Source organism: Streptomyces sp. NPDC042002 (assembly GCF_055588305.1).
In genome coordinates this window covers 70,481-127,345 of sequence record NZ_JBVJCT010000024.1, presented here as the reverse complement: position 1 = coordinate 127,345, position 56,865 = coordinate 70,481, and the positions used below count along the sequence as shown (strand labels likewise).

48 protein-coding genes and 2 pseudogenes are annotated in these 56,865 nt (G+C 70.0%); 29 read left to right on the top strand and 21 right to left on the bottom strand.

Features of this window, described 5'->3' with window-relative positions; genetic code table 11:
- The first annotated feature begins 108 nt into the window (after positions 1 to 108).
- The gene (locus ACZ6KY_RS28795; protein WP_469313179.1) at positions 109 to 2,082 is read left to right on the top strand and encodes a discoidin domain-containing protein; all 1,974 of its coding nucleotides are present in this window, start codon (positions 109 to 111) and stop codon (positions 2,080 to 2,082) included.
- A gap of 217 nt (positions 2,083 to 2,299) precedes the next feature.
- Here ACZ6KY_RS28795 and ACZ6KY_RS28790 read toward each other — a convergent pair whose 3' ends face one another.
- Positions 2,300 to 3,157 (bottom strand): slipin family protein, encoded by an 858-nt coding sequence (locus ACZ6KY_RS28790; protein WP_469313178.1) that lies wholly within the window; start codon positions 3,155 to 3,157, stop codon positions 2,300 to 2,302.
- A gap of 1,014 nt (positions 3,158 to 4,171) precedes the next feature.
- Between ACZ6KY_RS28790 and ACZ6KY_RS28785 the strand changes: the two genes are divergently transcribed.
- The 3 genes from ACZ6KY_RS28785 to ACZ6KY_RS28775 all read left to right on the top strand — a co-directional run bounded on the left by ACZ6KY_RS28785 (position 4,172) and on the right by ACZ6KY_RS28775 (position 5,613).
- A complete protein-coding gene (locus tag ACZ6KY_RS28785; RefSeq protein WP_469313177.1) occupies positions 4,172 to 4,471 on the top strand; it encodes a hypothetical protein in 300 nt (99 codons plus the stop codon).
- 123 nt (positions 4,472 to 4,594) lie between these two features.
- Complete coding sequence (locus ACZ6KY_RS28780) at positions 4,595 to 4,957, top strand: hypothetical protein (protein ID WP_469313176.1); 363 nt, start codon at positions 4,595 to 4,597, stop codon at positions 4,955 to 4,957.
- On the top strand, positions 4,954 to 5,613 hold the full coding sequence (locus ACZ6KY_RS28775; RefSeq protein WP_469313175.1) for a nucleotidyl transferase AbiEii/AbiGii toxin family protein: 660 nt from the start codon (positions 4,954 to 4,956) through the stop codon (positions 5,611 to 5,613). Before ACZ6KY_RS28780 ends, ACZ6KY_RS28775 begins: the two co-directional genes overlap by 4 nt.
- Before the next feature lie 900 nt (positions 5,614 to 6,513).
- Here the strand turns inward: ACZ6KY_RS28775 and ACZ6KY_RS28770 are convergent.
- Complete coding sequence (locus ACZ6KY_RS28770; RefSeq protein ID WP_469313174.1) at positions 6,514 to 6,918, bottom strand: FKBP-type peptidyl-prolyl cis-trans isomerase; 405 nt, start codon at positions 6,916 to 6,918, stop codon at positions 6,514 to 6,516.
- A 523-nt stretch (positions 6,919 to 7,441) separates the two neighbouring features.
- On the opposite strand from ACZ6KY_RS28770, the gene panD reads away from it, so the two are divergent.
- From panD to ACZ6KY_RS28750, 4 genes are all read left to right on the top strand, one after another.
- Positions 7,442 to 7,861, top strand: coding sequence for an aspartate 1-decarboxylase (panD, locus tag ACZ6KY_RS28765; RefSeq protein WP_356783692.1), 420 nt, complete (start codon positions 7,442 to 7,444; stop codon positions 7,859 to 7,861).
- Positions 7,862 to 7,911: 50 nt separating this feature from the next.
- Complete coding sequence (locus tag ACZ6KY_RS28760; protein WP_469313173.1) at positions 7,912 to 8,256, top strand: GNAT family N-acetyltransferase; 345 nt, start codon at positions 7,912 to 7,914, stop codon at positions 8,254 to 8,256.
- Positions 8,256 to 8,930 (top strand): aspartate/glutamate racemase family protein, encoded by a 675-nt coding sequence (locus ACZ6KY_RS28755; protein WP_469313172.1) that lies wholly within the window; start codon positions 8,256 to 8,258, stop codon positions 8,928 to 8,930. Before ACZ6KY_RS28760 ends, ACZ6KY_RS28755 begins: the two co-directional genes overlap by 1 nt.
- A 602-nt stretch (positions 8,931 to 9,532) precedes the next feature.
- A complete protein-coding gene (locus tag ACZ6KY_RS28750) occupies positions 9,533 to 9,757 on the top strand; it encodes a hypothetical protein (protein WP_469313171.1) in 225 nt (74 codons plus the stop codon).
- Between the two features lie 217 nt (positions 9,758 to 9,974).
- Here ACZ6KY_RS28750 and gndA read toward each other — a convergent pair whose 3' ends face one another.
- On the bottom strand, positions 9,975 to 11,414 hold the full coding sequence (gndA, locus tag ACZ6KY_RS28745) for an NADP-dependent phosphogluconate dehydrogenase (protein ID WP_469313170.1): 1,440 nt from the start codon (positions 11,412 to 11,414) through the stop codon (positions 9,975 to 9,977).
- A gap of 487 nt (positions 11,415 to 11,901) precedes the next feature.
- Between gndA and ACZ6KY_RS28740 the strand changes: the two genes are divergently transcribed.
- Complete coding sequence (locus tag ACZ6KY_RS28740; RefSeq protein WP_469313169.1) at positions 11,902 to 13,077, top strand: transglycosylase family protein; 1,176 nt, start codon at positions 11,902 to 11,904, stop codon at positions 13,075 to 13,077.
- Here the strand turns inward: ACZ6KY_RS28740 and ACZ6KY_RS28735 are convergent.
- Complete coding sequence (locus ACZ6KY_RS28735; protein WP_469313168.1) at positions 13,067 to 14,476, bottom strand: DMT family transporter; 1,410 nt, start codon at positions 14,474 to 14,476, stop codon at positions 13,067 to 13,069. The two genes, ACZ6KY_RS28740 and ACZ6KY_RS28735, sit on opposite strands and share 11 nt — an antisense overlap.
- A gap of 210 nt (positions 14,477 to 14,686) precedes the next feature.
- Here ACZ6KY_RS28735 and ACZ6KY_RS28730 point away from each other — a divergent pair, with 210 nt between their 5' ends.
- The 6 genes from ACZ6KY_RS28730 to ACZ6KY_RS28705 all read left to right on the top strand — a co-directional run bounded on the left by ACZ6KY_RS28730 (position 14,687) and on the right by ACZ6KY_RS28705 (position 23,719).
- Positions 14,687 to 15,436: a (2Fe-2S)-binding protein gene (locus tag ACZ6KY_RS28730; protein WP_469313167.1), complete on the top strand. Its 750-nt coding sequence runs from the start codon at positions 14,687 to 14,689 to the stop codon at positions 15,434 to 15,436.
- 84 nt (positions 15,437 to 15,520) lie between these two features.
- Complete coding sequence (glgA, locus tag ACZ6KY_RS28725; protein ID WP_469313166.1) at positions 15,521 to 16,672, top strand: glycogen synthase; 1,152 nt, start codon at positions 15,521 to 15,523, stop codon at positions 16,670 to 16,672.
- Positions 16,673 to 16,752: 80 nt separating this feature from the next.
- A complete protein-coding gene (glgC, locus tag ACZ6KY_RS28720) occupies positions 16,753 to 17,973 on the top strand; it encodes a glucose-1-phosphate adenylyltransferase (protein WP_469313165.1) in 1,221 nt (406 codons plus the stop codon).
- Positions 17,974 to 18,275: 302 nt separating this feature from the next.
- The gene (locus ACZ6KY_RS28715) at positions 18,276 to 20,618 is read left to right on the top strand and encodes a GH92 family glycosyl hydrolase (protein ID WP_469313164.1); all 2,343 of its coding nucleotides are present in this window, start codon (positions 18,276 to 18,278) and stop codon (positions 20,616 to 20,618) included.
- A gap of 155 nt (positions 20,619 to 20,773) precedes the next feature.
- Complete coding sequence (locus ACZ6KY_RS28710; RefSeq protein WP_469313163.1) at positions 20,774 to 22,102, top strand: wax ester/triacylglycerol synthase family O-acyltransferase; 1,329 nt, start codon at positions 20,774 to 20,776, stop codon at positions 22,100 to 22,102.
- 102 nt (positions 22,103 to 22,204) lie between these two features.
- Complete coding sequence (locus ACZ6KY_RS28705; protein ID WP_469313162.1) at positions 22,205 to 23,719, top strand: SDR family NAD(P)-dependent oxidoreductase; 1,515 nt, start codon at positions 22,205 to 22,207, stop codon at positions 23,717 to 23,719.
- 230 nt (positions 23,720 to 23,949) lie between these two features.
- Here the strand turns inward: ACZ6KY_RS28705 and ACZ6KY_RS28700 are convergent, their stop codons facing one another.
- Both ACZ6KY_RS28700 and ACZ6KY_RS28695 read right to left on the bottom strand, forming a co-directional pair.
- Positions 23,950 to 24,756, bottom strand: a complete 807-nt coding sequence (locus ACZ6KY_RS28700; protein WP_469313161.1) for an SDR family oxidoreductase — start codon at positions 24,754 to 24,756, stop codon at positions 23,950 to 23,952.
- Positions 24,757 to 24,979: 223 nt separating this feature from the next.
- The gene (locus tag ACZ6KY_RS28695) at positions 24,980 to 25,540 is read right to left on the bottom strand and encodes an HD domain-containing protein (protein WP_469313160.1); all 561 of its coding nucleotides are present in this window, start codon (positions 25,538 to 25,540) and stop codon (positions 24,980 to 24,982) included.
- A gap of 530 nt (positions 25,541 to 26,070) precedes the next feature.
- On the opposite strand from ACZ6KY_RS28695, the gene ACZ6KY_RS28690 reads away from it, so the two are divergent.
- Entirely contained in the window at positions 26,071 to 26,247 is a 177-nt protein-coding gene (locus ACZ6KY_RS28690; RefSeq protein ID WP_328552138.1) for a hypothetical protein, read from the top strand.
- Between the two features lie 136 nt (positions 26,248 to 26,383).
- Here ACZ6KY_RS28690 and ACZ6KY_RS28685 read toward each other — a convergent pair whose 3' ends face one another.
- On the bottom strand, positions 26,384 to 27,727 hold the full coding sequence (locus tag ACZ6KY_RS28685) for an amidase (protein ID WP_469313159.1): 1,344 nt from the start codon (positions 27,725 to 27,727) through the stop codon (positions 26,384 to 26,386).
- A 324-nt stretch (positions 27,728 to 28,051) separates the two neighbouring features.
- Here ACZ6KY_RS28685 and ACZ6KY_RS28680 point away from each other — a divergent pair, with 324 nt between their 5' ends.
- Genes ACZ6KY_RS28680 through ACZ6KY_RS28665 form a run of 4 tightly spaced genes read left to right on the top strand, consistent with a single transcriptional unit; the run spans position 28,052 to position 31,417 of the window.
- Positions 28,052 to 29,407 (top strand): L-fuconate dehydratase, encoded by a 1,356-nt coding sequence (locus ACZ6KY_RS28680; RefSeq protein WP_469313158.1) that lies wholly within the window; start codon positions 28,052 to 28,054, stop codon positions 29,405 to 29,407.
- A complete protein-coding gene (locus ACZ6KY_RS28675) occupies positions 29,404 to 30,168 on the top strand; it encodes an SDR family NAD(P)-dependent oxidoreductase (protein WP_469313157.1) in 765 nt (254 codons plus the stop codon). The genes ACZ6KY_RS28680 and ACZ6KY_RS28675 overlap by 4 nt, the downstream gene beginning before the upstream one ends.
- Positions 30,165 to 31,199 (top strand): aldo/keto reductase, encoded by a 1,035-nt coding sequence (locus ACZ6KY_RS28670; RefSeq protein ID WP_469313156.1) that lies wholly within the window; start codon positions 30,165 to 30,167, stop codon positions 31,197 to 31,199. The genes ACZ6KY_RS28675 and ACZ6KY_RS28670 overlap by 4 nt, the downstream gene beginning before the upstream one ends.
- Positions 31,082 to 31,417 (top strand): amidohydrolase family protein, encoded by a 336-nt coding sequence (locus ACZ6KY_RS28665; RefSeq protein WP_469313184.1) that lies wholly within the window; start codon positions 31,082 to 31,084, stop codon positions 31,415 to 31,417. Before ACZ6KY_RS28670 ends, ACZ6KY_RS28665 begins: the two co-directional genes overlap by 118 nt.
- Here ACZ6KY_RS28665 and ACZ6KY_RS28660 read toward each other — a convergent pair.
- The gene (locus tag ACZ6KY_RS28660; protein ID WP_469313155.1) at positions 31,414 to 32,844 is read right to left on the bottom strand and encodes a lipase maturation factor family protein; all 1,431 of its coding nucleotides are present in this window, start codon (positions 32,842 to 32,844) and stop codon (positions 31,414 to 31,416) included. The genes ACZ6KY_RS28665 and ACZ6KY_RS28660 overlap by 4 nt on opposite strands.
- A 117-nt stretch (positions 32,845 to 32,961) precedes the next feature.
- Between ACZ6KY_RS28660 and ACZ6KY_RS28655 the strand changes: the two genes are divergently transcribed.
- The 3 genes from ACZ6KY_RS28655 to ACZ6KY_RS28645 all read left to right on the top strand — a co-directional run bounded on the left by ACZ6KY_RS28655 (position 32,962) and on the right by ACZ6KY_RS28645 (position 37,361).
- Entirely contained in the window at positions 32,962 to 34,308 is a 1,347-nt protein-coding gene (locus ACZ6KY_RS28655) for a DUF6777 domain-containing protein (RefSeq protein WP_469313154.1), read from the top strand.
- A 78-nt stretch (positions 34,309 to 34,386) separates the two neighbouring features.
- On the top strand, positions 34,387 to 36,462 hold the full coding sequence (locus tag ACZ6KY_RS28650) for a SpoIIE family protein phosphatase (protein ID WP_469313153.1): 2,076 nt from the start codon (positions 34,387 to 34,389) through the stop codon (positions 36,460 to 36,462).
- Between the two features lie 38 nt (positions 36,463 to 36,500).
- On the top strand, positions 36,501 to 37,361 hold the full coding sequence (locus ACZ6KY_RS28645) for an Fpg/Nei family DNA glycosylase (RefSeq protein WP_469313152.1): 861 nt from the start codon (positions 36,501 to 36,503) through the stop codon (positions 37,359 to 37,361).
- Between the two features lie 128 nt (positions 37,362 to 37,489).
- On the opposite strand, the gene ACZ6KY_RS28640 is transcribed toward ACZ6KY_RS28645, so the two are convergent.
- The 3 genes from ACZ6KY_RS28640 to ACZ6KY_RS28630 form a co-directional block, all read right to left on the bottom strand.
- Positions 37,490 to 38,170 carry a zf-HC2 domain-containing protein gene (locus ACZ6KY_RS28640; RefSeq protein WP_469313151.1) on the bottom strand — a complete coding sequence of 227 codons (681 nt, stop codon included), beginning with the start codon at positions 38,168 to 38,170 and terminating at the stop codon, positions 37,490 to 37,492.
- A gap of 220 nt (positions 38,171 to 38,390) precedes the next feature.
- Positions 38,391 to 38,906 carry a hypothetical protein gene (locus tag ACZ6KY_RS28635; protein ID WP_469313150.1) on the bottom strand — a complete coding sequence of 172 codons (516 nt, stop codon included), beginning with the start codon at positions 38,904 to 38,906 and terminating at the stop codon, positions 38,391 to 38,393.
- Between the two features lie 135 nt (positions 38,907 to 39,041).
- Entirely contained in the window at positions 39,042 to 39,590 is a 549-nt protein-coding gene (locus ACZ6KY_RS28630; RefSeq protein WP_469313149.1) for a sigma-70 family RNA polymerase sigma factor, read from the bottom strand.
- A 276-nt stretch (positions 39,591 to 39,866) separates the two neighbouring features.
- On the opposite strand from ACZ6KY_RS28630, the pseudogene ACZ6KY_RS28625 reads away from it, so the two are divergent.
- A pseudogene (locus tag ACZ6KY_RS28625) lies at positions 39,867 to 40,676 on the top strand (CapA family protein); the annotation flags it as partial.
- A gap of 40 nt (positions 40,677 to 40,716) precedes the next feature.
- Here the strand turns inward: ACZ6KY_RS28625 and ACZ6KY_RS28620 are convergent.
- On the bottom strand, positions 40,717 to 40,920 hold the full coding sequence (locus tag ACZ6KY_RS28620) for a hypothetical protein (protein ID WP_328674866.1): 204 nt from the start codon (positions 40,918 to 40,920) through the stop codon (positions 40,717 to 40,719).
- 692 nt (positions 40,921 to 41,612) lie between these two features.
- On the opposite strand from ACZ6KY_RS28620, the gene ACZ6KY_RS28615 reads away from it, so the two are divergent.
- The gene (locus ACZ6KY_RS28615) at positions 41,613 to 42,830 is read left to right on the top strand and encodes a helix-turn-helix transcriptional regulator (protein WP_469313148.1); all 1,218 of its coding nucleotides are present in this window, start codon (positions 41,613 to 41,615) and stop codon (positions 42,828 to 42,830) included.
- Positions 42,831 to 42,897: 67 nt separating this feature from the next.
- On the opposite strand, the gene ACZ6KY_RS28610 is transcribed toward ACZ6KY_RS28615, so the two are convergent.
- The 6 genes from ACZ6KY_RS28610 to ACZ6KY_RS28585 all read right to left on the bottom strand — a co-directional run bounded on the left by ACZ6KY_RS28610 (position 42,898) and on the right by ACZ6KY_RS28585 (position 49,135).
- Positions 42,898 to 43,185: a hypothetical protein gene (locus ACZ6KY_RS28610; protein WP_469313147.1), complete on the bottom strand. Its 288-nt coding sequence runs from the start codon at positions 43,183 to 43,185 to the stop codon at positions 42,898 to 42,900.
- 180 nt (positions 43,186 to 43,365) lie between these two features.
- Positions 43,366 to 44,625 (bottom strand): phage major capsid protein, encoded by a 1,260-nt coding sequence (locus ACZ6KY_RS28605; RefSeq protein WP_469313146.1) that lies wholly within the window; start codon positions 44,623 to 44,625, stop codon positions 43,366 to 43,368.
- Between the two features lie 229 nt (positions 44,626 to 44,854).
- On the bottom strand, positions 44,855 to 45,109 hold the full coding sequence (locus ACZ6KY_RS28600; protein ID WP_469313145.1) for a hypothetical protein: 255 nt from the start codon (positions 45,107 to 45,109) through the stop codon (positions 44,855 to 44,857).
- A 400-nt stretch (positions 45,110 to 45,509) separates the two neighbouring features.
- Positions 45,510 to 45,839, bottom strand: a complete 330-nt coding sequence (locus ACZ6KY_RS28595; RefSeq protein ID WP_469313144.1) for an HNH endonuclease — start codon at positions 45,837 to 45,839, stop codon at positions 45,510 to 45,512.
- Positions 45,840 to 45,877: 38 nt separating this feature from the next.
- The gene (locus ACZ6KY_RS28590; protein WP_469313143.1) at positions 45,878 to 46,147 is read right to left on the bottom strand and encodes a hypothetical protein; all 270 of its coding nucleotides are present in this window, start codon (positions 46,145 to 46,147) and stop codon (positions 45,878 to 45,880) included.
- Positions 46,148 to 47,488: 1,341 nt separating this feature from the next.
- Complete coding sequence (locus tag ACZ6KY_RS28585; RefSeq protein ID WP_469313142.1) at positions 47,489 to 49,135, bottom strand: recombinase family protein; 1,647 nt, start codon at positions 49,133 to 49,135, stop codon at positions 47,489 to 47,491.
- 53 nt (positions 49,136 to 49,188) lie between these two features.
- On the opposite strand from ACZ6KY_RS28585, the pseudogene ACZ6KY_RS28580 reads away from it, so the two are divergent.
- Positions 49,189 to 49,542: pseudogene (locus tag ACZ6KY_RS28580) on the top strand (CapA family protein); the annotation flags it as partial.
- Positions 49,543 to 49,555: 13 nt separating this feature from the next.
- Here the strand turns inward: ACZ6KY_RS28580 and ACZ6KY_RS28575 are convergent.
- On the bottom strand, positions 49,556 to 50,020 hold the full coding sequence (locus tag ACZ6KY_RS28575) for a universal stress protein (protein WP_469313141.1): 465 nt from the start codon (positions 50,018 to 50,020) through the stop codon (positions 49,556 to 49,558).
- Between the two features lie 101 nt (positions 50,021 to 50,121).
- On the opposite strand from ACZ6KY_RS28575, the gene lysX reads away from it, so the two are divergent.
- Together lysX and ACZ6KY_RS28565 are read left to right on the top strand one after the other, a co-directional pair.
- The gene (gene lysX / locus ACZ6KY_RS28570) at positions 50,122 to 53,400 is read left to right on the top strand and encodes a bifunctional lysylphosphatidylglycerol synthetase/lysine--tRNA ligase LysX (protein ID WP_469313140.1); all 3,279 of its coding nucleotides are present in this window, start codon (positions 50,122 to 50,124) and stop codon (positions 53,398 to 53,400) included.
- An 81-nt stretch (positions 53,401 to 53,481) separates the two neighbouring features.
- The gene (locus tag ACZ6KY_RS28565; RefSeq protein ID WP_469313139.1) at positions 53,482 to 54,330 is read left to right on the top strand and encodes a polysaccharide deacetylase family protein; all 849 of its coding nucleotides are present in this window, start codon (positions 53,482 to 53,484) and stop codon (positions 54,328 to 54,330) included.
- 111 nt (positions 54,331 to 54,441) lie between these two features.
- Here ACZ6KY_RS28565 and ACZ6KY_RS28560 read toward each other — a convergent pair whose 3' ends face one another.
- The gene (locus ACZ6KY_RS28560; RefSeq protein WP_469313138.1) at positions 54,442 to 55,104 is read right to left on the bottom strand and encodes a class F sortase; all 663 of its coding nucleotides are present in this window, start codon (positions 55,102 to 55,104) and stop codon (positions 54,442 to 54,444) included.
- A gap of 331 nt (positions 55,105 to 55,435) precedes the next feature.
- Between ACZ6KY_RS28560 and ACZ6KY_RS28555 the strand changes: the two genes are divergently transcribed.
- A complete protein-coding gene (locus ACZ6KY_RS28555; RefSeq protein WP_469313137.1) occupies positions 55,436 to 55,927 on the top strand; it encodes a hypothetical protein in 492 nt (163 codons plus the stop codon).
- 129 nt (positions 55,928 to 56,056) lie between these two features.
- Here ACZ6KY_RS28555 and ACZ6KY_RS28550 read toward each other — a convergent pair whose 3' ends face one another.
- Entirely contained in the window at positions 56,057 to 56,584 is a 528-nt protein-coding gene (locus tag ACZ6KY_RS28550) for a hypothetical protein (RefSeq protein WP_469313136.1), read from the bottom strand.
- Positions 56,585 to 56,865 lie beyond the last annotated feature (281 nt).

Genomic DNA, 56,865 nt, shown 5'->3' with positions numbered 1-56,865 from the left:
CGCCTCCCCCTCCCCCCCCCCCCCCCCCCCCCCCCCCCCCTCCCCCCCCCCCCCCCCCCCCCCCCCCCCCCCCCACCGACCACCGAAGAGGAGTCCAGAGGAGTCCACATGGGTGTCACACGCAGAGTCTTCTTACGGGCCGCGATCACGGCCACCGCGGTGGGAACGGTGGGAGCCGCCGAGACCGTACTCACCCAGACCGCGTCAGCGGCCGGCCCGCCGGGTGACGTGGTCGGCAGGATCAGCGTCGGCTACCAGGGCTGGTTCGCCTGCGTCGGCGACGGCGCGCCCATCAACGGCTGGTGGCACTGGACCCAGAACTGGGGCCAGCCGCCGTCCCCGTCCAACACCGGCATCAAATGCTGGCCCGATACGCGTGATTACACCAGGACCTACCAGACGTCGTACGCGGCCCTCGGCAACGGCCGGCCCGCCACGCTGTTCTCCTCGTACGACCAGCAGACGGTGAACACCCACTTCCTGTGGATGCAGCAGAACAACATCGACACCGCGGCACTCCAGCGCTTCAACCCCACCGGCGGTGAGGGCCCCACCCGCGACGCCATGGCGACCAAGGTGCGCGGCGCCGCCGAGTCGTACGGCCGGAAGTTCTACCTCATGTACGACGTCTCCAACTGGACGGACATGCAGTCCGAGATCAAGACGGACTGGACGAACAAGATGTCCGCGCACACCGCGTCCTCGGCATACGCGAAGCAGAACGGCAAGCCGGTCGTCTGCATCTGGGGCTTCGGCTTCAACGACCCCAACCACCCCTTCACCGCCGACGCCTGCCTCGATGTCATCAACTGGTTCAAGGACCAGGGCTGTTACGTCATCGGCGGCGTCCCGCGCGAATGGCGGACGGGCACCGGGGGCTCACGGCCCGGCTATCCGGGCGTCTACCACGCCTTCAACATGATCTCGCCGTGGATGGTCGGCGCCATCGGCAATGTGACCGAGGCCGACAACGCCTACAACACCTACACCGTCGGCGACCAGGCCGACTGCGACGCCAACGGCATCGACTACCAGCCCTGTGTCCTGCCCGGCGACGTCTCCGGCCGGCAGCGCGCGCACGGCGACTTCATGTGGCGGCAGTTCTACAACATGGTGCGGGCCGGGGTGCAGGGCATCTACATCTCGATGTTCGACGAGTACAACGAGGGCAACCAGATCGCCAAGACCGCCGAGACACAGGCATGGGTGCCCACCGACTCCGGGTTCCTCGCCCTCGACGAGGACGGCACCGCCTGCTCCGCCGACTACTACCTCCGGCTGACCGGCGACGGCGGCCGCATGCTCAAAGGCCAGATCGCGCTGACCGCCACCCGTCCCACCCAGCCGACAGTCCCCACCGGTGGTGACACCGCACCACCCGCCGCGCCGACTGCCCTGACAGTCACCGGGCACACCAGCGACTCCGTCTCGCTGGCCTGGAACACGTCGACCGACAACGTCGGCGTGACCGGCTACCGCGTCCTTCAGGTGTCCGGCTCGACCAGCACCCAGGTGGGCGCCACCGGCGCCACCGCGTTCACGGTGACCGGACTCGGCGCGTCCACCGCGTACACCTTCGACGTCGTCGCCCTCGACGCGGCGGGAAACGTGTCGGGGCCCTCCAACCAGGTCACCGTCACCACCGACCCCCCCTCCAGCACCACCGACCTCGCCCTCCACCGCCCCACCTCGGAGAGCAGCCACACCCAGACGTACGCCTCGGGCAACACGACCGACGGCGACACCAACACCTACTGGGAGTCCGCCAACAACGCCTTCCCGCAGTGGGTCCAGGTCGATCTGGGCGCCACGACCGGCGTCAGACGGATCGTCCTCCACCTTCCCCCGGCGACCGCCTGGGCCACCCGTACCCAGACCATCTCCGTCCAGGGCAGCACGGACGGCGGCACCTTCGCCCAGCTCCTCGCCCCGGCGGGCTGCACCTTCGACCCGGCCACCGGCAACACGGCGACCCTCACGGTCCCCTCCACCGTCACCACCCGCTACGTACGCCTCACCTTCACGGCCAACAACGGCTGGCCGGCCGGGCAGGTCTCGGAGTTCCGGGTCTTCGGCGTCTGATGGACCAAGGGATCGACCTTGTGGTCGCGTGCCGGTTCGGCGGCCGGGGGAGCAGCGAGCCGCGACGCGGACGGCTGCGCCCGTCACGACGGCGACGGCACCCCAGTTGTGGTGGCCGGGGTCCAGCACGGCTGGCCCACGACAGGTGGCCTGCCAGGACACCTGTCCTGGCAGGACACCTGTCCTGGCAGGACACCTGTCCTGGTGACGCGGTTGATCAGACGGTCTTGGCCGCCCCGTTCATGACGGGGTCCGGGCTGGTCGTGGTGCGGTCGGCGGGCGGCGGCGGCGGCGCGGCGTGCGCGGCCGCGGTCTCGCGGGCGAGGAAGGAGCCGAGCTCGCCGATCGTGCTCATCAGCGGGGCGGGGAAGACGACGGTGGTGTTCTTGTCGACACCGATCTCCACCAGGCTCTGCAGGTTGCGCAGTTGGAGAGCCAGGGGATGGTCCATCATGATGTCCGACGCCTCCCCGAGGGCCGCGGCGGCCAGGGACTCGCCCTGGGCGTTGATGATCTTCGCCCGCTTCTCCCGCTCGGCCTCGGCCTGACGGGCCATCGCGCGCTTCATGCTGTCGGGCAGCTGGATGTCCTTGAGCTCGACCAGGGTGACCTCCACGCCCCACTCGACGGTGGCGACATCCAGGATCTCGCGGATGTCCAGGTTGATGCGGTCGGTCTCCGACAGCGTCTCGTCCAGCGTGTGCTGTCCGACGACCTTGCGCAGCGTGGTCTGTGCGATCTGATTGATCGCGGCGTGCACGTTCTCGATCGCGATGACCGACTTCACGGCGTCCACGACGCGGAAGTACGCCACCGCCGACACGTCGACGCTGACGTTGTCGCGCGTGATGATCCCCTGCGACTGGATGGGCATCGTGACGATCCGCAGCGATACCCGGTGCAGGACATCGACGAACGGAATGATGAACCGCAGACCGGGAGAGCGAGGGCCCACCAGCCGTCCGAACCGGAACAGCACCCCTTTCTCGAACTGCTTGACGACCTTGATGGCCATGGCGATCGCCACGACGACCAGCAGGGCCACCACGACGATCAGGAAAACGAGTACTCCCATGTACTGCTCCTCGGATAGGGCACGAGACCGCTGGCCCTTCACGCTCCAGCCGGAGCACGAAGGACGCGGAAGCCGGACCGGGCTCGTGCGCCAGAAGGGTCGAAAGGCCCCCAGTGGCAGCCCCGTTGGGCTCCGCAGTTCGTGCCGTGTTCCGAGCATGGCTCGCTGCCCACACCGAAGGCAGGGGCCAACCGGTCCCCAATTCCGTTTCTCGCCGCCGGCCGGAAGACCGGAAGACCGACACCAGCCAGGCGGGGCCGATCGGCCGGGAAGGCAGAACGGGGGCGCGGTGCTGTCGGCGTCGGGGAGGGGCGGCGTTGTCCAGGGAGCGCGCCACCCGTGTCGGCCGGCCGGTTCCAGTAGGGCGCCCGAATACGAAAGTTGACTGGCAACTGTGGCTCCAGGAGATGGACTTCACCGGGCGCGATGAATACGTCCTCTCAGTAGATGCCGCTCCGCGACCGTCCCGCGGGAGCGCCGGAAGTCGAGCGTCCCTCGAAAGGGATCAACTCGGGGCTGACCGCCGGTCGGCGCATTCACGCCGTGCGTCACCCGCCCCGGCTGCTGGGCCGCCGCGTGGCCGTGATCGGTTACGAGAAGGCGGTTGAGTCCGAAACGGGACGAGAGCCCTTACTCGCGTGCTGATGTGACGGGCGCGGTGTCAGGACCGTCGGCAACGGGTCAGTGTGAGTCCTCCAACACCTGGCGGCAGCTGACCGAACATGCGAATCGAGATAGTCTCCGAAGACCGCCCTTGACCTGTGTGAAGCAGGCAGGGAGCAGACATTCCGGGAGTTTCCTCACGCTTCGTACCATGTTCAAGTCCAAGATCTAGAATCTGGGCGTTTGTGCAGGTCAGAGGCCTTACAGGGTGGCTTGGGTCAGCAAACGGTCGGCATCGGGCGCGGGAGCGTCCCAGCTTGCTGACCAGGTGGCCTCCGTACACAGGTGCCTGGCTCCCGTTTGGGGCGCTCGCTGCGTTACTCGACAGCTCGTCCGCGGCATGGGGCCTGAGTGAGTGGGCTGCGTTCGGGGCCGGAGCGGCGTGCCTTGTGGATGCCGCCCGCACCCTCCGGCCGCTACCGCGACCTAGCCCGCCCCGGTGTCCTTCTCGTCCACTGTGCCGGCGCCATGGGTCTCGGCTTCGACACCGTCGTCATTTCCGACACCGAGACCGAAGCCGCAGCCGACTCCACTGCGGCGGCCTTCCGCGTGCCCTGCTGCGTCATGATCACCCGCGCCCGCGAGCGGGGCTGGTCCCGGGTCTGCAGGGCAGCGGCTGCCGCGCCACCGGGGGCCTGCGCGGGTGGGTGATGACGCGCTGAGCGCCCACTGGGTGAGATGTCCGAGGGAAGGGCGGGCGGCGCCCGACCCGTACGTACGACAGGGACCCCCGTATCCGCCATGCCACCACCTCCCAGCGGCAATACTGGATGCATGGACACGACGATCACCGCCCCCCGCGCCGAGGTGCTCCGAGACCGCTACCGCAGCCGACTGCCCGAGCGCTTGCAGGAGCTGGCCGGCCCCGTCGAGGGCAACGTGGACCTGCCGCTCCACATCGTCTGGTCCGGGCGGACGAGCTACAGCCTGGATCGTCCGAAGTCCTGCATGACGCTCTACCGGACCGTCCTCGCCGAAGGGCTGAGTGAGGACCTGGTGGCCCTCCTGCACCACCGGCTGCTCACCGAGCAGTGGCCCGTGCTGCGACGCTTGATCAGTCCCTACATCCGCGAGGTCTGGGAGGACGCCTTTCCCGAGCTGCTCCGCACCGCTCCGGCCGGCACGACCGCCGCGTGAAGCTCACTCCGCTCCACCAGCGTCTCCTCGCCGATATCCTCGACCTCGGCTCCCCCTACCCTCTGGTCCTCACCGGCGGATACGCCGTGCAGGCCCACGGCCTGGTCGAACGCTTCAGCCGTGACCTCGACGTCGCCACCGAGAACCCCGCTCCGATGCAGGAGATCGTCGCCTCACTCACAGCAGGCCTCAGCACGCGCGGATGGCGGACCACGCACGTCCAGACCGATCCGCTCAGCGGCCGGTTCCTCGTCACCGACCCGGACACCGGCGAGGAGTGCGAGGTCGACGTCCTCAAGGAGGCGTTCTGGGCCCCGCCTGCCCAGACCCCCTACGGCCCCGTTCTTTCCCTCGACGACGTGATCGGCACCAAGGTCCGTGCCCTCGCCGACCGCGGCACCGTCCGCGACCTCATCGACGTCCAGGCTGCCTCCCGCCACCGTTCCACCGCCGACCTCGAAAACCTCGGCCGCCGTCGCGCCCACGACGAGTTCAGCCTCGAAGACCTCCGGGACCGGCTGATCGGCGCGGACTGGTACGAGGATGAGGACTACACCGCGTACGGGCTCACCTCCCGGCAGATCGAAGAACTCAAGGCGTGGGCGCTGGAGTGGGCGGAGGATCTGGGGGCGCGGATCCATGACGAGAACGCCTGAGAGGCGGTCATCGCGTCCATCCCCTCTACCGCGGTTGCAACGAGAGGATGCGGTGTAGCCAGCAGGTTCCAAATCGGAGCCGTCCACGGTGGGTGGCTGCCCTGCACGGCAGCCGAGAGGTACCCCGTAGTGGACTCACGGAGAAACCGGGCCGCGGTAACGGTCAAACACCGCATCCCGCTCCCGCTTCCATGTCCAGTCCGGATCCCGACGGTGGAACTCGGGCGGATGACTACGGGGCATGACGGCCTCCGAGTACTGCTGGATCGGGTCAATTCTCCAGCAACCCGACTCCATCAGACCCGGGGCAGACCAGGACAATTTCGATACCAGTCCCAGACTCGACCAGACGCCGCTGGTTGCGGGCCGGGCGGACTCCTTCCAGCAGGAGCCTCCCTATGGCCAACTGCTGCGGCGCACAGCGCTGCACCTGCCGTGTCGTCGCCGGGACCGGGACCGGGACCACCGTCACGGGCAACGGCTCCGCGGCCACCCCCTACAAGATCAGCGCCGCCCCCCACCCCGACCGCCCTCGACGTCCAGGACTCCCCGACCGTCGACCTCGGCTTCACCGGCACGGTCGGGGGACCCGTACACCGTCACTGCGGACGTCATCCTTGACGCGGCCCTGCCCGGCGGTGGGACGAACCTCCTCCAGGCGTGCCCTGATGGCCTGTTCGTCGAGCGCGCCGACGCCCGGATCTGCCTGTCGGTCGGGCGGCGGCGCCGGGCAGGCTGTTGAGGAAGTCGGTCGCCTTATGGCCTTCGGCGGTCAATGAGTCACAGCGGAACCCTTGGGCGCTGCGGAGGCGGAAGTAGAACGGGCAGCGAGAAGCACGGCGGCGCCGACCCCCTGGGAGGACGACGCAGCACGTCGTAGGGGAGGAGCGGCCAGGGGCACTAGGCCTTGCTCCACCCGGTTGTGCTGGAGTACGAGTCCAGCAGGTCCACCACGAAGACCAGGGTCGAGCCCGGCGGGATCAACGGTGAGGGCGACTGATTGCCGTATCCGAGGCGTGGGGGCACGATGATCTCGCGTCGGCCGCCGACCTTCATCCCCCTCACTCCCCGGTCCCATCCCTTGATGACCTTGCCGCTGCCCAGGGTGAACTTGAACGGCTGGTCCCGGTCCCAGGAGGCATCGAACTCCTTCCCGGACTCGAAAGTCACCCCGACATAGTGGACCCTGACCGCCATGCCCGGCTTGACCTCGACCCCGTCACCGACGACCAGGTCCCGGATGGCCAGCTCGGTAGGAGCGTCACCCTCCGGAACGTCGACCTCGGGCTTCGTCAGTTCACTCATTGCAGCCTCATCACTTTCCGTCGGAAGCCGTCGGACCGGCCAGACACATGGACACTCCATGCAGCAGATGGTCACGCTACCGAGAGTGCCGGTCCGCGCCTTCTCTTCTCGACCATGGCCCTGAGCCCAGGTGATACCGACGCTTGGGATGGCCCCAGCACGCCTGCTCACCGCGGCGACACCGAGTGAGTCCACCTCTCGGTCCCGCTCCAAGCTCGCACTCGTCTACGGGCAGGGGGCGAACCGGCTCCGGGCGGACCGTGTGCTGCCGATCCCGACTCGCCTGACGAGATGTCAGGTAAGTCGGCGTCCGCTCAGCATCAGTCCCGCACGGTTCTTCGTGTATGGCCGAGTCGGTGGCCCCGCGGCAGCCTGGTCGGCGCAGAAATGCGCAGGCAGGGTACCTGGTCGCAGCAGCACACGATGTTCCTGGAAGTCTTCGAGTCGAAGGCGTGTCGATGTACAGTGTGGGCCGCCCTTGACCTGCAAAAGCTGGCAGGGAGCCGTCTTCCAGGAGTCCAAAGTGCTGCGTACTCTGTTCAAGTCCAAGATCCACCGTGCCACGGTCACCCAGGCCGACCTGCACTACGTCGGATCCGTCACCATCGACGCCGATCTGCTGGACGCCGCCGATCTTCTGCCCGGCGAGCTCGTCCACATCGTCGATATCACCAACGGCGCACGCCTGGAGACGTATGTCATCGAAGGGGAGCGCGGTTCGGGGGTCGTCGGGATCAACGGAGCGGCGGCCCATCTCGTGCATCCCGGTGACCTGGTGATCATCATCAGTTACGCTCAGGTCACCGACGCCGAGGCGCGGGCGCTGCGGCCCAGCGTCGTACACGTGGACCGCGACAACCGGATCGTGTCCCTCGGCGCCGACCCGTCCGAGCCGGTACCGGGCTCGGACCAGCAGCGCAGCCCGCAGGCCGTCACCGCCTGATCCGCGACGGCCTCGCAGGACACCTGGAACCGAGGACCCGAGGAGCGCCCGTGAGCGACATCGAGATCCGCGACGACCGCACCGCCGGCCGCCTTGAGGCGGTTGCCGACGGCCAAGTGGTCGGGCACATCGAGTACTTCGTCCTGGAGGAGCCCGCGCGAGCCCTCGTCCCCGTGCACACCATCGTGGAACCGGAGCACGAGGGCCAGGGCATCGCCGGCTCCCTCGCCCGCGAGTTGTACGTCATGGCCGCACGCGAGGGCGTCGTCGTCGCGCCGCTCTGCCCGTACGTCGTGAAGTGGGCGGAGCGGCACCCCGCGGAGGCTCCGGTCGCGGACCCGGCGCTGCTGGGCGCCGCGGTGGAGTGGCTCAAGGCGCATCCGGGACGCTTCTGATGGCCGGGGCGCGGCTCCAGCCCCCGTTCGGGCCGCTCGCCCTGCTGCATACGTCGCCGGCGCATGTCCCCGTCTTCGACGCGCTGCGCGACGAGGCCCAACCGGGCCTGGAACTGCGCCACTTGGTCGAGGAGGAACTGCTCGCGAGGGCCCGGCGCGAAGGGCCCGAAGCGGTGGTCGGCGATGTGAGGGCGCTGCTCACCGCGGCCGTCACCGACGGAGCGCGGGTCGTTCTGTGTACGTGCTCGACCATCGGCGATGTCGCCGAGCGGGCCGACGCCGGGGTGCCCGTGCTCCGCGTGGACCGGCCGATGGCCGCCGCCGCGGTGGCCGCGGGCCCCCGGGTCGTCGTCCTCGCGACGGTGGCGAGCACCCTGGAACCGACCCTCGCCCTGGTCGAGGAGGAGGCCCGCCGCGCAGGCCGCCCCGTGGATATCCGTACGGCGCTGGTAGCGGACGCGTGGGCGCTGTTCGAGGCGGGTGACACGGACGGCTGCGCCCGCGTGGTGGCCGCAGCCGCCGACGCGGTGACCGACGCCGATGCGATCGTCCTCGCCCAGGCGTCCATGACGGCGGCACAGCGGTTCACCACCACCTCGGTGCCGGTGCTGTCGAGCCCCCGCCCGGGGCTCGCCGCCGCTGCGGACGCGGTCCGCGCGGCACATGCCGGGTAGGGCCGCCGGCAGTCCGGGCGTCGCGCCCCGGGTGAGCCGACCGTGGTCCGAGCGCCCCGGGTAGGTCCACCTGGCCGCCGTCCCTCGCGCGCCGGGGTGAGTGGGTGCGCCCGGGCCGGGTACGCGTGGGACAAGTCCAGAGCCGACGCACCGACAGGCTGGAGGACCACCATGACGCAGCCGTACCCCGACCCCGTGAAGCCGGGGCCCACGCCCGGCCCGAGCCCCGACCGCCCGGGGCCGTTCCCGGACCCGACGCCGAAGCCGGGCGGCCCCGATCCCGTGCCCGGACCGAACCCCGATCCCGTCCCTGGTCCGGAGCCCGTCCCGTCCCCCTCCCCGATCCCGAAACCGCCGGGCCCCGACCCGGTACCCCAGCCCGGACCGCTGTCCTGAGGGACGTCCGGCGTCAGGCCCCGACGGGCGCCCGGCCGGAGGCGTGAGCGACCGGGCTCACACCTCCGGCCGGGGGCGCCGCTCGGATGCGGCGCCCGTGCGGGTGTTCGCGGCCTGTTCGCCGCGCTTCACAGGTCACTTGGGGCGAGGACGAGGGCAACCAGCCTTGATGACCAACGCCCGCGGCTGTTCAATACACTCCCCCGATGAACAACATACGGTGCACTCAGTGCGGTGTGGTGGGGCTGGAGCCGGGCTTCGTAGAGGACTCCGGACAAGGCGCTCGCGGGTTCGCACGGTGGGTCGAAGGCGTCCTTGAGCGGGGCCCGCTGGGTGGTGCCAAGTTGATGGGCCGGCCGCGCTGGCAGATCGACGCCTTTCGCTGCCCGAGCTGCGCCCACCTGGAACTCTTCGCAGCCCAGCGGAGCTAGGTTCCCCCGGCACCCCGGCACCCCGGCACCCCGGCACCCCGGCACCCCGGCACCCCGGCACCCCGGCACCCCGGCACGTGCCCCGTGTACGCCAAAGCCGTCACGAGTCCCGCTCCGGGAACGTGACGGCTTCGGCACAGCGTGTGGTGTCCGGACCGGGCGGCAGCCCTACGGGCCTGGTGACAGCCCTACGGGCCTGACGACCCGGGCGGCGGCCCTACGCCTCGACCTCCGACCGGTCGCCGCCCCACAGCGTGTGGAACGACCCCTCGCGGTCCGTCCTGCGGTACGTGTGCGCCCCGAAGAAGTCCCGCTGCCCCTGGGTGAGGGCGGCCGGCAGGCGCTCGGCGCGCAGGGCGTCGTAGTAGGCGAGGGCCGCGGAGAAGCCGGGGGTGGGCACGCCCTGGCGGGTCGCGGCGACGAGGACCTCGCGCCAGTCGTCCTGGGCCGCCGCGATCTCCTGCGCGAACGTCTCGTCCGACAGCAGGCTCGGCAGGTCGGGCCGGGTGCCGTAGGCGGCACGGATGCGGTCGAGGAAGGCCGCCCGGATGATGCAGCCACCGCGCCAGATCGAGGCGACGGAACCGAGGTCGATGTTCCAGTCGTACTCGTCGCTGCCCGCGATGATCTCGTGGAAGCCCTGCGTGTACGAGACGATCTTCGACGCGTAGAGCGCCTGCTCGACCCGGTCGGCGAAGGCCGCGGCCTCGGACGCCTCGAGCTGGACCGCCTTCGGGCCGGCGAGGCCGCGCGAGGCGGCGCGCAGGTCGGCGTGTCCGGACAGGGAGCGGGCGAAGACCGCCTCGGCGATGCCGGACACCGGTACGCCCAGGTCCAGCGCGATCTGCACGGTCCAGCGGCCCGTGCCCTTCTGCTCGGCCCGGTCCTGGACCACGTCCACGAACGGCTCGCCCGTCGCCGCGTCCACGTGCGACAGCACCTCGGCGGTGATCTCGATCAGGTACGAGTCGAGCCGGCCCGTGTTCCAGGTACGGAAGATGTCGGCGATCTGCGCGGGGGAGTACCCGGCGACGTCGCGGAGCAACTGGTAGGCCTCGCCGATGAGTTGCATGTCGGCGTACTCGATGCCGTTGTGGACCATCTTCACGAAGTGACCGGCGCCGTCGGGACCCACATGCGTGACGCACGGCGACCCGTCGGCGGCCTTCGCGGAGATCTTCTCCAGCATCGGGCCGAGCGAGGCGTACGACTCGACCGAGCCGCCCGGCATGATGCTCGGCCCGTGCAGCGCGCCTTCCTCACCGCCGGAGACGCCCGTGCCGACGAAGTGGATGCCCTGCTCGCGCAGCGCGCGCTCACGGCGCCGGGTGTCCGCGAAATGCGCGTTGCCGCCGTCGATGATCATGTCGCCCGGCTCCAGGAGCGGGGCGAACTCCTGGATCACCGCGTCGGTCGGATCGCCCGCCTTCACCATGATCACCAGACGCCGGGGCCGCTCCAGCGCCGCCACGAACTCCTTCGCGGTCTCGGCCGCCACGAACGTCCCCTCGTGGCCGAACTCCTCCACCAGCGCGTTGGTCTTCGCCACGGTGCGGTTGTGTACGGCGACCGCGTAACCGTTGCGGGCGAAGTTGCGGGCGAGATTGCGCCCCATGACCGCGAGACCCGTGACGCCGATCTGGGCTGAAGTGCTCATTCGGTTGGCTCCTAAGAAGTGCGGTAAGTCCGGTGGCCGATACGGAAAGAATCCCGTATCGGTACTGCCGGTCGTGCTGCTCGCCAGTATTGTCCCGGGCCATCCTGACGCGTCGGAGGTGTCCACGGAGGCGAACGTCCCCGCGTCGCGAGGGCGGATTTCGGACAGGCCGTTCGGCTGCCGGTGCCGGCGGTGGGGGTGTTCGGCGCCCCGGACGCGGGCCACGCTCCCGCGCGGTCCGTTCCGGCGAGCGGGACGGCCGCCCGTCGCCAGACGCAGGAACCCGATGTCGACAGGCCTCGGAGCGGCGTCCGGCACACCCCGGTCCCGGGCCGGCCCGGTCACCCACCGTGCGGAGCGCGTCCGGGCCGAGTGCGGCCCGGGAGCCGGCCAACCGCCTTTTCGGAGCGACCGGTTGCCGCCTTGTCCTGGCCTGTTCACAGCGCTTACTTTTGCCGCTCCTGACGCATGTCTAGGGGGCTCCCTCATGGCCGTACGCGGTCGGCACCGCCGGTATCAGCCGAACAGGATCAATCGCGCCTCACTCACCGTCACGGCGGGCGGAGCCGGGATCGCGCTCCCGCTCGTCGGAGCCGGCGTCGCCCACGCGGCCGATGTCGGGACCTGGAACAAGGTCGCCGCCTGCGAGTCCAGCGGCAACTGGAGCATCAACACCGGCAACGGCTACTACGGCGGACTGCAGTTCACCCAGTCCACGTGGGAGGCGTACGGCGGCAGCGCCTACGCCCGGCGCGCGGACCAGGCCACGAAGGACCAGCAGATCGCCGTCGCCGAGAAGGTGCTGAAGGGCCAGGGGCCCGATGCCTGGCCGGTGTGCTCGGTGCACGGCGGGCTGACCAGAGGGGGCGCGACCCCCGACATCAGCCCGGCGGGAACCGCGCCCCGGACGGCGAAGCAGCGCTCGGTGCGGGACGTGAAACCGCAGACCACACCGCAGTCGCAGGCCGGGACCGCCGAGATGTACACGGTCGTGCACGGCGACACGCTCTCCGGTATCGCCGACTCCCGGCATGTCCAGGGCGGCTGGCAGGGGCTGTACTCCGCGAATCACACGACCGTCGGCTCCGACCCGGACCTGATCCTGCCGGGCCAGCGGCTCACCCTGCGCGGCAAGGCCCAGGCGCCCGCGCAACCGCGGCACGCGCCGTCGAAGACGCACACGCGGACGCCGGCGAAGAAGGCCTCGACCCACACGACGTCCCCGTCCAGGACCACTCCGGACAAGGCCGGGACGCATCATTCCCTCGTGGCCCCGGTGCACGCGGCGACCGGCACGCCCTACCGTGCCGCCGGCTCCCACTGGGAGAAGGGCTACCACACCGGCGTCGACTTCCCCGTGCCGACCGGCACCTCCGTCGCGGCGGTCGCCGCCGGTCATGTGGTCAGCTCGGGCTGGGGCGGATCGTTCGGCTACCAGGTGGTGATCCGGCACGCCGACGGCCGCTACACGCAGTACGGCCACCTCTCCGCGATCTCCGTGAAGGCGGGGCAGAGCGTGGTGGCCGGCCAGCGCATCGGCCGCTCCGGGTCCACGGGCAACAGCACGGGCCCGCATCTGCACTTCGAGGTGCGAACGGGGCCCGGCTTCGGCACGGACATCGACCCGGTGGCGTATCTCCGGGCGGGCGGCGTCAGGATCTGACGCGGGTGCGGTGGTGGTTGACGAACGGCATCGGCACGTAGGGCACGCCGAGCATGGCGGTCAGGAAGGGCAGTTCGTCCCTGGCCGCCGGGCCCCACGAGGCCACGACCTCCGTCGCCGAGGCCACGACCTCCGTCGCCGGCACGGCGGCCTTGAGCGGAGCCGGTACGGACGCGGCCCAGGCGGCGGGCCGCGCGGTCGGCGGGAACAGGCCCTCGCCGGCCGCCTGCGGAGCCAGACTCGGGGCACCCGGCTGCGGCGAAGGCGGTACGAACCCGTCCGCGTCCCTGGCGGGCTTGGGCAGGCCGGCCAGCAGTTCCTCCACGGTCGTCTCGCTGCCCGCGAGAGCGCCGAGGTCGGCCGCGACCGGGACGGCAGGCTCGGGGAAGCGCGGTTCCGATACGGCAGGAACGAGCGGCTCGGGAAGACGCGGCTCCGACACGGCGGCCGCGACGGCCACCGGAGCCGGCTCCTCGGCGGGCCGGTGGGCGCCGTCGGCCGGCTGACCGGCGTCCGTGTCCGGCACGGCCGCGAGCTCCGGGGGAGCGGTCGTGGATCGGTCGCCGCTGCCGATCCGCTCGATGGTGAGCAGGATCAGACCGCCCGCCGCGACGACGCCGCAGCCGAGCGCGAGCGCGGTGCCGGTCGCGCCGTAGCGGAAGGTTTCGCCGAACATCGTGATGCCGACCGCGGCCGCCACGACGGGGTTCACCACCGTCAGCGTGGCCAGCGGCGCCTCCAGGCCGGCACCCCGGTAGGAGGCCTGCGAGATCAGCATGCCGGCCGTCGCGAAGACACCTATGGCCGCGAGGCTCGACAGGTCGGCGAGCGAGACGTGTCGCGACCAGTCCACCGCGACGGTCTTGGTGAACACGGAGGACATGCTGAAGGCGATGCCCGCCGCGACCGCCAGCAGCACACTGCGCACGGCCGCGTGCCGGTGCGCCGCGCGCCCCGCCACCATGAGGGCCGCGACCGCGCCCCCCGCCACCACGCCGAGCGCCAGGCGTTCGGCATTGCTCAGGGACTGTGTGTCGGACGCGCCGACCAGGGCCAGCAGGCCGGCGAGACCCACCGTGGCCATGATCGCGCCGCGCCAGGCGGCCGCTCCGGCCCTGCGGCCCACGAAGAGGGCCGCCATCGGCAGCGCGAAGACGATGGTGAGGGCGCCGAGCGGCTGTACGAGGCTCAGCGGGCCGAACGCGAGGGCGACCACATGCAGCAGCCCGCCCAGGCCGGTCAGCGCGACGGCGGCCCACCAGCCCGGCCTGCGCAGCGGCGCGTAGGTCTGGCCGGGAGAGGTCGCGGTCACCGCGACCCGCTCCTGAATGATCGCGCCGCCCGCGTACGCGACGGCTGAGACGAACGACAGCACCACGGACAAAGCGAGGGCACTCATGAGTCCCTCCTCTGCGTACGGCGCGGAGCGGCGGCCCGGCGCGACGAACGAACGGCTTCCATGCAAACAACGATGCCGTGCGATTTAGTTCTCGTCGTCGTCCCTGAGCAGTCATTGGGTCCTACTGCCGATGGAGTACGAATCGCCCCTTGTCCTCCCCAGGGTGGGCGACACCACGGACCGATCCACTGGTGGTTACCCCTAGGGGGCTTGGTACTACTGCTCTTCGTGGACCTCGACCCCCAACTCGCGGCGCTCGACGCGCTCGGCGGATTCTTCGTACTACGCACCGGCGTACCGCCGCGCGGCCCCCTCCCCACCCTCGCGAGCGCCTGTGCGGACCCGCGATCCGAGACGCGCGGGGAGGTTTACGGGGATCCGGTAACTTTTCGCGTCCGTAAGGTCGCGGAGAGTATTCGTGCGTCCGAGGCGCGTGTCGCCGCCTCGGTGGCGCAGCAGGGTCTCGCGGCCCGCTTCTGGTCGATCGCGCTCGGCGCCGCGGCGCTCTACGGCGGGCTGCCCGACCTCGATCCGGAACTGCTGCGCTGGGACCCGGACGCCAGTGCTCCGGACGACCTCTGGCTCACCGAGGTCCGCGCCCGGCCCGTGACCGACCTCGACGCGGTCGTACGCGCCGGACTCCTCGTCCCGCTGAACGATGCCCTGCGCTCGCGCCACCGCGTCCCACCGGGCCTGCTGTGGGGCAACGCCGGCTCCGCCCTGGCCGGAACCGTCCGTCAGCTGGACCGCTGGGCGCTCGCCCACGGACGCCCGGACGTGGGTGAGCGGGCCAGGACACTGGCCGGCAAGCTCTTCGCGCACCCCGACCTCTCCGGCACCCTCGACCCCAGGACGCTCCGCCGTCGCAGCTGCTGTCTCTACTACCGGGTGCCGGGCGGCGGAGTCTGCGGCGACTGCTGCTTCGACCGCCCGCCGCGGCCCGCGCCCCGCCGGACCTGACACGGGGGCTTCCCGGTGGTCTTCCGTATCGGCTTCAACTGAGTGACCATGAGGGGCACCAGCCGGCTATGACGGGGGTTCTGTGTGCGCGTGGGACTGCTGACCCGGGAGTATCCGCCGGACGTGTACGGCGGTGCGGGCGTCCATGTCGAGTTCCTCGCAAGGGAGTTGCGCGCCCTCACGGAACTGGACGTGCACTGCTGGGGCGAGGGCGGCGCCGGCGGAGTCGTCCGGCACCGGCCGTGGACCGCACTCGACGGCGCCAACGACGCCCTGCGCACCTTCTCCGTGGACCTCTCCATCGCCGCCGCCCTCGAAGGCCGCGAACTGGTCCACTCCCACACCTGGTACGCCAACCTCGCGGGCCACTTCGGAAAGCTCCTGCACGGCATCCCGCATGTGATGACCGCCCACTCCCTCGAACCGCTGCGCCCCTGGAAGGCCGAGCAACTGGGCGGCGGCTACGCCCTGTCCAGCTGGGCCGAGCGCACCGCCATCGAGTCCGCGGACGCCGTGATCGCCGTCTCCGGTGCCATGCGCGAGGACATTCTCGGCTGCTACCCGGCCCTTGACCCGGCCAGGGTGCGCGTCGTGCACAACGGCATCGACACCGCCCTCTACCGGCCCGCCTCCGGCACCGACGTCCTGGAGCGGATCGGCCTGGACACCGGGCGCCCGTACATCCTGTTCGTCGGCCGCATCACCCGGCAGAAGGGTGTGCCCCATCTCCTGCGCGCGGTACGGGACATCGACCCGGCCGCGCAGGTCGTGCTGTGCGCGGGCGCCCCCGACACCCCGGAGATCGACCGGGAGTTCCGCGAGCTGTACCAGGAACTGAGCGGGGTGCGCGACGGTGTGCACTGGATCCCGCAGATGCTGCCCCGGCCCGACGTCATCCAACTCCTCACGCACGCGGCCGTGTTCGTCTGTCCCTCGGTGTACGAGCCGCTCGGCATCGTCAATCTGGAGGCGATGGCCTGCGGGACGGCGGTGGTCGCCTCGCGGGTCGGCGGCATTCCCGAGGTGGTCGAGGACGGCGAGACCGGCCTACTCGTGCCGCTCCAGGGCGACTTCGAGGCGGGGCTCGCGACGGCCCTGGACTCCGTGCTCGCCGACCCCGACAGGGCCCGGCGCATGGGCGAGGCCGGACGACTGCGCGCGGTACGGGAGTTCGGCTGGGACGCGGTGGCCCGAAGGACCGTCCAGTTGTACGAGGAAGTCCTCAAACCGGGGTAACCATCGGACAGACGAACTTCAGGACATGGGGCGGTCCGGGCAGCCGGGCCTGGCCCGACCGGGCGTAGAGGGGCGGCGGCATGCGGCGCGGTGGACCTTCGGTGCTGGGAATCGTACTGGCGGGCGGTGAGGGCAAGCGGTTGATGCCGCTCACGGCGGACCGGGCGAAACCGGCGGTGACCTTCGGCGGCACATACCGCCTCGTGGACTTCGTACTCTCCAATCTCGTCAACGCCGACATCCTGCGCGTCTGCGTGCTCACGCAGTACAAGTCGCACTCGCTTGACCGGCACATCACCACCACCTGGCGGATGTCGAGCCTGCTCGGCAACTACGTGACGCCGGTACCGGCCCAGCAGCGGCTCGGGCCGCGCTGGTATCTGGGCAGCGCGGACGCGATCCTCCAGTCGCTCAACCTGATCCACGACGAACAGCCCGAGTACGTCGCGGTGTTCGGCGCCGACCACGTCTACCGGATGGACCCCCGGCAGATGCTCGCCCAGCACGTCGAGAGCGGCGCGGGCGTCACGGTGGCCGGGATACGGGTGCCGCGGACCGAGTCGTCGTCCTTCGGCGTCATCAGCCCCGGTTCCGACGGCCAGAGCGTGCGGGGCTTCCTGGAGAAGCCCGCCGACCCGCCGGGCCTCGCGGACGACCCCGAGTGCGTGTTCGCCTCGATGGGCAACTACCTCTTCACCACCAAGGCGCTGATCGAGGCGCTCCAGCGGGACGCCGAGGACGAGAACTCCGTGCACGACATGGGCGGTTCGATCCTGCCGGCGCTCACCGAGCGGGGCGAGGCGCAGCTGTACGACTTCAGCGACAACCACGTTCCCGGCGAGACCACCCGCGACCAGGGCTACTGGCGTGACGTGGGAACCCTCGACGCCTACTACGACGCCCACATGGACCTGATCGCCGAGCGTCCCGCCTTCAACCTGTTCAACCGCAGCTGGCCGGTCTACACGAGCTCCGGGCAGCTGTCGCCCGCGCGCTTCAACGCCGGAGGCATCGCGAGCGAGTCGATCATCAGCGCGGGGTGCCTGATCCGCGGGCAGGTGACGCGGTCGGTGCTGTCGCCGGGCGTGGTCGTCGATCCGGGGGCGGTGGTGCAGGGCTCGATCCTGCACGACAACGTCAAGATAGGCCGGGGTGCCGTGGTGCGCGGCGCGGTGCTCGACAAGAACGTCGAGGTGCCGCCGGGCGCGACCATCGGCGTCAATCCGGAGCGCGACTCCGATCTCTACACGGTGTCCAAGGGGGGCGTGATCGCCCTGGGCAAGGGTCAGCGCGTGCCCTGACCGGCCGTCGCGGGCGACAGCGGCCTCGGACACCCGGCCCATCGGGCAGGGTGTCCGAGGCCGTTCGTCGTGGCGTTTGTCATGTCCCTGGACAGCGGGTGGAATCCCGTGTTGTCATGCCAACTGCCGTGGATGACACCGTCGTACAGCGCTGACAACGATGTCATCGGCTGCGACGGTCTCGGACGCGCCGTGCCCGGACGCGACGCGTCCGGCGGGATCTCCTCCGGTTGCCCGGAAAGCCGGTCTCCCGCCCCGACCATGCATGAGGACAACGTTGTCGATCACCGGAGGTCTCCCGCATGAGATGGACCCGGCGCCTGCGCCTGTGCACGGCCGGGCTGGTGACAGCCTCCGCGCTGTTCGCCCTGCCCACCGCACAGGCCGCCGAGCCGCGCGACGGCCAACTCACCGATCTGGTCAACCCGTTCATCGGGACGGAGAACGAGGGCAACACCTATCCCGGCGCCGCCGTGCCCTTCGGCATGGTGCAGTTCTCGCCGGACACCGGCCACAACACCGGCTACGACCACTCCCAGAACCACATCCGCGGCTTCTCCCTCGTCCATCTCTCGGGCGTCGGCTGCGGCCTCGGCGGTGACCTGCCGGTCCTGCCCACGACGGGTGACGTCACCCGGACGGACGACGCGCAGTACGCGGCGGAGTTCGGCCACGACACCGAGGAGGCGCACCCCGGCTCCTACAAGGTGGGCCTGAAGTCCGGGATCGAGGCCGAACTGACGGCCACCGCGCGCACCGGCGTGCAGCGCTACACCTTCCCGGCCACCGACAAGGCCAACGTGCTGCTGAACGCGGGCCAGTCGCTGCACAGGACGGTCTCGACGAAGGTCGAGATCCTGGACAACCGGACCGTCCGCACGGCGATCACCGGCAGCGGCTTCTGCCAGGCCACCAAGCCCTACACGGTGTACACGATCACCCGCTTCGACCGGCCGTTCACCACCTCGGGCACCTGGAACGGCGACACCGTCACCGAAGGCTCCCAGGAGACGGCCGGCACCACCGGGCGCACCGGCGCCTTCGTGCGCTTCGACACCACCAAGGACCGGACGGTCGAGGCGACCACCGCGCTCTCGTACGTGGATGCCCGCGGCGCGGCCGTCAACCTCCGCTCAGAGGGCGGCCGTTCCTTCGACGCGGTCCGCGGCGCCGCGCACCGCGCCTGGGAGGACCGGCTCGACGACGTACGCGCCAAGGGCGGCGCCGACACCCTGCGCCGCACGTTCTACTCGTCGCTCTACCGTTCCTTCCTCGCGCCCAACATCGGCAGTGACGCCGACGGCCGCTACACCGGCTGGGACCAGCGGATCCACCGGGCCAAGGGCTTCACGTACTACCAGAACTGGTCGCTGTGGGACACCTACCGCACCCAGTCACAGCTGCTGGCCCTGCTCGCGCCGCGCGAGGCGCGCGACATGGCCATCTCCGTCATCAGGATCGACGAGGAGAGCGGCTGGCTGCCCAAGTGGGGCTACGGCACGGTCGAGACGAACATCATGACCGGCGACCCGGTCACCCCGTTCCTCACCAACGCCTACCAGCAGGGTCTCCTCAAGGGGGCCGGCGGATACGCCGAGCGGGCCTACCGCGCGCTGAAGAAGAACGCCGACGGCGTGCCGCCCGCCGACTCGCCGGCGGTGGGCCGCGAGGCCAACGGGGAGTACATCGCGAACGGCTTCGCCCCCTACGTCAAGGGCCGCCCGCACACGAAGTCCGGCGACTCGGACTACGACCACGGCGCCTCCGTAACCCTGGAGTACGCGCTGTCGGACGCCATGCTCGGCGAGATGGCGCGGGAACTGGGCCACGACGACGACGCCGCGCGTTACCTCGCCCGGTCCCAGAACTACCGCGCGATCCAAGACCCTTCGACCGGCTTCTTCCGTGCGCGGGACGCCTCCGGGGCCTTCACCGGACCCGCCGACCCGGCCCAGAGCGAGGGCTTCCACGAGGGCACGTCCTGGCAGTACCAGTGGCTCGTGCCGCAGGACCTGCCGGGCATGGTCGACCTGATCGGCGGCAAGCAGGCGGCGAACGACCGGCTCGACTCGTTCTTCGCCTACGGGCAGTTGCTGAAGGACCCCGCGAAGACCGCCCGCGAGGTGTGGGTCAACGGCCCGTACGCCTACTACAACGCGGACAAGTACAACCCGCAGAACGAGCCCGACCTCATCGCCCCGTACACCTACCTCTCGACCGGCCAGCCGTGGAAGACGACCGACGTCGTGCACGCGGCGCTGACCCTGTTCACGGACGCGCCGACCGGGATGACCGGCAACGACGACCTCGGCACGATGTCCGCCTGGAACGTCCTGTCGTCCATCGGGATCTTCCCGGTGCAGCCCGGCTACGACACCTGGGGTCTGTCCACGCCCGTCTTCGAGCGGGTCGACCTCACGCTCGACCGGCGCTACTACCCGTTCGGGGCGCTGACGGTGACGGCGCCCGGCACATCGGACACCCAGCGGTACATTCAGTCGGCCCACGTGGACGGATCGCCGTACGGCCGTACGTATCTGACGACCCACACCCTGCGGCGCATCCACGAGATCCGTTTCACGGTCGGCTCGGGGCCGTCCGAGTGGGGAACAGCGGCCTCCGCGGCACCCCCGGTCCTGAAATGACGACCGGCGTGTCCTGACCTGAACGAGTCCCGTTCCTCGTCCGAGGGACGGGACTTAATCCGCTGTTAACTGTGCGTAACTTGATCGTACTTGACCGTAATCACCAGTCCGGGTTTGACTGCAAGTTCACCCGTCGTCGACGCGAGAGCAAGCCTTTGATCTCCGACCTCCTCGCACCACTCGACCTGGCGTTCTGGAACATCGAGTCCGACCGGCACCCGATGCACCTCGGCGCCCTCGGTGTCTTCGCCGCGCATTCGCCCACCGCCGGCGCCCACGCCGCGGACCTGCTCGCGGCCCGCGCCGCGGCCGTCCCCGGGCTGCGCATGCGGATCCGCGACGTGTGGCAGCCGCTGGCGCCCCTCGCCTTCGGCAGCGCGGCCCGCGAGCCCGCACCCGACTTCGAGCCGCTGGACCACGTCCTGCTGCACAAGCCGACCGCCGACTTCCACTCCGAGGCCGGCCGGCTGATGGAACGCCCGCTGGAGCGCGGCCGGCCGCCGTGGGAGGCGCACGTGCTGCCCGGCGAGGACGGCGTGTCCTTCGCGGTGCTCTTCAAGTTCCACCACGCGCTCGCCGACGGCCTCAGGGCGCTCATGCTCGCCGCCGCCATCATGGACCCGATGGACCTGCCGGAACCCCGCCCGCGCCCCGTGGAGCCGCCCCGGGGGCTCTTCCCTGACGTCCGCAAGCTGCCCGGCCTGGTCCGCGGCACCCTCTCCGACGTGGGCCGCGCCCTCGACATCGGCAGCTCCGTGGCACGCGCCACACTCGGCGTGCGGTCCTCGCCCGCCCTCACCTCCGCGCCCACCGGCACCCGGCGCACCGCCGGTGTGATCATCGACCTCGACGACGTGCACGTCGTCCGCAAGACCGTCGGCGGCACCGTCAACGACGTCCTGATCGCCGTCGTCGCGGGCGCCCTGCGCCGCTGGCTCGACGAACGCGGCGACGGCAGCGAGGGCGTCTCCCCGCGGGCCCTGATCCCCGTCTCCCGGCGCCGGCCGCGCACCGCGCAGCCACAGGGCAACCGGCTCTCCGGATACCTGATACGGCTTCCCGTCGACGACCCGGACCCGCTCGGCCGGCTGCGTGCCGTACGGACGGCGATGGACCGGAACAAGGACGCCGGACCCAACCGGGGCGCCGGCGCCGTCGCGCTGCTCGCCGACCACGTTCCGCCGCTCGGGCACCGGCTCGGCGGTCCGGTCGTGGGCCAGGCCGCCCGGCTGCTGTTCGACATCCTCGTCACCAGCGTGCCGCTGCCCAGCCTCGGGCTGAAGCTCGGCGGCTGCCCGCTCACCGAGGTCTACCCGTTCGCCCCGCTGGCCCGCGGCCAGGCCCTCGCGGTGGCCGTCTCGACCTACCGGGGGAGCGTCCACTACGGGCTCGTGGCCGACGCGGAGGCCGTGCCGGACCTCGATCTGCTGGCCCGTTCCCTGACCGAGGAGGTGCGCGAACTGATCACCGCCTGCACGCCATGATCACCACGGGTTTGGTGCCGCGCGCGATTGGTCCGTAAAATTCCGCCTTCGAAAGCGAGCGCGGTTCGAACGCGGCGCACCATCCGAGGAACGGCAGCAGCGATGACGGTGACAGAGGACGGCCGGGCGACCCCCGCCGTGGACACGACAGATGTGGCGGCCGTCGCGTTCGGTCCCGGTATCGACCCCGAGCGGCTGGCCGTCTGCCTCGGCGTGCTCGACGAACTCGAGAAGATCGACGTCGACCACCCCGACGCCATCGCCGTGCGTCGCGCCACCGCGGGCGTCTACCGGACCGTGAAGCAGCGCCGCCGCCAGGAGCGCCGCGCCGCCAAGACGGCCCACGACAAGCAGGTCACCGAGTCCACCGCGACCGGCTCCGCCCAGCGCATCGACGACGAGACCGAGGGCATCCTGCCGTCGTCGGTGACGGAGGAGGGCAGGATCGCCGGGATACTCCAGCGCCCGCGCTCCTGCTACACCTGCAAGACGCGGTACGTCGAGGTCGACTACTTCTACCACCAGCTCTGCCAGGACTGCGCCGCCCTGAACCGCGACCGGCGCGACGCCCGCACCGACCTCACCGGCAAGCGGGCGCTGCTCACCGGCGGCCGCGCCAAGATCGGCATGTACATCGCGCTGCGCCTGCTGCGTGACGGTGCGCACACCACGATCACCACGCGCTTCCCGAACGACGCGATCCGCCGCTTCAAGGCCATGGACGACTCGGCGGAGTGGATCCACCGCCTGGAGGTCGTCGGCATCGACCTGCGCGACCCGGCCCAGGCCGTGGCCCTGGCCGACCGGGTCGCGGAGCAGGGCCCGCTCGACATCCTGATCAACAACGCGACACAGACCGTGCGCCGGCTGCCCTCCGCCTACGCCGCGCTGGTCGAGGGCGAGAGCGCCCCGCTGCCGGCCGGTGAGCTGCCCGCCCGCCAGGTCATCGGCGCCTTCAACTCCGGCGCGGTCGACGGACTGACGGCGCTGCCCGTCGGCGTCTCCGGTCTTGACGCCCAGAAGGTGGCCGACCTCGCCCTGGTCGCCGGCAACGCCAGCGTGGTCCGCCACCGTGACGGCACCGCCATCGACGCGGGCGGCCTGGTCCCCGACGTGGTCGACAGCAACACCTGGGTGCAGACCATCGAGCAGATCTCCCCCGTGGAACTGCTGGAGACCCAGCTCTGCAACTACACGGCGCCGTTCATCCTGATCAGCAAGCTGCGGGCGCAGATGGCCGAGGCCGCCGGCAAGGCGCCGGCGGGGCGTGCGTACATCGTCAACGTCTCGGCGATGGAGGGTGTGTTCGGCCGCGGCTACAAGGGCGCGGGCCACCCGAACACGAACGCTGCGAAGGCCGCCATGAACATGGTGACCCGCACCAGCGCCCAGGAGATGTTCCAGACCGACGGCATCCTGATGACCTCGGTCGACACCGGCTGGATCACCGACGAGCGCCCGCACTACGACAAGCTGCGCCTGGCCGACGAGGGCTTCCACGCCCCCCTCGACCTCGTCGACGGCGCGGCCCGCGTCTACGACCCGATCGTCCGCGGCGAGCTGGGCGAGGACCTGTACGGCGTCTTCATGAAGGACTACGCGCCGGGCAAGTGGTGAGCAGGGCGGGGGCCTGTCTGCGGTGACGATGGCGGCGCCGGAGGGTTCTGCAATCGTGCCGCTGCCGCTGCCGCTGCCGCTGCCGCTGCCGCTGCCGCTGCCGCTGCCGCTGCCGCTGCCGCTGCCGCTGCCGCAAGCAGCCGCCGTGCCGCCGTCGTGGCGGCCGGGGGCGGCCCCGGCTTCGGGCGGGACCTGCCGGGGCGTCTGGCAGGCCGATGCCCCGGGGGCCGTCACCCGTCGGGTGTCCGCGCCCGGAGACGCTCGTGGACGGCGTCGGCCGGGGAGCCCGGGCAGGCCGCCCTCACCCGTGTTCCGCCGTCGACCAGCAGGTCGGCACCGGTGATCCACTCGGCCGCGTCGGACGCCAGCCAGGTCACGGCGCGGGCGATGTCCTCGGGGCGTCCGATGCGGCCGAGCGGGAGTCCGGCGCCCAGTTCGTCCTCGGAGTGCTCCCAGACGAACCGGGCCATCTCGGTGCGGACGAGGCCGGGGGAGACCGAGTTGACCCGTACCTTCGGGGCCAGCTCACCGGCCAGTTGGCGGGTCAGATGGAGCAGGGCGGCCTTGCTGGTGCCGTACGCGCCGACCCGCGGCCCGACATGTCCGGCACCCTCCGTGCAGACGTTCACCACGGCCCCGCCGTGCTCGCCCATCCAGGCCCGCCAGACGCACTGCACCAGCCGTAGCGGCGCCTCGACGTTGACGGCGAACGCGTCGCGCCAGGCCTCCGGGTCGGCGTCCATGAGGCGGCCGTAGGGCTGGTTGGTCGCCGCGTTGTTGACCACGATGTCGACGCGGCCGAAGGTCCGGAGCGTCAGCCCGGCCAGCTCCCTCAGATGCGCCCCGTCGGCTACGGAACCCGCGAGCCCGATACCGCCGACCCGCTCGGCGGCGAGCCGCACCGCGTCCGGATCCCGCGCGGTCACGCACACCCGCGCGCCCGCTCCGGCGAGCGCCTCGGCGACGGCGAGACCGATCCCGCGCGAGGCCCCGGTGACGATGGCGGCCCTGCCCTCGAGTCCGTACGGCGACATCATCCGCGTACCGTCTCATGACGGACCGTCAGTCGACAGACCTTGGCGACGACCGCCGCCGTCCGCCGGGCGTGGCGGGCGGGGGCGCCGCGCCCGTGGCGGAGGAAGCCCGTATTGCCGGGCGCCGGCCGGTTTCGCGGAGCACGTCCGCTCGGGCGAGTGGACCGGACGGGGGGTCCGGAGCCAGACGGTGGTACCCGCGGTCGTGCCGGTGGCGCGGGTGGCGCTAGTCCACGGCCCCGAGTCGCGCGTACCGTTCCGCGACCAGTTCCAGCACCGTGCGCCAGTCCTCCATGACCCCGGCGTACAGGCCGACGACCTTGCCGGCGTCGTCCGCCTGCCGCAGGGTCACCGCGTCCTCGGCCAGCGGGTCCTGCTCGAACGCGGCCGCTTCGCGCGGGGTCATCGCGCCGCCCTCGGCGGCCAGGGCGAGCGTGCTCTGCGGGGACAGCCCGCGGCGCGGCGACGTGGTCGCCGGACAGCGCTTCGCCGCCACATGCAGGCGTACGAGACGGGAGACCCGCTCGCCGAGCAGCGGCCGTACCGCGTCGGCCGCGTGGTCGGCGTGCCCGGCGTCGTCACCCGGCCTGAGCAGATGCCCGATGTCGTGCACCAGGCCCGCGACCTGGAGCTCCTTGTCGCTGGGATGGCTCCGGCGCAGCAGCGCGGCGGTCTGCAGGGCGTGGTCGTGCAGATCGACGGGGTCTCCACCGCCGTCCGGGGTGTCCCAGGAACCCCGGCAGGCGTGCAGCAGATCCATCAGCTCCTCGACGCTGCGCAGCTCCATGCGTCAGTCCTCCCGCGAGAAAAGCCGTTCACCGTCCGACAGCAGACCATGGCCTCCTTGCGAACCGGCCAACGGGACCTGAACTGCGTGGCGTCTTCCGTGCCGGATGTGTGCGACGACCGTCGGCCGACGCCCACGTCAGCCATACCCGTGGCCGGTCCCGACGGCCGCGCCCAGGGGCGATATTGAGCCGAATGGGTGGTTGCGAAGAGGGCATCATGTTTCAAATCGCCGCAGATCGGGGCCTGATGAGTCCTGGATGACGTGTGACAGTAACCTCAAGTTTTCAGCCCCATAGAGCGGGGGCATGCTCATTTGGTTACGCTGTAGCCGACGGGCAGCCTTACTCGGGTCCACCCACACCCACGGTCCGTCCCGGGACAAGCCGGTCACCACGGCCTGCTCTCACATGAGTTACCGGCGCCACCGCGTCCCTAACTGCTTCGACTCAGACCCGAGCGGGCGTCAGGCGACCCGAGAGCACCGGGCGCTAACGTCCCGAGGGTGACCCGACACATAAGGAGTGCGCGGTGACACCAGAGAAGACGAATCTCGATCAGGGCCCCAAGGAACACACGGAGCGCCTGGGCGGTGGGTCCGACACCAAGCTCGGAAGCCTGGACGTGTGGGCCAGGTCCGCCCCCATCCGCCTCGCGGGGTACGAGGACGACCTCGCCGAGCCCCACATCCTGCCCAGCGTCGACTGACCGACGCCGGGATCCAGCGCGATCGACGACGGCGCGGGCGTGCCGGACAGGCGCCCGTGCCGAGTGGAGAAGCCGCGGCCGACGAACGGCCGCGGCTTCGGCATGTGACGACATGCCCGGCCGGGCGGTGCGGCAGTCACTGGCCGAGCGGTGCGGTACGCCGCCACGGGTGCAGTACTTCCAGCTGTCCGGCCACGTCGAGCAGAGCCGCCTCGGAGCCGGGCAGGCCGACGAGCTGGACGGCGCAGGGCGCGCCGTTGGGCAGCTTTCCGAACGGGACCGACATCGCGGGCCAGCCGGTGAGGTTCCACGGCGGAGTCATCGGCGAGTAGTTGGTGTCGGCCAGAACATTGCGCAGCCAGCCCCGCTCGTGCCAGTCGACGGAGGCGGGACCGCGCCGGGCGAGCGCCGGCGTGAGCAGCACGTCGTGGTCCGCGAAGAACGTCGCCAGGCGCCCGCGCAGCTGCTCGCGGCGCGCTCCCTTGCGTACGCCGGTCACGAAGCGGCGTCCGATCGCGGCGTGCACGCGGGTGCGCCGGGCCAGTCGGCGCGGGTCGAGATCCTCGGCGTCCACCGCGGTGCCCGCCGTCCAGTGCGCGAGCGAGGTCGTGCTCAGCCAGAGCGGGTACGGCGGGTTCGCGGACCGCACCTGGTGACCTGCCTCGGCCAGCAGGGCGGCGGCCTCCCGGGCCGCGTTCGTATACGGCCGGGTGACGCGAATACCGGCCAGGGGGCTGCGCACCGAGACGGCGATCCTGCGGGTGACGGGCTCGGCGGGCGGCGCCGGCTCGATGTCCGCGAGGAGCGAGAACATCAGCCGGGCGTCCTCGACCGTCGTGGCCAGCGGGCCGTTCTCCGACATGCCGAACCAGTCGCCGTGGCCGATCCCGGCGGGAATCACGCCATGGCCCGGCTTCAGGGTGACCAGACCGCAGTTGGCGGCCGGGATCCGCAGCGAGCCCATGCCGTCGTTGCCGAGCGCGATCGGCACCATCCCGGCGGCCACCGCCGCCGCGCTGCCGCCCGAGGAGCCGCCCGCCGTGCGGGACAGGTCCCAGGGGTTGCGGGCCTTGCCGTACGCGCCCTCCGTGGTGCCGAAGACACAGAGCTCGGGCACGTTCGTCAGGCCCACCACGATGGCGCCCGCCGCACGCAGCCGGGCCACGGTGACGTGGTCCTCGGCGGCGGGTGCGTCCGGGGTCGCGGCGGAACCGTTGCGGGTCGACTCGCCGCGCACCGCGAGGTTGTCCTTGACCGCCACCGGCACGCCCGCGAGGGGGAGTTGGCCAAGATCCCTGGTGGCCAGGTCGTCGGCCTCGGCGAGGGCGGCCTCGGCGCGGACCCTGCGGAAGGCGCCGACCCGCTCGTCGAGGCGTTCGATCCGCGCGAGATGTTCGGCCACCACCTCGCGGGGGGTGACCCTCTTCTCGCGTACGGCTGCGGCGATCTCGGTGGCGGTCCGGCCGGCCCAGGTGGTCACGGGCGCTCCTCACTCGTGTCGTACTGGTGAGTAGTTACGGGGAGCACTCTGCCCGCAGCGGGGCGCCGCGTCGAGAGCCGTCCGCGTTGGACATTGGGTCAGGCAGCCGGTCGCAGCCCTCGTCACACCCCGCGGGGCCCGCACGCCCTTTCACCGCGTCCCGGGAGAGCGTGGACAACCAGGGCTTGACCATGCGGCACAGTGGGGAGTCCTCCCGGGCGACGACGAACACGTCACCCGGGCGGTGAAGCCCAGCTCCGTAGTCCCCGACCGGCTGCTGGAGACCGGCGCGCAAGGCGTCGAGGACCGACCGGAAGGACTCCCGTGTTCCCGAGCCCCGCCCGCGTCACCGCGGTCGACACCTACGACATCCGCTTCCCGACCTCGCGCGAGCTCGACGGCTCCGACGCGATGAACCCCGACCCCGACTACTCGGCGGCGTACGTCGTCCTGCGCACCGACGCGGCCGACGGAGCCGAGGGGCACGGTTTCACGTTCACCATCGGGCGGGGCAACGAAGTCCAGGTCGCCGCGATCGGCGCGCTGCGGGGACACGTGGTCGGGCGGTCCCTCGACGAGCTGTGCGCCGACCCCGGATCCCTCTCCCGGGACCTGGTCGGCGACAGCCAACTGCGCTGGCTCGGGCCCGAGAAGGGCGTGATGCACATGGCGATCGGCGCCGTCGTCAACGCCGTGTGGGACCTGGCCGCCAAGCGCGCCCGCAAACCGCTGTGGCAGCTGCTGGCGGACGCCGATCCCGGCTGGCTCGTCGGCCAGGTCGACTTCCGCTACCTCACGGACGCGCTGACGCCCGAGGAGGCGCTGGAACTGCTGCTCCGGGGCCGGGAAGGGGCCCCGGAGCGCGCCGCGACCCTGCGCGCACGGGGCTATCCCGCGTACACCACCTCACCGGGCTGGCTCGGCTACAGCGACGAGAAGCTCACCCGTCTCGCCACCGCGGCGGTCGCCGCGGGGTTCCGGCAGATCAAGCTGAAGGTGGGGGCGGACCTGGCGGACGATCTACGCCGTTGCCGCGTCGCCCGTGCGGCGGTGGGCCCGGACATCCGCATCGCGATCGACGCCAACCAGCGCTGGAACGTGGACGAGGCGATCACCTGGACCAGAGCGCTCACCGAGTTCCGGCCGTACTGGATCGAGGAGCCGACCAGTCCCGACGACATCCTCGGCCACGCCGTCGTGCGCGAGGCGGTCGCCCCCGTCAAGGTCGCCACCGGCGAGCACGCGCAGAACCGCGTCGTCTTCAAACAGCTCCTCCAGGCGGGCTCGATCGACATCCTCCAGATCGACGCCGCTCGTGTCGGTGGCGTCAACGAGAACCTCGCCATCCTGCTCCTGGCAGCCAAGTTCGGCGTGCCCGTCTGCCCGCACGCCGGGGGCGTGGGCCTGTGCGAACTCGTGCAGCACCTCTCGATGTTCGACTTCGTCGCCCTGTCCGGCACCACCGACGACCGCGTCATCGAGTACGTCGACCATCTGCACGACCACTTCACCGACCCGGTGGTGATCCGCGACGGCCGCTACACGGCACCCACCGCGCCGGGCTTCTCCGCCGCCATGCGGCCCGAATCCATCGCGGAGTTCACCTACCCAGGCGGCGCCTTCTGGGCCGCCGATCTCGCCCGGCCGAGCGTCAACGACAAGATGGGAAAGCCTGCATGACGGACTCTCAGGACTTCGACGGACTCAAGGCGCTGGTGACCGGAGGCGCTTCCGGCATCGGGAGGGCCACCGCCGACCTCCTCGCCGCCCGCGGCGCCAGGGTCGCCGTCCTCGACCTCGATCCCTCGTCCGTCGACAAGCCGTTGACCGGCCACCGCGCCGACGTCACCGACGACGCCTCCGTGCGCGCGGCCGTCGCCGCCGCGGTCGCGGACCTGGGCGGCCTCGACATCCTGGTCAACAACGCGGGCATCGGCGCCCGCGGCACCGTCGAGGACAACGACGACGAGGAATGGCACCGGGTGCTCGACGTCAACGTCCTCGGCATCGTGCGGACCACCCGCGCCGCCCTGCCCCACCTCAGGGAATCCGCGCACGCGGCGATCGTGAACACCTGCTCCGTCGCGGCCACGGCGGGCCTGCCCCAACGGGCGCTGTACTCGGCGTCCAAGGGCGCCGTCCACGCCCTCACCCTCGCCATGGCCGCCGACCACGTCCGTGAGGGCATCCGCGTCAACTGCGTCAACCCCGGCACGGTGGACACCCCTTGGGTCGGCCGGCTCCTGGACGCCGCTCCCGATCCGGCCGCCGAGCGCGCCGCCCTGGAGGCCCGCCAGCCCACCGGCCGCCTGGTGTCCGCACCCGAAGTCGCGGGAGCCATCGCCTATTTGGCGAGCCCGCTGTCCGGCTCCACCACCGGCACCGCCCTCGCGGTGGACGGCGGGATGCAGGGGCTGCGGCCGCGCCCGGCGGGCCGGTGAACCCCCTCGGCAGGAGCGGCGTCCCCGTCACCGGGCTGTCCTTCGGCGCCGCCGGCATCGGCAACCTGTTCACCGAGGTCACCGACGAGCAGGCGCACGAGGCGGTCGACGCCGCCTGGACGAGCGGTATCCGCTACTTCGACACCGCCCCGCACTACGGCCTCGGCCTCTCCGAACGGCGCCTGGGCGCGGCCCTGCGCGACCGGCCCCGAGCCGAGTACACCGTCTCGACCAAGGTGGGCCGCCTCCTGGAGCCCGTGGACACCGGCGGCGACGACCTGGCCGACGGCTTCGCGGTGCCCGCGACGCACCGCCGTGTCTGGGACTTCAGCGCCGACGGCGTACGGCGGAGCCTGGACGCCAGTCTCGAACGGCTCGGCCTCGACCGCGTGGACGTCGTCTACCTGCACGACCCCGACGACCATGCCGAGCAGGCCTTCCGCGAGGGCTACCCCGCGCTGGAGGAACTGCGCTCGCAGGGCGTGGTCGGCGCGATCGGCGCGGGCATGAACCAGACGGAGATGCTCACCCGGTTCGTCCGCGAGACGGACGTCGACGTGCTGCTGTGCGCGGGCCGCTACACCCTCCTGGACCACGGCGCCCTCACCGAACTGCTCCCTGCCGCCCAGGACCGCGGCACCTCCGTCGTCATCGGCGGCGCCTTCAACTCCGGCCTGCTGGCGGACCCGCGCCCGGGAGCGACGTACAACTACACCGAAGCCCGAGGCGAGTTGCTGGACCGTGCCCTGCGTCTGAAGGCGATCGCCGAGCGGCACGGCACGACCCTGCGCGCCGCCGCCCTGGCCTTCCCGGCCGCCCACCCCGCCGTGGCGAGCGTGCTGGCAGGCGCCCGTTCGGCGACCGAAGTCCACGACTGCGCCGAGCAGTTCGCGACGCCGGTGCCTCCGGACTTCTGGCGCGAACTGCACACGGAGGGCCTGCTGCCCGCCGCCGCCCCCCTCCCCGTACGGGAGACGACCCGCGGCCGTACACCGACACGGTCCTGGAAACCTTCGGCCCCGACCGGATGATGTTCGGCTCCGACGCGCCGGTGCGCACACCCGCCGGGAGCTACGACCAAGTCCTGCGGACAGCAGAGGAGTTGACGGCACCCCCGAACGACAACGAGCGCCAGTCCGTCTGCCCACCCCATCGCCCACGCACAGTCCGGATAGCGGCCTCCGGCGCGCCGGCCACCGGCTCACCCACCGCCTATGATCACCGATCGCCTCAAAACCAGGCGGGCTAGTACGGAACCCGCCGCTCGGCGGTGCCCTCCAGCCGGGTGGGCGGAAGGAAGTCGCGTACATACGTCCGGTGCCAGCACGCGCCCGTCTCGCGGAGCTCGTGCCAGGTCGTGTACCGGTAGCGGAAGAGGCGGGCCCGAATGTAGCGGGGCGGCGCGTCGGCGGGGAACGGGGAGCGGCGGAGCAGTCGCAGGGTGTCACGGTCGTTCTCCAGAAGTCGTTCCACCAGACCCGAGAACCACGGCCCGGCGTAACCGGGAGAGAGCGCCGCGAACCACATCAGCCAGTCGAGCCGCAGATGGTACGGCGCGAACTGGCGCGGCCAGTACCGCGGATCGCCCGGCTTGCCCCTGAACTCGTACTCCCGCCACTGCGTGTCCTCGCGCGGCACCTCGTCCGTGGTGCCCTCGACGATCACCTCGTGACGGACCCGGCTGACGCTGCCGAACGCCCCGTAGGTGTTGACCAGGTGGAGCGGGTCGAAGGAGCGGTTCATGACCTGGCGCGGGGAGATCAGATTGCGTGCCGGACGGTAGCTCAGGACCAGCAGGCCGGCGGCCACCACGAGGACGACCACCTCGTACCAGAGCGGAGCGGCGGCGACACGCGGCGCGGTGGCGGGCAGTTCGGTCACGCTCAGGGCGAGCACGATCGTCGTCCAGTTCAGCCAGGAGAAGTTGCCGGACAGGACCAGCCACAGCTGGGTCAGGATCATCAGCGAGGCCGCGGCTGTCGCGACCGGCTGCGGAGTGAACAGCAGAACGGGCAGCACGAGTTGGGTGAAGTGGTTCGCGGCCACCTCGACGCGGTGGAACGGCTTGGGGAGATGGTGGAAGAACCAGCTCAGCGGACCCGGCATCGGCTGGGTCTCGTGGTGGTAGTCGAGGCAGGTCAGCTTCCGCCAGCAGGCGTCGCCGCGCAGCTTGATCAGCCCCGCGCCGAACTCGACGCGGAACAGCACCCAGCGCATGAGGAACAGCACGACGACCGGCGGCGCCACCTCGTCGTTGCCGAGGAACACCGCGAGGAAGCCCACCTCCAGGAGCAGGGACTCCCAGCCGAACGAGTACCAGGTCTGGCCGACGTTGACGACCGACAGATACAGGACCCACGGGACCAGCCACAACAGCATCGCGCCCCAGAGCGGCAGACGCCCGTCGAGGCCCGCGATCAGCGCCACCGACACCGCGCAGCCCGTCCAGCACCAGGCCGCGAAGAAGCGGTCCGAGTAGCGCAGATGGAACACGCTCGGCGCGTCACGGAACGCGACCCGCCGCACGAACCGGGGCACCGGCAGCATCCCGCGCTCCCCGGTCAGCGCACGGAACTGCAGGGCCGCGCCCAGGAACGCGACGAGATACAGCACGGCCAGCCCTCGCTGGAAGACCAGCCGGCTCAGCCAGTAGCCGGGTGCGACGAACCACTCCATGGCGTGTGCTCCTCTCCCCTCCATTGTGACGCTGGGTGACCGTTCTCCGCTTGCGTGCGCCAAGAGAGTGACGCAGAGAATGGTGCACGAACTGCCCGGGACGAACGGGAGAACGTGGTGCACATACCCTCCAGGACCCTCGTCGCGGCCTGCGCGCTCGCGGCGGCACTCCTCGTCGTCGCGGGCTGTGGCGGCGGCGACAGGGACAAGGCATCGAACGGATCGACCGGCGGAGAGCTCTTCCTCCAGCCCGTCGCGGACCGGGGCCCCGACCCCTTCACGGCGTCCACCGACACCTCCACCGCGACCCGGCCACCCGTCACCCGAACGCCGCAACCGTCGCCCACCGGCACACCGGAGGTGCGCACGTTCTCGGGCGCCACCCCCGGCCTCTACGGCGGCACCCGGAACGCCGGCAGCTGCGACGTCGAGAAGCAGATCCGGTTCCTCGGCGCCGACCGGGCCAGGACCCGCGCCTTCGCCGAGGTCTCCGGCATCTCCCCGGCGTCCGTCCCCGACTATCTGCGCCAGCTGACCCCGGTCGTGCTGCGCGCCGACACCAGCGTCACGAACCACGGATTCGGCGACGGACAGGCGACCGGCTTCCAGGCCGTGCTCCAGGCCGGTACGGCCGTCCTCGTCGACAACCGGGGCGTACCCCGGGTCCGCTGCGCCTGCGGCAACCCGCTGGGCCGGCCCACCGCGGTCGACGGGAACCCGGACACCCGGGGCGAGCCCTGGAGCGGGTACCGGCCCGCCCAGGTCGTCATGGTGACCCCGGCGCCCGTCGTGATCACCGATCTCACGATCGTCGACGTCCACGACAACACCTGGATCGAACGGCCGGTCGGCCACGACGGCCACCGTCACGACCACGTCGTACCGCCGCCCGCCGGCCGGACCCCGAACCCGGAGCCGGACGGTTCCACCGCCCCGCACGACCCCTCCGCCAGCGCCTCGCCGGACGGGAGGAGCCCGTCCCCGGACGCCTCCGCGTCCGACTGCGCCACCCAGAACCCGACGCCGACCGCGCCGGAAACCGCGACGCCGGGCACCGGGGAGAGCGCCCCGGGCGAGAGCGCCGGGTCGGGCACCGCGCCCACCGGCACACCCACGGACGGCGCCGCCAGGGACGTATCCCGGCCGGACCGGTCCTCGCCCCCGGGCGCGGAGCCCTCGTCCTGCCCCACGGCCACCGGCACACCGCCGCCCACGACGGAACCGGGGACCACCCCGGCGCCCTCCGGCGAGAACACCGCCCCGGGGTCGGACACGGCCGCTCCCGAACGCACCGGCTCCCAGGAGCCCTCGTCACCGCCGGTCCCGTCCGACGAACCGGGCAGGCCCACCGAGGACACCGGCCCGGACAGCCCCGACACACCCGACGGCGGCGGGCTGGTCCCCGACGATCCGACCGGTCCGGACAGCGTCTTCGACGTCTCGGCCGATGTCTTCGGCGGTTGAACGCCCGCTGGTCCGGGGAGCCCGGAACCGGGCTCCCCAGAAGTCGAACAATCGGGCAAATACTGGCATGGTGGCCCCATGGTTGATCGGGGAGCGAGCGCCCTGTCACTCCCGGACGACTGGCCCGCCCACCCGGATCCGATCCTGGCGCTCAACCGCATGGGCAGCTTCGACTGGGACCTGGACACCGGTCTGATGCAGATGGACGCCCAGGCCCACGAGGTCTTCGACGTGCGCCCGGACGAATACGACGGAGACCCCGCCACCCTGGGCATGCGCGTCCCGCCGGCCGAGTCGGCCCGACTCGACACCATGGTGTCCCACGCCCTCAAGGACGGCAGCGAGAACTACGGCGCCTATTTCCGCATCCGCCGCCGTGACGGCTCCCTGCGCTGGACCCACACCCAGGGCTACATCCGCCGCGACGAGACCGGCCGGCCGCGCCGGATCATCGGTATCGTCCGCGACGCCACCGACGAGCTCGACGAGAGCGCGGCGCGCCGTGAACAGGCGGCCCAGAACGAGGTACGGCGCCAGCAGACCAACGTCGTCCAGCTGACCACGGCCGCGCTGGCCCACGCCCGCACGGTCGAGGACGTCATCGACGTCCTGCAGGACACCCACGGCCTCACCCACCTCGGAGCGGCCAGCCTGGTCATGGGCCTGGTGGAGGCCGGCCGCATCCGCATGGTCGCCACGGGCCCCGAGCACAGCTACGTCCCCGGCACCCGGGTCACGCGGCTGGACGCGCAGTACCCGATGAACGAGGTCGTACGGACCCTCGCGCCGCACTTCATCGAGTCGCCCGAGGAGTTCGCCGAGTCGTACCCGCTCCTGTGGCCGAACATCACCGGTCTGAAGATCACCTCGGCCGCGTATCTGCCGCTCATCGTGCAGGCCCGTCCCATCGGCGCGATCGGCCTGCTCTACAACGACCGGCACGGCTTCTCGGAGGACGAGCGCAACGTCCTCGTCGCGCTCGGCAGCAGCATCGCCCAGAGCCTCCAGCGGGCGATGTTCTACGAACAGGAGAAGGACCTCGCCCAGGGCCTCCAGCAGGCCATGCTGCCGCGCTCCATCCCCAGCGTGGCCGGCGCGGATGTCGCCGTCCGCTACCGCTCCGCCTCCCTCGGCCGGGACATCGGCGGCGACTGGTACGACCTGATCCCGCTGCCGGGCGGCCGCGTCGGCGCCGTCATCGGCGACGTCCAGGGCCACGACACGCACGCCGCCGCCGTCATGGGCCAGCTCCGCATCGTCCTGCGCGCCTACGCCGCCGAGGGCCACACCCCGCCCACCGTGATGGCCCGCGCCTCGGTCTTCCTCGACGAACTCGACACCGACCGCTTCGCGACCTGCCTGTACGCCGAGATCGACCTGTCCACCGGGGTGGCCCAGATGGTGCGGGCCGGACACATCGACCCGCTGGTCCGGCACACCGACGGAACCTGCCGCCGGCTGCCCGTGGAAGGCGGCCTGCCGCTCGGCCTGTCCGCCGAGTTCGGACGCCTCGAATACCCCGTCACCACCGTCGAACTCGACCCCGGCCAGACCCTGCTGCTCTGCACCGACGGGCTCGTCGAGGAGCCGGGCGTCGACCTCGACGAGGGCATGCGCACCCTCGGGGAACTCATCCGCGGCGGCCCGGACGACGTCAGCGACCTCGCCGACCGGCTCATCGACATGGCCGAGGACCGCGGCGGGGACGACGACGTCGCCCTGCTGCTCCTGCGCCGCCACGGTGTGGGAGACCAGCGCTCGGGCGGGCGTCTCCAGCAGCATGTGGCGCCCGGCGACCCGGAGGCGCTCATCGAGGCCCGCCACATGATCCGGGCCGCGGTCCGCGCGTGGGGAGCCCGTGACCGGGCCGACGAGATCGAGCTGGTCGCCGACGAACTGATCACCAACGCCCTCATGCACACCGAGGGCTCGGCCATCGTCACCCTGCGCGTCCTGACCGGATCCGACCGCAGACTGCGCGTCGAGGTCGAGGACTCATCGAGCGCGCTGCCGCGCCGCAGGGAGGCCGGCGAGTCCGGTGTCTCCGGGCGCGGACTGCTGCTCGTCGACCGCCTGACCGACGTGTGGGGCGTCGAGGCCCGCGGCGGCGGCAAGTGCGTGTGGTGCGAGTTCATGGTCCGGGAACGGAACTGATCCCTGGCGTTGTCGGCGCCGGACGGCACTCTGGACGTATGCCGGAACTGCCCGAGGCCGAAGCGCTCAAGGGCTTCCTGGCCGACCACCTCGTCGGCCGTCAGGTCGTGCGCGTGCTGCCCGTCGCCGTCAGCGTCATGAAGACGTACGACCCTCCCGGCTCCGCCCTGGAGGGACGCGAGGTGATCGCCGTCCGCCGGTTCGGCAAGTTCCTCGACATCGACGCGGGCGGCCTGCACCTCGTCACCCATCTGGCCCGCGCGGGCTGGCTGCACTGGAAGGACACGCTCCCCGACGGCCTTCCCGAGCCCGGCAAGGGGCCGCTCGCGCTGCGCGTCGCGCTGGAGACGGGCGAGGGCTTCGACCTCACCGAGGCGGGCACCCAGAAGCGGCTCGCGGTGTACGTCGTCGAGGACCCGGAGCTGATTCCCGGCGTGGCCCGGCTCGGCCCGGACCCGCTCGCCGACGACTTCGACGAGAAGCGGTTCGCCGGGCTGCTCCAGGGCGAGCGGCGCCGGCTCAAGGGCGCGCTGCGCGACCAGAGTCTGATCGCCGGCGTGGGCAACGCCTACAGCGACGAGATCCTGCACACCGCCCGGATGTCCCCCTTCAAGATCGCCTCCTCGCTGACCCCCGAGGAGACCCGGCGGCTGTACGAGGCACTGCGGGGCACGCTCACCGAGGCGGTGGAGCGCTCCCACGGGCTGGCCGCCGGACGGCTGAAGGCGGAGAAGAAGAGCGGTCTGCGGGTGCACGGGAGAACGGGGGAGGCGTGCCCGGTGTGCGGCGACACCATCCGCGAGGTCTCCTTCAGCGACTCCTCGTTGCAGTACTGCCCGACCTGTCAGACCGGTGGCAAGCCGCTGGCGGACCGGCGGATGTCCCGGCTGCTCAAGTAGGCGGACCCGCGGCCGGCCGGGCGAAGCCGTGGGGCCTCGGCAGGTGCTGCGACCCGGTCGCCCGAGCGGTGGGACCCGCGGCGGAGAGGGGCGCGTGACGCCGGCCCGAGCGGTGGGACGGGCTTCGCTCAGGGGGAGTTGAGCGTCACGAGGTGCTCGCCGTCGGCCGTGCGCACCTCGAACCGGCGGATCTCGTCGGTCCGCATCGACGAGCCGCCCTGCATGGTGATGGCGGCACCGTAACGCGGCGGCTCCATCCAGCTCGCCACCGTCTGCTCCGAGCCGTCCTCGCCGATGGCGACGAGCTCGCAGGAGCGGGGGCCCCTGGCGTCCTTGACCTGGACCTCGATGTCACTGCCCCAGACCCGGTCCCGGGTCGTCACCTGGGCCCAGACCCCGGTCGCCGCGTCGGTCCTGGCCATCTGGGTCGCCGGGGGCTCGGCCGCGGCGACATGGTCCGAGGGGGAGTCGTGCGCGGCGGCGAGGGCGATCGCGGGGCCGCCCGCCGCGAGCACCACGGAGGCGGCCAGGGCGTACAGCAAGCGCCGGCGCCCGGCCCGGTTGCGCGTGGCCACCTCACCGAGCAGCCGGTCGAGGAGCCGCGGCCCGGGAGTGGCGAAAGGGTGCACGGTGCGCGGTGTGGACCGGCGGTACAGCATCAACTGCCGTGCGGCGGGGCGGAATTCGCTGACATACGCCGTGCACCGAGGGCACTCCATGAGGTGGTCCTCGAAGCGGAAGGCTTCCGCCTCGCCGAGCACGCCGAGCGCATAGGCGCCGACGTCGCGATGCCGTTCCAGGGACCTCATACCGAATACCGAATCCTCGTGGCGTTGGTGGGGACTGTGAGTGGTGTTGCTGTTGCCCACGGGTACGCACCAGACCGTCGAATCACTCAAGACTCGTTCGGAATCGGGGTCAAGACATTCGGAGCACGGGCGCTCGCGGATTGGTGCGAGCTGGAAAAAATTGTCCCCGGCGCGGTCGCGGCCGCCGCCGGGGGACTCCCCGGCGCGGTCACGGCCGCTGTCAGAAGAGGTGGATGGCCAGATGGCCGAGCGGCAGCCCCAGCCGCCAGGCCGCCGTCCACACCTTCGGACCGTCGTCCTCACCTGGTACGGAACCGCCGCCGGGCACCGCGTCCAGGTCCGGAGCGAGCAGTTCCGTCTCCTCCAGCCAGCGCCAGGCCGCCGACGCGAGCGTCAGATCGGGATCGGGCGCGGTGGATCCGGTGACCTCGGCCGCGCGCAGCGCGAGGTGTTCGCGCACCCACGCGTGCCAGGGCTGGTCGTACGCCGTCAGTGAAAGCCAGGTCTCCAGTTGGGTGATGACCCGGATCCCGGAGAGTTCGCCCCCGCTGTCCGACAGGAAGATGGTCAGCGCGAGGGCGTCGCGCCCGGCGCGGAACTCGAAGGAGGTGGGCGGCATCAGGTCGCCCGTCCGCAGCAGTTCGTCGGCGATGTACTCGGCGTACAACCAGGCCATGGGGACGGTGAGTTCGCCCCCGTCGGTGCCGCCCGTGCTCTCTTGACCTCTGTGCAGCATCCCTTCCTGCCTTCCTCCGGTGCGTGCGCGTCGCCCGACCCCGGGCCCCAGTCCGGAACACGGATGAGGCAAGCTGATTGCTCAACCATGGTCGTCGGCAAGGCGCTTTACGGAGGTTTGACCAAGACTTCGGTTTCACCGCAGGTCGGCCGCGTATCCCGGAAGGACCCGGCGCAGGGCGCGCAGCGCGTAGTACGCGCGCGACTTCACGGTACCGGGCGGAATCCCGAGTGCCGCGGCGGCCTCCGCCACACTCGCCCCCTGGAAGTACACCAGTACCAGCACTTCCCGGTGTTCCGGAGTGAGTGTCTTCACAGCCTCCCGCACATCGAGCGTCTCCGCCGACCGTTCGGCGTGATCGGCACAGACCCGCGCGTTGTCGAGGACCGCGTCCCCGACCTCCGGAGGCCGTGCCTGGCGGGCCCGGCGCGCGTCGATGGCCAGCCGCCGCCCCACGGTCAGCAGCCAGGGCCGTACGGAGTCGAAGTCGTCGGCGCGCAGGGCCTCGGGATGCTGCCAGGCGCGTACGAACGTCTCCTGCACCAGGTCCTCGGCGCGCTGGCGGTCACCGTCGGACAGGCGCAGCAGCAGGGCGAAGAGAGGGCGTCCGTGCTCGCGTTGCAGCGCGGCCAGCTCGTGCTCGGCGGTCGTCCCGTGGGTGATGGTGGTGGTTCCGGCCGTCATGGCGTGTATGTCAGCGTGCCCCGCCCCGCGCGGACAGGCCGGGAACGCGGTCGTGCGGTGGGCGGTCGAAGCGGTCGGTGAACGGTGCGCCGAACGGTCCGCCGAGGTGGAGCCCCGGATTCCGGCACCGCCGTCCGTCGTACCGGCGTTCGCCCCGACGGGCAGGCCCGTGAGCGCCGAACGGGCTAGCGGCGGTGGTGTCTCCTTGACTGCGGACTGCCCGTGTACGTGGATGCGTATCAATTGGTCATTAAATACGACGGCATGGGGCCCGGCATGATCACACGCGCGCGACAGATCAATCTGGCCCTCGCGGCCGCCCTCATCGCGGCCGCGGCGGCCTGCCAGGCCCACGACTCGGCCGCGCACCGGCACGGCGGGCAGCCCGCCCCCGCGGCCGCCCGCGGCTTCACGCTCGTCGCCGGCGGCGACGTCCTGCCGGACAGCTCGGTCGTCGAGCGGGCGAACTCCGACGCGGGAGGCGGCGGATACGACTTCCGGCCGATGCTCGCGGGCGTACGGCCCGTCGTGTCCGCCGCCGACCTGGCGATCTGTCGGATGGGCACCGTGTACGACGACGGCTACACCGGCTGGCCCGCCTTCAAGTCCCCGCCCCAGGTGGCCGAGGGCCTCGCCGCGACGGGCTACGACTCCTGCTCCACCGCCTCGGACCACACCCTGGACGACGGCGCCGACGGCGTCCGGCGCACCCTGGACGCGCTGGACCGCGCGGGCCTGCGGCACGCCGGATCGGCGCGCACCGCGCGGGAGGCGAACGGCGCCACCCTCCTGCGGGCGGGCGGCGCCCGGGTCGCCCATCTCGCGTACACCGACGACGCGAACGGGCTCCCGCTCCCGCAGGGGCAGCCCTGGGCGGTCGGCCTGATCGACCCCGACCGGATCGTCGCCGACGCCCGCGCCGCCCGGAAGGCGGGCGCCGACGTGGTGGTCGTCTCCCTCGACTGCGGCACCGCGTGGCAGGACGAGCCCGACGACCGGCAACTGCGGCTGAGCAAGGAGCTGACCGCGTCCCGCACCGACGGGCGGCCCGACATCGACCTGATCCTCGGCACCCGGGGCCATGTTACACGTACAGGCGTACGTGCGGCAGTCCGCTGACCTGCACTTATGCAGCAGGCCCGAACGCGTACCTAGCCGCCACAGCGTCCACACCCTCGGCGCTCAGGTCCCGCGTACGCGCCGTGTCGCTGTAAACCCGCCAGGTTCCGCCGGGCGATTCCTCAGGCATGGCGACGCAATCGGTACCCATGGTTTGAAGCTGGGCGGCGACATAGACGGCCTGGCGTTCCGTCATCTGGTATCCGTTCATGATCGAATACTAGGGTCGGTAGTTCGCCAGATACCGGCAAACGTCAAAACCCCCTGGGGAAGCAGACGAACGGGGCTGGGAACCCGCACCCCTCGCGCCGCTCTGAGTCAGCGCTGAGGACTGGACGCACCCCGTAGCCGCTCGTGATGATTCCGGGCCGCTACGGGGCGGCAGCTCACCACCGGATCGGCTCCGCGCTTCCGCCGACGCATTCGGGGCATGGCCGCTTTTCGGTCCAGCCACAGCGCGGACAGCCATCGAATCCGCAGCAGCCGTCACACCAGATCTCGCCGGACCCTGCGCAGCAGCCGCACAGATTCCCGTACTTCCACAGCGACCAGGGTTCCTCTCCGCCCGTTCGCCCGGCACGTGGCTTCGGGTGATAGGCCGGTGGTGCACTCATGCCCCGTGCGCGTGTCTGCTTAGCTCCACATTCAAGTCACTGACTTTGGATAGATCCCCGCGCATTCGGGCTTCCGTCCGCTGTGAATCCAGCGCAAGGCACACGTCGCAACCGGTCGCAGGTTCGGCGTCCGGCGCCGGAATCAGCGGCAACTCGACCGGCGCTGCCGGATATCGCTGGGGCTCTGTCATGTCGTCCAGGCTCCGCCCGGAAATGATCAGCGACTAGCGGCCAGCCGTCTGCCCCGATGTAGGCCAGGAACCGTGCCCTGTAGGCCAGAATCGAAGGCATGGGGAGCATCGGGGCCAACATCAAACGTCTGCGCGAACAGCGCGGTTGGAGTCAGGCACGGCTAGCACACGAGATCTGCCGGGCGTCCGGTGTGATCGGTGAGCCGGTCGGGCGTCAGGAAGTGAGCAGATGGGAAACCGGGCGGCGAACTCCCCGGGAGTGGCTGCCCTTTATCGCTGCCGCTCTCGGCGTCTCCGTCGATGTGCTGCGCGCACCCCTGGCGCCCGTTGAGCCGCCGTTGCCGACCCTCGCCGACTTCCTGCCCGAAGGGGACCCGCTAAGCGCTGCAGACGGCCGCACAGGGCGCCGGATCGGCATGCCCCAGGTCGACGACTTGCAACAGCGCGTGCATGGCCTACGGCTTGCCGATGACGTCCTTGCCGGGGGTGATCTCATCCGTCCCGCGCTGCGTGAATTGCGCTCCGCCGTGAAGCTGTACCGGGAAGGCAGTCACAGCAGCGAGGTAGGGCGCCAATTGCTGCGTCAGATTGGCGAGTTGGCGCAGATCGCCGGTTGGATCGCTTCGGATGCCGGACAGCACAGCGAGGCAGAGCGCATTTACCGCCTCGGTTTGAGCGCTGCCACGCAGGCCGAGGACCACACCCTTGCCGGGAATCTCGCCGGGAGCCTGGCCTACCAATTGAGCAACACCGGGCGGGAGTCCGAGGGTCTGACGCTGGCCCGTGCGGCGCTGAATGATGCCGGGACCGATGCTCCGCCAAAGGCTCGCGCGCTGTACTGGGACCGGGTCGCATGGGCCCATACCAAAGCCGGTGGAATAGAGAACGGGCAACAGGCCATGCGCGCTCTAGGGGAAGCCGGGCGAGCACTCAGCGAGAACAGCGAGGGAACGGAAGCACCGGCCTACCTGTATTGGGTCGACGCTGGCGAACTGCGAGTCATGGAGTCCCGTGTCATGACCGAGATTCACCGCCCCTTGCGGGCCGTCCCCTTGCTGCGGGAAGTGCTCAGTGAGTACGACGCGACCCACACCCGTGAATTGGCGCTCTACCTCTCGTGGTTGGTCGTTGCGCTTGCCGACGGCGGCGAACCGGAGGAAGCGGCAGCCGTGGCCGAACGGGTCATCACGCTGGCAGCCGACATTCCCTCGGAGCGAACAGCGGAACGGGTGCGCGTCATCCTCGGCCGGTTGCGGGACTACGCGGAGGTTCCGGAAGTCGCCGCGCTACTCGCCGAACACGAGGCAGCCCAGTAACAGAAAATCCCCGTACCCGACCAACGATGGCCAGATACGGGGTATGCGTCCACGAGGGACGGCAGACTCAGACATTCGGAACTGACGCACCGTCAGATAGAGACTGGAGCTTGGCCCGGATTTCAGCTTTGGTCGCTTGCCCCTCGGTCATGTCCGTCAGGACTTCAATGATCCCCATAGTGGATTCGCTGACCCTTCCCATACTCCCCGACAATTCCGCAAGGACATCTAGGCGCTCATCAATTCTCGCCAACCGACTGTCCATGCGATCAAAGCGGCCATCCATCCGACCAAACCGCTCATCCATCTCACGCTGAATCTCTTCAATCTTGGCAACGATCGGGGCTGAATCCATGACAGGGATCTTACGGCACTACCAAAAGTGACGGGGCGTCAGGAAACAGAAAACCCCCGCTCGGCCACCGGATAGCAGCTCCCAAATTTGGGAACTGCACCGAGCGACAGAGCGGGGGCTATCCCCATGGATCACACCGTTTCCGGCCAACCCTGAGCCGCCAAACTCAGGGAGAATATGTTACGGGCGCACGCCCGTGATGAGCTGAACGCCATTCACGTCCAGCGGAGCAAGGTCCCAACGCGACGTAGACCGAATGCCCGTGACATCGGAGTCAAAGTAAGCATCCTGGCTGTACGCCACGGAAACCTCAGCGCGACGACCGACCGCAATCTGACTCAGGTCAACCAGGCCAATCCACGAGCAGTCGTTAGACGTGCCCACGGTCTCAGCGTTGCTGATCTGATTGGAAATGAAGACCGGAATGCCGAATAGGCGCCGCTCGCCGTCCTGCGTCGGGTCGGGAGAGACCTGATAGCGAGACTGCCCGTCCTTGGCCTTCCGAATGGACGCCCAAGAGCGACCACTCATGAACCACGCCGCGCCGTTCAGGTCGCCATTCGCGCTTTCCAGACGGCCCACAGCGTCCGCGAGAGCATCGAGGGCGAGGCTCGCGCCATTCGTGCCCATCGAAGTGGGCGTGACGCCGCTGAAGTTCCGGAGACCGCGCATGTTATTGCCGGTGCCATCACCGGAAAGGAACTGCGCGTCAAGCAGTCGCGCGACTTCCTTCATGTGGTCATCGCCCACAATGCGCAGTAGCTCAGGGTTCGAGTCGAGAAGGCTTTCGTTAGTTGCCTTAGTGAGTACGGCCGCCTTCTTGGCAGTCAGCGTGACCGCCTGGAGCGTCATATCCGTAACCGGGATAGACGAACCTTCAGCGACCATGGCCGCACTCGTGCTGGCCGAAATGCGCGGCACGCTGAGCGTCTTACTGTCCATTGTTAGAACGCGCGGACCGGCCGCAAGGAAAACGCTCTTGTGGCGCAGGAAGTCGAATACCTGGCCTAGCGTCTGAGTCGGAATCACAGCAGTGGCCGAGGTGGTGGTCATCTGCCGGAATTCAGAGACCGAGGGAAGCATTCCGCCGCTACGGAATCGCTCGCCACTATCTAGCGACGCACGCTCCTCGTTACCGGTCAGAGCAGCGCCGAAATGCGAAGCAAGGGAACGACCCTCAGTCTCACGCGCTGCGCGGGCAGCATCCTCGGCGGCGTCAACGGCGCGCAGCTCCATGAATGCGAGAGTCTTCGCGATGGCCTCACGGGTCTCCGGAGCATCCGGGCCGTTCGGGCTATTCACGGCGGCAAGTATCTCAGTCCGCGCCATTCGCTCTTCCGCCGGAACAGAATTGATGACGGCGGCGATCTCACGAGCGTCTAGACCGCGCTCTTCGCTCTCGGCGGCAGCTAGTAGCTTGCGGATTTCAGGCTTGATCATTGGTTGTCTCCACGTGGAAAGGCCCGGGATTTTGGGCATGACGAATTGCTCAGGCCGGCTCGGCCTCAGCAATTAGGCAAATTGGGGTTCTGAGGGAGGTCTACTTAGCGGGTCGCAAAGCAGCACGGTCCAAGTCAGGAGAGGAGCCTGGACCGTGCTGATTCGCTATGCGCCGCCCAAAGCGCTGACCATCCCGTGCCCCCCGGCGGCGAGCGCCGGAAGTCTTTGATTACTGCGGAGTGGGAAGGGTCATTCCCCATTGCGCTACTCGCGCCCGCAATTCAGTGATGCGCGCCAACCAGGCAGCACGGGTCTCGCCGGTAGCGGCGTCCGCCTTTGCATGCCATGCGTAGATCAGCGCCGTTAGGTTCGGGCCACTGTCGAGAACTGCGCCGACGTCGATAGAAACGGGATCAACTGTCAGCGAAGGATGCTGAAATACCGTTCCATGCCTGGCCGCCATTCCGCTGGTTGCTGCGGTCATTGAGTCAGCCCCTCCCCGAGGTGTCAGCAGCGCCGGGGGGAAACCCGAATACCGGGTCACCGAGTCAGGACGCGAGAAAATGAAAAGGAATGCGCGAAAAAACATGAGAAACGCGCTGACCTGGGGCTTCCCCACCAGTTCGGGCGAACCTGCGCGCGTTTACGCGGAGGGAAGGGCGGGGGTGCCGGGACGGGAACGGCTCAAGTTTGAGCCTCCCCCTACCCCCTGAGGTGGTCCCCATATCCCCCCGATGGACCCTCACGGCACCTCAGAGAGCGAGCCGGTCAGGCAGGAGAATGTGACCCCAGAGAAAGGCTGTCAGCGCTGCACAGGGCGTCACACCATCGACCGATCAGTGCCCAATCGACTGCCATTCGCGACACCTCGTCAGCCTCACTCATCAGCGAGTCGAAGTGCCTTTGCCACACGCCCTGTTGCCGCGTCTGCTATTGCACGAATGACACAAGACCCTGAGGTTTCCTGGTTCATTGGTCCCGCCCTTGCTCAGCGGGATGATGTGGTCGCCGGTCAGATCGTCCGCGCTGCCGCACCACGCGTAATAGGGTTGCCGCCTGATTGCCTCAGCCCGCGCTTTGCGCCACGCCCCGCCATACCGGCCAGCGGTACGAGTGTTCTTACTGGGGTAGCGCCGGGCACCCGCTACGCATAGGGGGCACCGATTCCCAAGGGGGTGCAGTCGCTTGTGACGAGGGCATAGGTTGAAAGGCATCGGAAACCTACAGAGCAGCGGCAAGAAATGTCTTGGTGTCAGTCACAATAGAAGTCGCCCCAAGACTGCTTATCCAGCGCGACCCATAGATCGTTCAACTCTGCCCGCTGCTCAGCAATCCGCTGCATAAATACCGTCGCCCGTTCCGGGTCATCTAGGTCATACGCAGCCTGCACGGCACGCCACTGGAGTTCTTCTAGGGCGTCGTTTCGATCCTCGGCCGCAGCAAGACGGGCACCATGCCATGTACGGCTAGCCTCGTTATGCGCGTTGATCTCCGATAGAAGGTTGTCGTACTCGTCGGCCATGCGGCATCCCAGTGAGCGAAGTTCAGATACGAAAAAGAGCCCCGCTGTGTGAACTCCCGCTGCATGGATGCCGACCTACAGCGGGAGCACCGACACAGCGGGACTCTCATTTGACATGCTTTACCCGGCATGCTCGGGAAGTCTCTGCACAGACCGGGAAAATCGGCATCCGCCCGGGTCGTGTTCGCAGCTCCCAAATTTGGGAGCTGATAGGAGAGAGGGATCCTCGGTCCGCCGGTTATGTTGGCGCGGGAATCTCTCCCTCCCCAACATTAGAGAGGGGATCTCTAATACCGGGTCAGGCCGAGGCATGATGATATTCCGAAACGGACCCCGTTTTCTGTTTCCCTTTAGGACTTCTATAGGGAATGTGAAAACAGATAGAGAATCGTCATACCGTAATAAAGCCCTGGTCAGCGGCCCCTCTGCGCTGTCCCCGATGACGACTGTCCCCGAGCATACAAAAAGGGCCCTACCCGAATTAACTCCAGACAAGGCCCGTCGCGATGCCTCAGCGCCGAAGCTCAGCCGCCTTGCGTGCCCGGCAAGCTCGCTTCTTGCAAGCGGGACCGCAGTACTTACGGCGTCGGCCCGTGGCAGGCTGCGTCAGCGTATTTCCGCAGCTAGCGCAGGCGCCGTCGGGTGTATTAGCTGCCTCAGAGCGGAGGGCAACGGCTATCCGGCCGTGCAACTCTTCGGCGTCTTTGTCGTAGGGCACCATTGCCCACACCACCGCTTCGGCTTCTCGCAGCAAGTACAGAAGCTCGCTTTTAGTCATTGCGATTCGTTCCTTTCAGGGACACAGAGCATGTCCCAAAACGCAGATTCGAGGACACGAGGACGTCCCTAAAGCGGGTTTCGCGGACGAGGGCGTCCCTAAAGAGAATTCAGGGACAGGCGCCTGTCCTCGAAAGTCCCTAAACTCGGATAGGAAGAGCCGCCCGGCGCTTTGCCAGACGGCTTAAATCCGTGGACGCTCGACCTAGACCAGCGAAAGACCCCGCTTGCTGTGCGCTTCGCGCTGTTCTTCGATCTAAAACCAGTTGAGAGGGTGCCTCTAAGATTCGCCCATTCAGGACCTGACGACCTATCAGAAACCCAGGCCGGCGGTCCCATATCTGACAGTCCGTCAGGTTTAGGGAAGTGGCCTGGAGTGGCTTTCACGAAATGGCGCCAGCAAGACGCACGTGCCCGTCTGAGGGCATGAAAATGCCCCGCCGGACCGAGGGGCCGGGCGGGGCCAGGAGGGGCTCACGGGGCCGCTGAGCGGCTATCTGGGGACACGAGAAAGCCCCGCCCGACCCTGGGAGATCGAACGGGGCTTTTCAAGTTGCCTTTGGTCTACTTCGTCTTGCGTCGTCCACCCCGGCGGCGCTTAAGCGATTCGGCAAGTTTCGGCGGTAGCGGGTCGCCGTGCCAGTAGATTTCTGCACGCTCCGTAATGTCTAGCGGTGTCCAACGATTCGGCATGGGGCCGTCCGGTCGCCTACGGATGACCACGCAGTTAATCGCCAGCGCCAGCAACGCGCGACGTGTGTCCTGAGTCGTTGTCTCCCACGCCTCATCCACCAATTCGCGGTCCCCGATGAACGGGCAGACAAGAGGGCCCCCGCTGTACTGATCTGCGTTTTCCTTGGCAGCCGAAACTACGGATAGCGCGTCGTCCAGCATCGGTTGGTACAGCCTGCGCATGGGTCCTTCGAATTCTTTGCGCTTATACCGGCCATCCACTAGATCCTGTAGGGCTGCCTCAGCCTCTGCCAGGGCGCGCCGGGCCGCTGTTGCATCGGCAGTCTCTTCCGGCGCCTGTAGGGCCGACCAGCGGGCCGTAATGGCCATGGCAAGTTCCATGTCTGCCTCATCGCCCGTGTCTAGCGAAGCAAGGCGACTTTTCCACGTCTCGATTACCCACGGGTCAAGGTGCCCGCCATCGAGCGAGACAGGAGCAGGGCACGAACCGGGCGAGCGACGATGCTTGCCGCACATCCATGCCCCCGCTGTCTTCTGTGATGAGCCGTAACAACCGGCGCACCGGGGAAGACCGGTAAGGGTGTGAGCGGCGGCTGTGGGTTGGGGGAGCGCTCCAGTGAACGCGGGATTCTTGCTTTTGCGGACGCTAGCCCGTGCGCGCGCCGCCAATTCGGCCGACACAATGGGTTCGTCGGTGACGCTGATTCGCTCGCCGTTTTTGTCGCGGTAGACGTATGCGTGTGCACCCGCAGGCCATTGACTGAGAATCTGCCAACCCTCGTAGACGGGGTGCAGGGCGATGCGGTAGACGGCCGTGACATTCCACGTGCCGCCCGCAGGACCGGGAATTCCGTCACTGTTCAGCCGGGCAGTGATTTTGCGCAGGCTGTTTTCCACTCCACCTTCGGCTGTCTCGGTGAATATGCGGAAGACAACGGCAGCGGGGCACGTCTCGTGAGCCTCGGTGCTGCGGTCTTGGTGGAGTTTCCGGGTCTTGGGGTGGACTGTGTAGCCGTACGAGGAGGCGCTAAGCCACTTGCCGGAATCGCGCTGTAGCCGCTTGGTGTTTTTGACGTTGGCGGACAACCGCTCTGAGTATTCGCGGGCTTCCTCTGCGCGATTGATGATCCATCGCCGGTCGCGCGGGTTAGAGGAGTCGAGTCCGTCATAGTCGAAAATCACGCGACCCTTGCCGGGGCGCAGAATGCCAATCAGGTCGTCGGCGCCCTTGCGAGAGAATCGGGAGAGGTCATAACACCAGAGGGTGTTAATTTCTCCGGCCGCGAGTGCCGCTAGAGCGGCTTCGAATTCATCTCGTTGACGCGCCTTAAACGCGGAGCCAAGCTCTGTCCAGATGAACTCTGACGGGACGTCAGCGCCTTCCCGTTCCGCAGCCCGGCGGCCCTGCGCAATCTGCGCATCGGTGCTGAGTTCCCGGCGGGCGTCTGCCTCGCCGAGGACTTTGGACTTGCGCGCCAATATGCCCCACCGCTCGCGTTCTACGGTCTCCTCGTGCATGTATTCCATTGTGCCTGACGGCCTTTCCCGTTACGCCTGCACCTGTTGCAAGCACCCGCGCACGCGTCCCGCAGGCGTACGAGAAGGTCAACGGCACCTGGGTCGTCTACGGCACCGGCGACCAGATCGCCGGCGAGATGTACAACGACCAGGGCGTCCAGGACCCGCGCGGCGACGAGAGCACCATCGGACGCTTCACCTTCGCCCCGCCCGCCCGGCGGGGAGAGCGGTGGGAGGTGACGAAGGCCGAGTTCATCCCGCTGGCCTTCGACCTCGACGCCGGCCGGGTCGTCGATCTCGGCGCCGCGCTGGAGCGGGGCGCCGCGGTCGGCGCCGTCCGCGACCGGATCCGGGACGTCGTCCTCGGCCGGGGCGCGGGCCGGGCCGGTCTCGTCATGGGGAAGTGAAGCGGGAGCCGGCCTACGGCACGACCGTGACCGGCCAGCGGCCCGCCTTCACCAGCCGGATCGCCACCGAACCGACGATCCGGTGCCCCGCCTGCTCGGAGGCCCCGACCACCACGGCGTCCGCCTTCAAGTCGTCCGCGGCCGTGACCAGGCCGTTGTACGGGTCGCCGCGGAACGTGTGGAACTCCCAGCGCACATCGAATATGTCCTTCACCCGCTCGGCGGCGTCGCGGATGTACTGGATCAGATCCTCGGCGATCTCGTCGGTCGTCTCCGAGACCGGCACCCCGAGCGCCGCCCCCGCCGCCATCACCGGCTGGATGTAGACGACCGCGAGCAGCGCCCGCTGCCGCCGCGCCAGACCCCCGGCGTACGCCGCGGCGCGCAGCGACGATTCGGAGCCGTCCACACCGACGACGATGACCTTGGGACCGTCCGTCCCGCGTTCGAACCTGTGCGCGTGCTGCTCTTCCGTCACGGCTGGGAGGCTATCGGAACCCCCAGGTCCCACGGCCTTTGGGGAGCGCGGAAGATTCCCTCGACGGGCGGGGCGGCGCCGCTCTTCCTACAGTCGGAACCATGAGTGCCACTGTGGAGGCCCGCCCGCCGAAGACCGCCAGCGGTCCGACACGGCCGCCCCGGGACGGCTTCCTCAGCAAGGTGCCCGAAGGATTCGCGACCTTCTTCGGCGCCATCGGCCTGCTCTGCGCCCTGCTCGCCTTCATTCCCCCGGTGCGCGCGGTGCTGCGCCCGGTGGTGCGCTTCCTCGACCTGCTGATCATCCCGGTCAGCGCCAACCTCGCGTACGCCGTCTTCCTCTTCCTGCTCGCCGCCGCGACGGCCGCCCGCAAGAAGATCGCCTGGTGGCTGGTGGTCGTCTACCTCGGCCTGCTGGTCCTGACCGACGCCCTCGGGGTCGCCGCCGGCCTGTACGCGGCCTCGATCCCCTCGCTGATCGTCTGCGGACTCCTGCTCGCGCTGCTGATCGTGGCCCGCCGGGAGTTCTACGCCGACTCGCGGCGCGCCGCCGTACGACGGGCCCTGCTCGTCCTGATCAGCGGACTCGTCGTGGCGATCCTGCTCGGCTGGGGCCTGGTCGAACTGTTCCCCGGCACTCTCGTGGAAGGCCAGCGGCTGCTGTGGGCCGCCAACCGGGTCTGCGGCGGACTGGTCTCCGGGCGTTCGTTCGACGGCCGTCCGCCGCACTGGCTGTTCTTCGTCCTCGGCCTGTTCGGCGCCCTCGCCCTGCTCAACGCCGCCGCCACGCTCTTCCGCTCCCAGCGGCTGGTGGCGGCCCTGCACGGCGACGAGGAGACCCGGATCCGCGCCCTCCTCCAGGCGTACGGAGGCGAGGACTCCCTCGGCTACTTCGCCACCCGCCGCGACAAGGCCGTCGTCTTCTCACCCAGCGGCAAGGCTGCCGTCACCTACCGCGTCGAGGCCGGGGTGTGCCTCGCCAGCGGCGACCCCGTCGGCGACCGGGAGGCCTGGCCGCACGCGATCGGCGCCTGGCTCGACATCGCCCGCCGCTACGCCTGGGCGCCCGCCGCGATGGGCGCCTCCGAGGAGGGCGCCAAGGCGTTCGCGCGCGCCGGGCTCGGCGCCCTCCAGCTCGGCGACGAGGCGATCCTGCACGTCGCCGGCTTCGACCTCGCCGGCCGCGACATGCGCGGCACCCGACAGGCCGTCAACCGCGTCAAACGTACCGGCGCGAGCTGCCGGGTACGCCGGCACTCCACCCTGTCCGAGACCGAGATGGAGGAGATCGTCAGCCGGGCCGACGCCTGGCGCGACACCGAGACCGAGCGCGGCTTCTCGATGGCCCTCGACCGGCTCGGCGACCCCGAGGACGGCGACTGCCTGCTCGTCGAGGCGATGGGGTCCGACGGCAAACTCCTCGCGCTGCTCTCCTTCGTGCCCTGGGGCCGCGACGGCATCTCCCTCGACCTGATGCGCCGCGATCGCAGCGCGCCCAACGGCGTCATGGAGTTCATGGTCGCGGAGGTGTGCGCGGTCGCCGGGAAGTTCGGCGTCCGGCGCATCTCCCTCAACTTCGCGGTGTTCCGCTCGGTCTTCGAGGAGGGCGCCCGCATCGGCGCGGGCCCGGTGCTCAGACTCTGGCGCAGGCTGCTGCTGTTCTTCTCCAAGTGGTGGCAGCTGGAGGCCCTGTACCGCTCCAACGCCAAGTACCACCCCGAGTGGTACCCGCGTTTCATCTGCTACGGCGACACCGGCGCCCTCGCCCGTATCGGCATGGCCTCCGCCATCGCCGAGGGCTTCGTCTCCGTGCCCTCGCTGCGCACGCTGTGGGGCAAGGGCCACGCGAGGGGCGGACCCAAACCCGCCACGACCGCCGGGCTGCCGTCGCTGTCGGCCCTAGGTCTCCCCACCGGGGACGGGGCCGGGGACGGCGATCCCACCACCGGACTGCCGGACCAGGTCCGCGTGCGGCACCGCAAACTCGACCGGCTGCGCTCCGACGGCACCGACCCCTATCCGGTCGGCATCCCGCCGCGCACCCATGTCCTGGCCGATGTCCGCGGCGGCGAGGACGTGACCGTCGCCGGACGCGTGATGCTCGTACGCGACTTCGGCGGCATCCTCTTCGCCGTGCTGCGCGACTGGTCCGGCGATCTCCAGATCGCCCTCACCCGCAAGGAGTCCGGCCCCGCGCTCGACCGGTTCCGGCAGGTCGTCGACATCGGCGACCACATCAGCGCCGACGGTCTGGCGGGCGCCAGCGACACCGGCGAATCCACGGTCTTCGTCACCTCCTGGCAGCTCACCGCCAAATGCCTGCACCCGCTGCCCGACAAGCGCAAGGGTCTCGCGGACCCCGAGGCCAAGGTCCGCCGCCGCTATCTCGACCTGGTGTCCAGCCCCGGCGCCCGCGATGTCGTACGGGCCCGCTCCACGGCCGTACAGGCGCTGCGTCAGGGCCTGCTCGACCGCGGCTACCTGGAGGTCGAGACCCCGATGCTCCAGCAGATCCACGGCGGCGCCAACGCCCGGCCCTTCACCACCCACATCAACGCCTACGACCTGAACCTGTATCTGCGCATCGCGCCCGAGCTCTACCTCAAACGGCTCTGCGTCGGCGGCATGGAGAAGGTCTTCGAGATGGGCCGCACCTTCCGCAACGAGGGCGTCTCCTACAAGCACAACCCCGAGTTCACGATGCTGGAGGCCTACCAGGCCTTCGCCGACTACGACGTGATGCTCGACCTCGCCCGCGAACTCATCCAGGGCGCCGCGACCGCCGCCTTCGGCTCACCGATCGCCCGCAAGGACGGCATCGAGTACGACATCTCCGGGGACTGGCCCGTCAAGACGGTGTACGGCGCGGTCTCCGAGGCGCTGGGGGACGAGATCGACGCCGACACCACCCTGGAGGCGCTGCTGCGGCTGTGCGACCGCGCGGGCGTGCCGTACACGGCGGACGACGGACGCGGGGATGTCGTACTGGAGATGTACGAACGTCTGGTCGAGGAGAAGACGCGGCTGCCCACCTTCTACAAGGACTTCCCGACCGACGTCTCCCCGCTCACCCGGCAGCACCGTACTGATCCAAGGCTCGCGGAACGCTGGGACCTCGTCGCCTTCGGCACCGAACTGGGCACCGCCTACTCCGAGTTGACCGACCCGGTCGAGCAGCGCCGGCGGCTCACCGAGCAGTCGCTGCTGGCCGCCGGGGGAGATCCCGAGGCGATGGAGCTGGACGAGGACTTCCTCGACGCGCTGGAGTACGCCATGCCGCCCACCGGCGGGCTCGGGATCGGCGTCGACCGGCTCGTCATGTTCCTCACCGGGCTGACGATCCGTGAAACGCTGCCGTTCCCGCTCGTACGCCGCCGCTGAAATGGTCCAGGCGGGTGCTTTCGTGAGGCCCCATCGGTGTTGCTCGGCCGAGCGGCCCCTCCGCCGGGTGACTGATTAGTCATGAAAAAGGATCAGCTGATTACCCGGCGTCGGGCGTTGATCGCCGGTGCCGCCGTCCTGGGGGCGGCCGGGGCGGCGGGCACAGCCCGCGTCCTGACCGCCGGCCAGGCCGCACAGCCGGCGCGGAGTCTCCCGCTCTCCGGCCCGCAGGCGTCCCGCGCCCTCAAGCCGTCCGCCTACCGCCTCCAGCCGATCGCCGGGTACGGTGCGCCGCCGGCGAACAGCGCCCACCTGACGACCCTCGTCCGGCACGAGCCCTTCATGCGTATGTCCGGGCGCGGCCGCAGCCTGGTGCTGACCTTCGACGACGGACCCGACCCGCACTACACCCCCGAGATCCTGCGCACCCTGCGCGAGTACGACGTGCACGCCATGTTCTTCGTGTGCGGGGAGATGGCCAACGACAACAAGGACCTGCTGAGCGACATGGCCGACGACGGACACATCGTCGGCAACCACACCTGGAGCCATCCGCTGCTGACCAAGCTCTCGCGCTCCGCGATCCGCTCCGAGATCGAACGCACCAGCAAGGTCATCGAGGAGGCCTACGGCGAGCCGCCGGCCTGGTTCCGCGCGCCGTACGGGGAGTGGAACCGGGCGACTTACCAGATCGGCGCCGAACTCGGCATGGAACCCCTGGCCTGGACGATCGACACGCTCGACTGGTCGACGCCGGGCACCCGTTCCATCGTCGGCGTGGTCGAGAAGGAGGCCGCCCCGGGCGTCGTCGTCCTCTCGCACGACGCGGGCGGTGACCGCTCGCAGAGCGTCCAGGCGCTGCGCGCCTATCTCCCGCACCTGCTGGACTCCGGCTATCACATCACGGTGCCGCGCCGGAAACACGCCTAGAAACGAAGGCGGGCCCCGCGCACCGTGCGTCGCGGGGCTTTCGGCCGGGCCGGCCGGCGGGAGGCGAAGAGCCTCGCCGACCGGCCTTTTCACCCGTCCTCCGATGAACGCTCAGCGCACCTCGGACAGGCGGGCGAAGACGACCACGTTTCCGTCGTAACCGTGCTGCTTGGAGAAACCGCCTCCGCAGGTGATGACCCGCAATTCGGGGGTGCCCTTGCTGTTGTACACACGGTCGCCGGGGAAATCGGCCTTCGCGAAGACCTCGATGCCGTAGATCTCGAACACCGCGGTCTTCCCGTCCTTGCGCAGGACCTCGATCCGGTTCCCCTTCTTGAGCGCCCCGAGCCCGTAGAAGACGGCGGGGCCCCGCATGTTGTCGACATGGCCCACGATCACGGCCGTGCCCTTCTCGCCGGGCGAGACCGCGCCGGTGAACCAGCCGGCGAGATTCGGGTCGTCGGGCGGCGGCGCGTCGACCCATCCGTCCAGGTCCAGACCCACCGGCATGACCGGGGCGTCGACGCTGATGGCCGGGATCCGCACCCGGTCGACCACGGAGTACGGCAGCGGGTCCGGCGCGTTCGACAACGTGCCACCCGGCGTGCGGCTGTCCGCCGCGGCCGCCGAGGCGGGCTGTGGGGGGCCCACGTCGAACTCACCGGAACCATTCCGAATGAGTGCGAGGCCGGTCAGCAGAACAAGCGCTATCACGCCCCAAGGAGCGCGCTTCCTCTGCCGCTCCTCCTCTTCGGCCAGCTCGGACGCAGACATTCGTCATCCCCTCTCGACGCGGCCGTCGCCTCGTCATCCGCGCATATGAGCACGCTAATGGCAGCGGGACCGCCCGGCGACGGGGCGCGGGCGAACGGGTGGCGGAACGAATGCCCCGTGCGCCATCCGAGTTGCCGTGACCAGGAATTTTCTGACGGTCCGTGACCTGCGGCAATATCCGATTGTGTGGAATTCTTTCGGCGTGTCCTCTCACCAGGACGGACCATTCCCGAAATGCGGCCCCGTGCGGGGCATCTGAGGGTCTGTCTGGGAGGCGCTTTCTCGCCGATCCACCGGGGACGGTTCCCGGGGCGCCCCCGCGGAGGATCACATGCGTACTACTCGTGCCCTGGCGGTGTCTGCCGCCGCGGTCGCCGCCGTGGGGCTCGCCGCCCCGATGGCCGCGGCGTGGAACACCCCGAGCAACATCGTCGCGATGCCCAGCGTCATCGCCCGCGGTGGCCAGCTCACCGTGACGGTCGACGGGTGCCCGAGAGGAGGCACCATGACCTCGCCCGCGTTCCGTCAGGCGAGGCTCTCGCCGCTCCTGGGCAGCCACAACGAGTCGTCCAGCGGTACGGCCACCATCAACCAGGACGCCCGTCCCGGCTCGTACGACATCACCGTCAACTGCGACGGGACGGGCCCGCTGACCCGCCCGGCCGCCTTCACCGTCATCGGCGGTGTGCGCGGCGGTCTCGGCGGCAGCAGCTCCACCGGTGCCACGCCCACCGACATGGCGATCGGCGGCGGTCTGGTGGCCGCGGCGGCCGTCGGCGGCGGGGCGTTCTGGATGCGGCGCAGGTCGGAGCGGCACATCTGACCGTCCGCGGGCGCAGCGGCCGGTCCCGTCCCCTTCGGAGGCCGGCCGTCCGCCGCGCGGAGCGCACATGACAGCCCTTCGCTCCGGACCCGCCTGACAGGGGCCGGGGTGAAGGGCTGTGCCACTCCGTCAGGATTCGTCGGACGCGGTACGGCGGCGGGACAGGTACCAGGCCGCTCCGACGGAACCGGCGATGAGCGCCGTTCCCATCCCGATCTCCTTCAGGTCGAAGCCGCCGACACTGCCGCCGACACCGGCCCGGACGCCCCGTTGCAGGGGGACGGGTGTCGGTGCGACCGGCCGGCCGCCGGCGATGGTGAGACCGGTGCTGCCGCTCGCTCCGCCGCACGCGAACGTCACGTCGTACACGGCCCCGGGTCTGGCGTCCCAGTCGACCATGGCGGTGGCCGAGGACTGCCCCGGCGGGATGGTGACGGTGTCGAAGATCCCGGAGGTGACCGTGGCGGTTCCCCTGCACCCGCCGTCCCGCTTCAGGAGGAGCGACACCTGACCGCCCGCGGCGATGGTCGACGGCTGCACGCTGAAGGCGAACGGGGTGATGTCGTGGTCCCCGTCACCGGCGAAGGCGGCGGGTGCGGTGAAGGTCAGGGCGGTCATGCCCAGCAGTGCGGCCGAAGCGACGCGTATCGCGCGCATGGTGAGCCTCCAGGTCCCCGAGGAGCCTTGCTGCGGACCTCTTCCGCTCGCGCCAGAAATGCACCTCGATGATCGAAACGCTAGGAAAGGGTGAACGAAGGCGCGATCTCAGTAGCGCGAACGGGTCAATTGCGTGGGCCGTTCGAGGGATGTCGTACGTGCGGACGGGGGGGGGGGGGGGGGGGGGGGGGGGGCCCCCCCCCCCCCCTCCCCCTCCCCCCCCCCCTCCCCCTCCCCCCTCCCCAGGGCGGCGTGACCCCCCCCACCGCCAAGACGGAGCG

Excerpts from the sequence above, each read along its gene's own strand:
- ACZ6KY_RS28795 (WP_469313179.1), top strand. The coding sequence starts at position 109 with ATGGGTGTCACACGCAGAGTCTTCTTACGGGCCGCGATCACGGCCACC.
- ACZ6KY_RS28790 (WP_469313178.1), bottom strand. The coding sequence starts at position 3,157 with ATGGGAGTACTCGTTTTCCTGATCGTCGTGGTGGCCCTGCTGGTCGTC.
- ACZ6KY_RS28780 (WP_469313176.1), top strand. The coding sequence starts at position 4,595 with ATGGACACGACGATCACCGCCCCCCGCGCCGAGGTGCTCCGAGACCGC.
- ACZ6KY_RS28770 (WP_469313174.1), bottom strand. The coding sequence starts at position 6,918 with ATGAGTGAACTGACGAAGCCCGAGGTCGACGTTCCGGAGGGTGACGCT.
- ACZ6KY_RS28755 (WP_469313172.1), top strand. The coding sequence starts at position 8,256 with ATGGCCGGGGCGCGGCTCCAGCCCCCGTTCGGGCCGCTCGCCCTGCTG.
- ACZ6KY_RS28750 (WP_469313171.1), top strand. The coding sequence starts at position 9,533 with ATGAACAACATACGGTGCACTCAGTGCGGTGTGGTGGGGCTGGAGCCG.
- gndA (WP_469313170.1), bottom strand. The coding sequence starts at position 11,414 with ATGAGCACTTCAGCCCAGATCGGCGTCACGGGTCTCGCGGTCATGGGG.
- ACZ6KY_RS28740 (WP_469313169.1), top strand. The coding sequence starts at position 11,902 with ATGGCCGTACGCGGTCGGCACCGCCGGTATCAGCCGAACAGGATCAAT.
- ACZ6KY_RS28735 (WP_469313168.1), bottom strand. The coding sequence starts at position 14,476 with ATGAGTGCCCTCGCTTTGTCCGTGGTGCTGTCGTTCGTCTCAGCCGTC.
- glgC (WP_469313165.1), top strand. The coding sequence starts at position 16,753 with ATGCGGCGCGGTGGACCTTCGGTGCTGGGAATCGTACTGGCGGGCGGT.
- ACZ6KY_RS28715 (WP_469313164.1), top strand. The coding sequence starts at position 18,276 with ATGAGATGGACCCGGCGCCTGCGCCTGTGCACGGCCGGGCTGGTGACA.
- ACZ6KY_RS28705 (WP_469313162.1), top strand. The coding sequence starts at position 22,205 with ATGACGGTGACAGAGGACGGCCGGGCGACCCCCGCCGTGGACACGACA.
- ACZ6KY_RS28700 (WP_469313161.1), bottom strand. The coding sequence starts at position 24,756 with ATGATGTCGCCGTACGGACTCGAGGGCAGGGCCGCCATCGTCACCGGG.
- ACZ6KY_RS28695 (WP_469313160.1), bottom strand. The coding sequence starts at position 25,540 with ATGGAGCTGCGCAGCGTCGAGGAGCTGATGGATCTGCTGCACGCCTGC.
- ACZ6KY_RS28675 (WP_469313157.1), top strand. The coding sequence starts at position 29,404 with ATGACGGACTCTCAGGACTTCGACGGACTCAAGGCGCTGGTGACCGGA.
- ACZ6KY_RS28660 (WP_469313155.1), bottom strand. The coding sequence starts at position 32,844 with ATGGAGTGGTTCGTCGCACCCGGCTACTGGCTGAGCCGGCTGGTCTTC.
- ACZ6KY_RS28650 (WP_469313153.1), top strand. The coding sequence starts at position 34,387 with ATGGTTGATCGGGGAGCGAGCGCCCTGTCACTCCCGGACGACTGGCCC.
- ACZ6KY_RS28645 (WP_469313152.1), top strand. The coding sequence starts at position 36,501 with ATGCCGGAACTGCCCGAGGCCGAAGCGCTCAAGGGCTTCCTGGCCGAC.
- ACZ6KY_RS28640 (WP_469313151.1), bottom strand. The coding sequence starts at position 38,170 with ATGAGGTCCCTGGAACGGCATCGCGACGTCGGCGCCTATGCGCTCGGC.
- ACZ6KY_RS28635 (WP_469313150.1), bottom strand. The coding sequence starts at position 38,906 with ATGCTGCACAGAGGTCAAGAGAGCACGGGCGGCACCGACGGGGGCGAA.
- ACZ6KY_RS28630 (WP_469313149.1), bottom strand. The coding sequence starts at position 39,590 with ATGACGGCCGGAACCACCACCATCACCCACGGGACGACCGCCGAGCAC.
- ACZ6KY_RS28620 (WP_328674866.1), bottom strand. The coding sequence starts at position 40,920 with ATGAACGGATACCAGATGACGGAACGCCAGGCCGTCTATGTCGCCGCC.
- ACZ6KY_RS28615 (WP_469313148.1), top strand. The coding sequence starts at position 41,613 with ATGGGGAGCATCGGGGCCAACATCAAACGTCTGCGCGAACAGCGCGGT.
- ACZ6KY_RS28610 (WP_469313147.1), bottom strand. The coding sequence starts at position 43,185 with ATGGATTCAGCCCCGATCGTTGCCAAGATTGAAGAGATTCAGCGTGAG.
- ACZ6KY_RS28605 (WP_469313146.1), bottom strand. The coding sequence starts at position 44,625 with ATGATCAAGCCTGAAATCCGCAAGCTACTAGCTGCCGCCGAGAGCGAA.
- ACZ6KY_RS28600 (WP_469313145.1), bottom strand. The coding sequence starts at position 45,109 with ATGACCGCAGCAACCAGCGGAATGGCGGCCAGGCATGGAACGGTATTT.
- ACZ6KY_RS28595 (WP_469313144.1), bottom strand. The coding sequence starts at position 45,839 with ATGCCTTTCAACCTATGCCCTCGTCACAAGCGACTGCACCCCCTTGGG.
- ACZ6KY_RS28590 (WP_469313143.1), bottom strand. The coding sequence starts at position 46,147 with ATGGCCGACGAGTACGACAACCTTCTATCGGAGATCAACGCGCATAAC.
- ACZ6KY_RS28585 (WP_469313142.1), bottom strand. The coding sequence starts at position 49,135 with ATGCACGAGGAGACCGTAGAACGCGAGCGGTGGGGCATATTGGCGCGC.
- lysX (WP_469313140.1), top strand. The coding sequence starts at position 50,122 with ATGAGTGCCACTGTGGAGGCCCGCCCGCCGAAGACCGCCAGCGGTCCG.
- ACZ6KY_RS28565 (WP_469313139.1), top strand. The coding sequence starts at position 53,482 with ATGAAAAAGGATCAGCTGATTACCCGGCGTCGGGCGTTGATCGCCGGT.
- ACZ6KY_RS28560 (WP_469313138.1), bottom strand. The coding sequence starts at position 55,104 with ATGTCTGCGTCCGAGCTGGCCGAAGAGGAGGAGCGGCAGAGGAAGCGC.
- ACZ6KY_RS28555 (WP_469313137.1), top strand. The coding sequence starts at position 55,436 with ATGCGTACTACTCGTGCCCTGGCGGTGTCTGCCGCCGCGGTCGCCGCC.
- ACZ6KY_RS28550 (WP_469313136.1), bottom strand. The coding sequence starts at position 56,584 with ATGCGCGCGATACGCGTCGCTTCGGCCGCACTGCTGGGCATGACCGCC.